The sequence below is a fragment of the Pseudomonas sp. COR18 genome (genome assembly GCF_048568395.1).
Taxonomy (GTDB): domain Bacteria; phylum Pseudomonadota; class Gammaproteobacteria; order Pseudomonadales; family Pseudomonadaceae; genus Aquipseudomonas; species Aquipseudomonas fuscovaginae_B.
On sequence record NZ_CP183808.1, the window covers coordinates 1,424,125 to 1,481,795 of the forward strand.

The 57,671-nt window shown below is 63.1% G+C and carries 49 protein-coding genes and 3 pseudogenes (2 of these 52 only partly in view); 13 read left to right on the forward strand and 39 right to left on the reverse strand.

All coding sequences use genetic code 11. The annotated features are described in order from the left end of the window. From ACM62G_RS06640 to ACM62G_RS06685, 10 genes are all read right to left on the reverse strand, one after another. On the reverse strand, window positions 1–819 hold the 5' portion of the coding sequence (locus tag ACM62G_RS06640) for a diiron oxygenase (RefSeq protein ID WP_419736900.1). The gene continues 150 nt to the left of window position 1, outside the view; only the first 819 of its 969 coding nucleotides appear in the window; its start codon is at window positions 817–819; its stop codon lies beyond the left edge, outside the window. Window positions 820–889: 70 nt separating this feature from the next. Next, window positions 890–1,639: a TauD/TfdA family dioxygenase gene (locus ACM62G_RS06645; RefSeq protein ID WP_054060148.1), complete on the reverse strand. Its 750-nt coding sequence runs from the start codon at window positions 1,637–1,639 to the stop codon at window positions 890–892. 20 nt (window positions 1,640–1,659) lie between these two features. Further along, a complete protein-coding gene (locus tag ACM62G_RS06650) occupies window positions 1,660–2,541 on the reverse strand; it encodes a branched-chain amino acid aminotransferase (protein WP_419736901.1) in 882 nt (293 codons plus the stop codon). Further along, a complete protein-coding gene (locus tag ACM62G_RS06655) occupies window positions 2,538–3,602 on the reverse strand; it encodes an Ldh family oxidoreductase (protein WP_239688068.1) in 1,065 nt (354 codons plus the stop codon). The genes ACM62G_RS06650 and ACM62G_RS06655 overlap by 4 nt, the downstream gene beginning before the upstream one ends. Window positions 3,603–3,631: 29 nt before the next feature. Next, window positions 3,632–4,978, reverse strand: coding sequence for a KamA family radical SAM protein (locus ACM62G_RS06660; protein ID WP_419736902.1), 1,347 nt, complete (start codon window positions 4,976–4,978; stop codon window positions 3,632–3,634). A 247-nt stretch (window positions 4,979–5,225) separates the two neighbouring features. Further along, window positions 5,226–5,879 carry a glutathione transferase gene (gene yfcF / locus ACM62G_RS06665; protein WP_081009784.1) on the reverse strand — a complete coding sequence of 218 codons (654 nt, stop codon included), beginning with the start codon at window positions 5,877–5,879 and terminating at the stop codon, window positions 5,226–5,228. Between the two features lie 391 nt (window positions 5,880–6,270). Next, window positions 6,271–6,756 (reverse strand): cupin domain-containing protein, encoded by a 486-nt coding sequence (locus ACM62G_RS06670; RefSeq protein ID WP_419736903.1) that lies wholly within the window; start codon window positions 6,754–6,756, stop codon window positions 6,271–6,273. Between the two features lie 50 nt (window positions 6,757–6,806). After that, a complete protein-coding gene (locus tag ACM62G_RS06675) occupies window positions 6,807–7,298 on the reverse strand; it encodes a RidA family protein (protein WP_054060154.1) in 492 nt (163 codons plus the stop codon). A gap of 68 nt (window positions 7,299–7,366) precedes the next feature. After that, entirely contained in the window at window positions 7,367–8,662 is a 1,296-nt protein-coding gene (locus ACM62G_RS06680; RefSeq protein ID WP_273825500.1) for an ATP-grasp domain-containing protein, read from the reverse strand. Window positions 8,663–8,682: 20 nt separating this feature from the next. Beyond that, complete coding sequence (locus ACM62G_RS06685) at window positions 8,683–9,783, reverse strand: hypothetical protein (RefSeq protein WP_054060156.1); 1,101 nt, start codon at window positions 9,781–9,783, stop codon at window positions 8,683–8,685. A gap of 125 nt (window positions 9,784–9,908) precedes the next feature. Between ACM62G_RS06685 and ACM62G_RS06690 the strand changes: the two genes are divergently transcribed. Continuing rightward, a complete protein-coding gene (locus ACM62G_RS06690; RefSeq protein ID WP_419736904.1) occupies window positions 9,909–11,321 on the forward strand; it encodes a PLP-dependent aminotransferase family protein in 1,413 nt (470 codons plus the stop codon). Window positions 11,322–11,393: 72 nt separating this feature from the next. Here ACM62G_RS06690 and cyoE read toward each other — a convergent pair whose 3' ends face one another. From cyoE to hmpA, 8 genes are all read right to left on the reverse strand, one after another. After that, on the reverse strand, window positions 11,394–12,281 hold the full coding sequence (cyoE, locus tag ACM62G_RS06695) for a heme o synthase (protein ID WP_054060158.1): 888 nt from the start codon (window positions 12,279–12,281) through the stop codon (window positions 11,394–11,396). Window positions 12,282–12,291: 10 nt separating this feature from the next. Next, window positions 12,292–12,621, reverse strand: coding sequence for a cytochrome o ubiquinol oxidase subunit IV (gene cyoD / locus ACM62G_RS06700; protein ID WP_017904871.1), 330 nt, complete (start codon window positions 12,619–12,621; stop codon window positions 12,292–12,294). Then, the gene (locus tag ACM62G_RS06705) at window positions 12,622–13,248 is read right to left on the reverse strand and encodes a cytochrome o ubiquinol oxidase subunit III (RefSeq protein ID WP_054060159.1); all 627 of its coding nucleotides are present in this window, start codon (window positions 13,246–13,248) and stop codon (window positions 12,622–12,624) included. Window positions 13,249–13,251: 3 nt separating this feature from the next. Next, the gene (gene cyoB / locus ACM62G_RS06710; RefSeq protein WP_054060160.1) at window positions 13,252–15,270 is read right to left on the reverse strand and encodes a cytochrome o ubiquinol oxidase subunit I; all 2,019 of its coding nucleotides are present in this window, start codon (window positions 15,268–15,270) and stop codon (window positions 13,252–13,254) included. A 3-nt stretch (window positions 15,271–15,273) separates the two neighbouring features. Beyond that, complete coding sequence (gene cyoA, locus ACM62G_RS06715) at window positions 15,274–16,200, reverse strand: ubiquinol oxidase subunit II (protein WP_054060161.1); 927 nt, start codon at window positions 16,198–16,200, stop codon at window positions 15,274–15,276. A gap of 783 nt (window positions 16,201–16,983) precedes the next feature. Then, window positions 16,984–17,493, reverse strand: a complete 510-nt coding sequence (locus tag ACM62G_RS06720; protein ID WP_054060162.1) for a disulfide bond formation protein B — start codon at window positions 17,491–17,493, stop codon at window positions 16,984–16,986. Window positions 17,494–17,884: 391 nt separating this feature from the next. After that, complete coding sequence (ycaC, locus tag ACM62G_RS06725) at window positions 17,885–18,511, reverse strand: isochorismate family cysteine hydrolase YcaC (RefSeq protein ID WP_419736905.1); 627 nt, start codon at window positions 18,509–18,511, stop codon at window positions 17,885–17,887. A 204-nt stretch (window positions 18,512–18,715) separates the two neighbouring features. Beyond that, complete coding sequence (gene hmpA / locus ACM62G_RS06730; protein WP_419736906.1) at window positions 18,716–19,897, reverse strand: NO-inducible flavohemoprotein; 1,182 nt, start codon at window positions 19,895–19,897, stop codon at window positions 18,716–18,718. 154 nt (window positions 19,898–20,051) lie between these two features. Here hmpA and norR point away from each other — a divergent pair, with 154 nt between their 5' ends. The 5 genes from norR (at window position 20,052) to ACM62G_RS06755 (ending at window position 24,404) form a co-directional block, all read left to right on the forward strand. Further along, window positions 20,052–21,614: a nitric oxide reductase transcriptional regulator NorR gene (norR, locus tag ACM62G_RS06735; RefSeq protein ID WP_419736907.1), complete on the forward strand. Its 1,563-nt coding sequence runs from the start codon at window positions 20,052–20,054 to the stop codon at window positions 21,612–21,614. A gap of 185 nt (window positions 21,615–21,799) precedes the next feature. Continuing rightward, the gene (locus tag ACM62G_RS06740; protein ID WP_419736908.1) at window positions 21,800–22,702 is read left to right on the forward strand and encodes a chemotaxis protein CheV; all 903 of its coding nucleotides are present in this window, start codon (window positions 21,800–21,802) and stop codon (window positions 22,700–22,702) included. 1 nt (window position 22,703) lies between these two features. Continuing rightward, entirely contained in the window at window positions 22,704–23,195 is a 492-nt protein-coding gene (locus tag ACM62G_RS06745; protein ID WP_419736909.1) for a GNAT family N-acetyltransferase, read from the forward strand. Window positions 23,196–23,232: 37 nt separating this feature from the next. Further along, entirely contained in the window at window positions 23,233–23,556 is a 324-nt protein-coding gene (locus tag ACM62G_RS06750) for a hypothetical protein (RefSeq protein ID WP_419736910.1), read from the forward strand. Between the two features lie 95 nt (window positions 23,557–23,651). Further along, entirely contained in the window at window positions 23,652–24,404 is a 753-nt protein-coding gene (locus ACM62G_RS06755; protein ID WP_419736911.1) for a YkgJ family cysteine cluster protein, read from the forward strand. Between the two features lie 39 nt (window positions 24,405–24,443). Here the strand turns inward: ACM62G_RS06755 and ACM62G_RS06760 are convergent. From ACM62G_RS06760 to ACM62G_RS06795, 8 genes and pseudogenes are all read right to left on the reverse strand, one after another. Further along, window positions 24,444–24,974 (reverse strand): annotated as a pseudogene (locus ACM62G_RS06760) (methyl-accepting chemotaxis protein); the annotation flags it as partial. A 777-nt stretch (window positions 24,975–25,751) separates the two neighbouring features. Continuing rightward, window positions 25,752–26,255: pseudogene (locus ACM62G_RS06765) on the reverse strand (PAS domain-containing protein); the annotation flags it as partial. Beyond that, entirely contained in the window at window positions 26,152–27,132 is a 981-nt protein-coding gene (locus tag ACM62G_RS06770; RefSeq protein ID WP_419736912.1) for a fimbrial protein, read from the reverse strand. The gene ACM62G_RS06770 and the pseudogene ACM62G_RS06765, both read right to left, overlap by 104 nt. Then, on the reverse strand, window positions 27,125–27,904 hold the full coding sequence (locus ACM62G_RS06775) for a molecular chaperone (protein WP_273825735.1): 780 nt from the start codon (window positions 27,902–27,904) through the stop codon (window positions 27,125–27,127). The genes ACM62G_RS06770 and ACM62G_RS06775 overlap by 8 nt, the downstream gene beginning before the upstream one ends. After that, complete coding sequence (locus ACM62G_RS06780; RefSeq protein ID WP_419737491.1) at window positions 27,901–30,357, reverse strand: fimbria/pilus outer membrane usher protein; 2,457 nt, start codon at window positions 30,355–30,357, stop codon at window positions 27,901–27,903. Before ACM62G_RS06780 ends, ACM62G_RS06775 begins: the two co-directional genes overlap by 4 nt. A 220-nt stretch (window positions 30,358–30,577) precedes the next feature. Continuing rightward, window positions 30,578–31,306, reverse strand: a complete 729-nt coding sequence (locus ACM62G_RS06785; protein ID WP_419736913.1) for a molecular chaperone — start codon at window positions 31,304–31,306, stop codon at window positions 30,578–30,580. Window positions 31,307–31,364: 58 nt separating this feature from the next. Further along, a complete protein-coding gene (locus ACM62G_RS06790) occupies window positions 31,365–31,922 on the reverse strand; it encodes a fimbrial protein (protein WP_054059851.1) in 558 nt (185 codons plus the stop codon). A 410-nt stretch (window positions 31,923–32,332) separates the two neighbouring features. Then, window positions 32,333–32,656, reverse strand: coding sequence for a type 1 fimbrial protein (locus tag ACM62G_RS06795; RefSeq protein ID WP_160320648.1), 324 nt, complete (start codon window positions 32,654–32,656; stop codon window positions 32,333–32,335). Between the two features lie 351 nt (window positions 32,657–33,007). Between ACM62G_RS06795 and ACM62G_RS06800 the strand changes: the two genes are divergently transcribed. The 7 genes and pseudogenes from ACM62G_RS06800 (at window position 33,008) to ACM62G_RS06830 (ending at window position 41,660) form a co-directional block, all read left to right on the forward strand. Then, window positions 33,008–34,171 carry an efflux RND transporter periplasmic adaptor subunit gene (locus tag ACM62G_RS06800; RefSeq protein WP_273825732.1) on the forward strand — a complete coding sequence of 388 codons (1,164 nt, stop codon included), beginning with the start codon at window positions 33,008–33,010 and terminating at the stop codon, window positions 34,169–34,171. Then, window positions 34,168–37,263: a multidrug efflux RND transporter permease subunit gene (locus ACM62G_RS06805; protein WP_419736914.1), complete on the forward strand. Its 3,096-nt coding sequence runs from the start codon at window positions 34,168–34,170 to the stop codon at window positions 37,261–37,263. The genes ACM62G_RS06800 and ACM62G_RS06805 overlap by 4 nt, the downstream gene beginning before the upstream one ends. Window positions 37,264–37,272: 9 nt before the next feature. Further along, a complete protein-coding gene (locus ACM62G_RS06810; RefSeq protein ID WP_017904851.1) occupies window positions 37,273–37,953 on the forward strand; it encodes a heavy metal response regulator transcription factor in 681 nt (226 codons plus the stop codon). Then, complete coding sequence (locus ACM62G_RS06815; RefSeq protein WP_054061931.1) at window positions 37,943–39,307, forward strand: heavy metal sensor histidine kinase; 1,365 nt, start codon at window positions 37,943–37,945, stop codon at window positions 39,305–39,307. Before ACM62G_RS06810 ends, ACM62G_RS06815 begins: the two co-directional genes overlap by 11 nt. Before the next feature lie 129 nt (window positions 39,308–39,436). After that, the gene (locus ACM62G_RS06820; RefSeq protein WP_419736915.1) at window positions 39,437–39,658 is read left to right on the forward strand and encodes a hypothetical protein; all 222 of its coding nucleotides are present in this window, start codon (window positions 39,437–39,439) and stop codon (window positions 39,656–39,658) included. A gap of 278 nt (window positions 39,659–39,936) precedes the next feature. Next, a pseudogene (locus tag ACM62G_RS06825) lies at window positions 39,937–40,056 on the forward strand (OprD family outer membrane porin); the annotation flags it as partial. A gap of 119 nt (window positions 40,057–40,175) precedes the next feature. Next, the gene (locus ACM62G_RS06830) at window positions 40,176–41,660 is read left to right on the forward strand and encodes a sensor domain-containing diguanylate cyclase (RefSeq protein ID WP_419736916.1); all 1,485 of its coding nucleotides are present in this window, start codon (window positions 40,176–40,178) and stop codon (window positions 41,658–41,660) included. A gap of 51 nt (window positions 41,661–41,711) precedes the next feature. On the opposite strand, the gene lpxC is transcribed toward ACM62G_RS06830, so the two are convergent. From lpxC to ACM62G_RS06895, 13 genes are all read right to left on the reverse strand, one after another. Continuing rightward, on the reverse strand, window positions 41,712–42,623 hold the full coding sequence (gene lpxC, locus ACM62G_RS06835; RefSeq protein WP_010452622.1) for a UDP-3-O-acyl-N-acetylglucosamine deacetylase: 912 nt from the start codon (window positions 42,621–42,623) through the stop codon (window positions 41,712–41,714). Window positions 42,624–42,735: 112 nt separating this feature from the next. Next, the gene (gene ftsZ / locus ACM62G_RS06840; protein WP_419736917.1) at window positions 42,736–43,935 is read right to left on the reverse strand and encodes a cell division protein FtsZ; all 1,200 of its coding nucleotides are present in this window, start codon (window positions 43,933–43,935) and stop codon (window positions 42,736–42,738) included. 56 nt (window positions 43,936–43,991) lie between these two features. Next, window positions 43,992–45,257: a cell division protein FtsA gene (ftsA, locus tag ACM62G_RS06845; protein ID WP_017904846.1), complete on the reverse strand. Its 1,266-nt coding sequence runs from the start codon at window positions 45,255–45,257 to the stop codon at window positions 43,992–43,994. Window positions 45,258–45,271: 14 nt separating this feature from the next. Then, complete coding sequence (locus ACM62G_RS06850) at window positions 45,272–46,141, reverse strand: cell division protein FtsQ/DivIB (protein ID WP_054059858.1); 870 nt, start codon at window positions 46,139–46,141, stop codon at window positions 45,272–45,274. Between the two features lie 6 nt (window positions 46,142–46,147). Then, on the reverse strand, window positions 46,148–47,116 hold the full coding sequence (locus tag ACM62G_RS06855) for a D-alanine--D-alanine ligase (RefSeq protein WP_419736918.1): 969 nt from the start codon (window positions 47,114–47,116) through the stop codon (window positions 46,148–46,150). Beyond that, a complete protein-coding gene (gene murC, locus ACM62G_RS06860) occupies window positions 47,113–48,573 on the reverse strand; it encodes a UDP-N-acetylmuramate--L-alanine ligase (protein WP_054059860.1) in 1,461 nt (486 codons plus the stop codon). Before murC ends, ACM62G_RS06855 begins: the two co-directional genes overlap by 4 nt. Next, window positions 48,566–49,636: an undecaprenyldiphospho-muramoylpentapeptide beta-N-acetylglucosaminyltransferase gene (gene murG, locus ACM62G_RS06865; RefSeq protein WP_054059861.1), complete on the reverse strand. Its 1,071-nt coding sequence runs from the start codon at window positions 49,634–49,636 to the stop codon at window positions 48,566–48,568. The genes murC and murG overlap by 8 nt, the downstream gene beginning before the upstream one ends. Beyond that, window positions 49,626–50,840, reverse strand: a complete 1,215-nt coding sequence (gene ftsW / locus ACM62G_RS06870; protein ID WP_054059862.1) for a putative lipid II flippase FtsW — start codon at window positions 50,838–50,840, stop codon at window positions 49,626–49,628. The genes murG and ftsW overlap by 11 nt, the downstream gene beginning before the upstream one ends. Continuing rightward, the gene (gene murD / locus ACM62G_RS06875) at window positions 50,837–52,183 is read right to left on the reverse strand and encodes a UDP-N-acetylmuramoyl-L-alanine--D-glutamate ligase (RefSeq protein WP_054059863.1); all 1,347 of its coding nucleotides are present in this window, start codon (window positions 52,181–52,183) and stop codon (window positions 50,837–50,839) included. The genes ftsW and murD overlap by 4 nt, the downstream gene beginning before the upstream one ends. Before the next feature lie 5 nt (window positions 52,184–52,188). After that, window positions 52,189–53,271 carry a phospho-N-acetylmuramoyl-pentapeptide-transferase gene (mraY, locus tag ACM62G_RS06880; protein WP_054059864.1) on the reverse strand — a complete coding sequence of 361 codons (1,083 nt, stop codon included), beginning with the start codon at window positions 53,269–53,271 and terminating at the stop codon, window positions 52,189–52,191. Continuing rightward, window positions 53,271–54,650 (reverse strand): UDP-N-acetylmuramoyl-tripeptide--D-alanyl-D-alanine ligase, encoded by a 1,380-nt coding sequence (locus ACM62G_RS06885; protein ID WP_273825726.1) that lies wholly within the window; start codon window positions 54,648–54,650, stop codon window positions 53,271–53,273. Before ACM62G_RS06885 ends, mraY begins: the two co-directional genes overlap by 1 nt. Next, window positions 54,643–56,106, reverse strand: coding sequence for a UDP-N-acetylmuramoyl-L-alanyl-D-glutamate--2,6-diaminopimelate ligase (locus ACM62G_RS06890; RefSeq protein ID WP_419736919.1), 1,464 nt, complete (start codon window positions 56,104–56,106; stop codon window positions 54,643–54,645). The genes ACM62G_RS06885 and ACM62G_RS06890 overlap by 8 nt, the downstream gene beginning before the upstream one ends. After that, on the reverse strand, window positions 56,106–57,671 hold the 3' portion of the coding sequence (locus ACM62G_RS06895; protein WP_192842759.1) for a peptidoglycan D,D-transpeptidase FtsI family protein. It continues 171 nt past the right edge of the window; the window shows 1,566 of its 1,737 coding nt (coding positions 172–1,737); its start codon lies beyond the right edge, outside the window; it ends in the stop codon at window positions 56,106–56,108. The genes ACM62G_RS06890 and ACM62G_RS06895 overlap by 1 nt, the downstream gene beginning before the upstream one ends.

Below are 57,671 nucleotides of genomic sequence, written 5' to 3' on the forward strand. Positions count from 1 at the left end.
GATGATGACGTCGACATCGGCCACGCCGAGCTGCGTCAGGATCGCCTCCCACATCGAATAGTCCTGGGCGACGAACGCGTGCAGCGCCTGCGGCAGTGTCTGCACGAAGAAACGGCGCTTCTCGGCGTCCATGTGCTCGTACATCACCTTCGCCACTTCGGCCAGCACCTTGCTGTGGGCGTACTCGTCACGGTTGTGCAACTCGGCGACACGGCGGTTCTGCGGCTGGATGCTCTGGTCATCGGCCAGCATGTCCAGGTAGGCATTGACGCTGATCTCGGCGACCACCGCAAAGGTGATCGCGGCCAGGTCCCGCTGCCAGGCATGGGGCAGTTGCGCGCACAGGGCCTGCAAACGCAGGTAGGTCACCGAGGGTGGCAGGTCCAGATCCCGTTCCAGCTTGCGATCGGCCTTGCTGCGCTGAATCGCCCGCAGGTGCATCAGGGTGTGATAGTGCTCGTCGATCAGGGTCTGCTGCATGGCTTCGCGAAAGTGCCAGTCATCCTTGCCCAGATACTGGTTGGCGATGACGCTCAGGGCCGGGTTGACCACGCACTCCTCGGCCGTGACGGTACGCAGGTTGTAGCCGATCCAGCCCCAGGTCAGGACGGCACTTTTGAGTTCCTCGTCCAGCGCCTGGAATTTGGGATGATGGTAGAACGGGACCATGGCAATCGGATAATCCGGCTTGCTCGGGTCGAACTCCTCGGTCAGCGGAAACTTGTCGCCGGCGCAGACCGTTGCGCGCTTGGTCCAGGCCTTGTTGAGTTGCACGACCAGCTTGTGGTCGACCTTGGCGATGACGATGGCTTGTTGCATGACGTGATACCTATAGAACGCGCACGGGGTCCGTGCGCGGGAAAAAGGGAAATCGCGGGGGCTGCCGAGCTCAGGCGAGCCAGTAGCGGGTCAGGTGCCGCTTGGGATCGCGGTACTGGCTGCGCGCATGCATCAGGCGCCAGTTGTCCCAGATCAGCACGCAACCATCGGGAATCAGCAACGGCGTGCAGTGCTCCAGGAAGAACTGCTCGCCCAATGCGGCGATTCGACCCAGAGGCGTACCACTGTTGCGGCCCTCGGGAGCGCTCAGATCGTCGCGGGACGGATTCACGTCGCCGTAATGGAACTGGTTGTAGCTGAAGCGAAAGATGTCGCCCTCGGCGTTTTCCCTGAAGATGTACTCTTCGAGCACCCGCCGGGTCGTCTCCCCGGGCTTGGCGGTGGCGTTGAAGGCCACCGGGTTGCGCTCGATCCAGTCCTTCAGGTCGGCAGGCAGCGTCTTGAGAAACGCCAGGCCATCGGCCAGTTGCGTATGCCCGCCACCACAGGTCGCCTGGTGGTGACAGTGCAGTACCAGGTAGCGCGGCGGCGGATCGTAGACCGGCGCTTCGGTATGCGGACCGATGCCGTTCATGCTCTGGGAGTACGGCAGGTCGTCGAAGCCCGGCTTCAGGGTCACCTCGAAGGTGTACAGGCCATTGAACTGCGGGATCACCCGGCCGAACGGTGCCAGCGTCTCGTACAGATCGGCACTCAGTTCCTCGGGCTGCAGCAGGGTCCAGCCCTGCTCGGCGAGTTCACGGTGGTGATGGCTCAAGGCGCGTTGCGGAACCACGCTTGCAGCGATTTCTTCCAACATGGCGAAAGTCCTTTTCTGAATCAGGCGATGACGGCGGCGGAGTAGGCGGCGATCAGATCGCGACAGGCCTGCCCGGGCTGGTACTGATGCTCGTCGATGCTGCGTACCGGAGTGATCTCGGCGGCGGTTCCGGTCAGGAAGCACTCCTCGAAGTCACCCAGTTCCTGTGGCAACAGCGTGCGCTCGATCACTTCGTAGTCCAGTTCACGTGCCAGGCGGGTCACCGTCTGGCGGGTGATGCCGTTGAGGAAGCAGTCCGGCACCGGGGTATGCAGTTGCCGCCCCCTGACGAAGAAGATATTCGCACTGGTGGCCTCGGCCACATGCCCGCGCCAGTCGAGCATCAACGCGTCGTGGTAGCCGCTGTTCTCGGCATCGTGCTTGCTCAGGGTCGCGATCATGTACTGCCCCGAGGCCTTGGCCTCGAACGGGCTGCTGCTCGGTGGCGGACGCCGCCAGAGCGCCGTCTTGAGCCTGATCCCGGCCATGCGTGCCGCCGGGTCGAAGTAACTCGGCCACTGCCAGCAGGCAATCGCCAGGTGCACGCGGTTGAAACGGGCCGACGTCGAGATCATTTCACTGCCGCGCCAGGCCACCGGACGCAGGTAGCCATCGGTCACGCCGTTGCGTTCGAGCAGGGCATGACTGGCCTCCTCCAGCGTCTGCAGATCATAGGGAATGGTGAAGTCCATCAATTGCGCGGAGCGATACAAGCGCTCGGAGTGCGCCCGCAGCTGGAAAATCTTGCCGCCATAGACGCGCTCGCCCTCGTAGACCGTACTGGCGTAGTGCAGCCCATGGGTGAGCACATGGATCTTCGCGGCCTTCCACTCGACGAACTCGCCGTCGAGCCAGATATAGCCATCGCGTTGATCGAAAGGAATCGCTGCCGGGCCACTCATACCGTCACCTCCGCGGTGTTCATCAGGACGCTGGTCACTTCCAGCCCACACAGCCGAGCCTCGGCCATCAATGCGCTCGCCTCCTCCTGGGAGGCAGGGATCCCGGCAATCAGACGATTGCGCCGGGTGTGGGCCTGGGGATCACCGGCCACGTGGACACGCTCGCCGGCCTGGGCCGGAGTCGAGCGGATGGTTTCCATCAAGCCGGCAAGGCTGGCCTGGAAGCTGCGCAGGTCAGTGAAGGCGGAGATATCCAGTGCGATCATGAAGTGACCGATCTGACGTCCCTTGCTGAAGGAGCCGGTATCCAGATGATCCAGCTGGTGATCCAGTGGCATGCCGGTCAGCAGGCAACTGAGCACCTGCACCATCATCGCCAGGCCCTGACCCTTGTAGCCGCCCAGGGGCGACAGGGAGACCACTTCATCGGGCTCGGCGGTGTCATTGCCGTCCTTGTCCAGCGCCCATCCCAGCGGCAGCGACAGACCCAGCTTGCGGTAGTGCTTGACCTGGGAATAGGAGATCTGGCTGGTTGCCATGTCGAGCACGAAGGGTTGTCCGTCCGCCGGTGCGGTGAAGCAGATCGGGTTGGTACCGAACATTGGCTGCTTGCCCTTGAACGGTGCCATGCGCGCGGCAGCGCTGGTGGTGACGATACCGATCATGCCGCTGTTGGCGATCTCCAGCCCGTAGACCGACGCCGCGCCGAAGTGGTTGGAATTGCCGACGCCCACCGCGGCGATGCCACTGCTGCGGGCCTCCTGCACGGCCAGCTTGGCGGCATACATGCCGGCCACGGTGCCCAGCGCCTGGTCTGCATCGAGAATGATCACGTTACCATTGCGTCGTTGCACCTGGATGTTCGGGATCGCATGGCTGCGGCCTTCGTCCAGTTCCCGCAGGTACAGCGGGAACAGGCGCAGGCCATGGGTGTCGACACCCATCAGCGAAGTGTCCACCAGGGCATTGGCGAACCAGTTGGCGTGCTCCGTCGACACGCCACGGCGCTTGACCGCCTGTGCACAGACCTGGCGGGCAGTGTGCGGATTCAGATAGATCATGGTGTTCATTCCATCGAATAGGTTTGGGATCAAACGGCTTCCAGCGCGACGGGAATCAGTTTCGGTGGCGCGGCACTGTCGTTCTGGAAGAAGAAGAACTCTTCGCCGAAGGCCGGGACCAGTTCGTCGAACCAGGTCGCCTGCGGGTCGAACTTGGCGTAGAAGGTGCGCAATACCCACTGCGGGTTGCGGGCCTGGAGAAACTGCAGGACGAAGACTTTCTCACCCGCGACGGTCTCGATCCCGTTGATCACCACCTTGCCGTAGAAGGTGCTCATCGACGGCCCGCGTACCGTGCGCGCCAGACCGGAGACCGTGCGATAGGCCGACTGGTAGATCTCGAAGGCGCGATACAGCGGCATCGCGAAGTAGTGGCTGGGGCCGGTATCACGCTCGACGAAGAAGTAGTAGGGAATGGCGCCCAGGCGAACCCCCTCGGTCCACAGTGCCGCCCAGTCGGCCGGGTCTTCGTTGATGTGGCGAATCAGCGGTGCCTGGATCCGCAGAGTCGCGCCGGACGAACGGATCCGCTGGATGGCCTGACGGGCCATGTCCTGTCGGATCTCCACCGGATGGTTGTAGTGCCCCATCACCGACAGGTTCTTGCCACTGGCCACCACCCGCTTGAACAGGTCGATCAGCGCGTCGGCATCCTTGTCCGTGACAAAGCGCTGCGGCCAGTAGGCCACCGACTTGGTGCCCAGTCGGATACTTCTGATGTGCGCCATGTCTGGTGCCAGCAGCGGCTCGATGTACTCGGCCAGGGAACGGGCGTTCATGATCAGCGGGTCACCACCGGTGATCAGCACGTCCGTCACCTCGGTATGCACCCGCAGGTACGCCGCCAGTTCCTGGGATTCGCGGGCGTTGAACTTGAGTTCGTCCTCGCCGATGAACTGCGCCCAGCGGAAACAGAAGGTGCAATAGGCGTGGCAGGTCTGGCCGGCACCGGGGAAGAACAGTACGGTTTCCCGATACTTGTGCTGGATACCCGACAACGGCTTGCCGTCCAGGGTCACGGTGTTGTGGGTCAGTTGCCCTGCCGGATGCGGGTTCATCCGCTGCCACACCTGTTCCACCTGGCGCTTGACCGCCGCGCTGTCATCACCGTCGATCAGGGCCTTGAGCGCCTCGTACTCATGGGGATGAAGCATGTCGCGATGAGGAAAGGTCATGCGGAAAATCGGATCATCCGGAATGTTGTTCCAGTCGATCAGGGTGCTGAGCACATAATCGTTGGTGCGAAATGGCATGACCTTGGAGACGACCGTCATTGCTTCCTGCAATTCTGGAGTCAGTCTTTGCCAATACACCGTATCGCGAATAGTTCTTGAATTATAAGGTTTATACTTTTGCGGTTCGGACAGTCCCTGCATGACAGCGCTCCTGAAGATTCTGTTATGAGTTCAGCTATGTATCAATTTGAACCAGACAGATTTGCCGGATATATCTCCAGCCATCACAGACAAAACAAATCCCATTGCCCTTGGCGCCATATGACGCGGCAACTTGTTTTTATTGATTAGAGGTCTTTGACCACTGCCAGCAACTTCGTGCCTATTGGGATCTTCACGGCATTGAGCAAGATCGATCATTGTCCCCAACGGATCGATCAGGTCGTGTTCAGTTCGCTGGCAACGGCGCCACGCGCTCCTGCCCGATCCAGGCCTGGACACTGGCGCGACTCCATTGCCGACGCACATAGGCCGCCAGTTGCTCGGGCATCTCGTCACCATTGGCCAGCAGGCGATTGAGCATGATCGCCAGGTCGGTATCGGCAATGCTCCAATCGCCGAACAGATGGCCGTCGCTGTCGCCCAGGAAGGTACTTGCTACCCGGTACAGGCGCTCTACGGCGGCCTTTGCCGCGTCGGACAGGGGCTGATCGCGCTTGCCGAAGTAGATCAGGTCCGCCGGCCGCTCCTGGCGGATCACCAGCAGGTCGCTGCGCAGCCAGGCCTGCAGTTGACGGGCCCGGGCACGTTCCTGCAGACCACGGGGCAGAACCTGTTTATGGCCGGCGCCGGCAAACGCCTCGTCGAGATACTCGGCGATGGCCGACGACTCGGTCAGGGCGAAACCGTTGTGCACCAGGGTCGGCACCTTGCAGGTCAGCGACAGGTCACGATAGGCCGGCAGATAATTATCGCGTTTCTTGAGATCGACAGTAACGATATCAAACGCAAGTTCCTTTTCTTTCAGTGCAACAAAAGCCGACAAGGCAAAAGCACTGACAAAATCGGCGCCGACATGAAGAGTTAATTTTTGTTCAGCCACAGGATATTCCCTTCCATTTCCATATACATGTGAACTTTCAGCCGAATTGCTCGACCGAAAAAACCGTCAGGCAGGCGAGCAGGCAGCGTACAGGTGTACAGCTGATTGCCCATCACTCGAATTAACTCAGAGACACTGCCTACGAAATGGATCGTAAATAACTGAATGACGCTTCGATAGATACAGAAAATGCCAGTTTGTATCGATACAGATGACCGCAGGATGACAGAATGCTTGCAGATATCGATGCAAGAGAGTGACCGGGAGAAGGGGGACACCGCCGGCAGCCTGCCGAGCGACGAAAAAGGCAGGCACAAACGCAGGCAGGGAGCCAGCGAACGCTGGCTCCCTGCCTGGGAGAACGATGAAGGAAAATGGTGGAGAGGGTTACCTACCCGGTCTTGCCGATCCGGCCGTTCTGATCGGCAAAGTTCGACAGCGCCGCCACCTGCGGCATGTTGCTGATATTGAGCATGACCAACGGTTCCTGCGCGGAACAGTTGATGAATCCATGGGCGTTCCACGCCGGCACAACAATCACGTCACCGCCGCCGATCGGCACGGGCTGGGCATCGCCGAGGGTCAGCTGGCCCTGGCCCGACTGGATGATGAACAGGTGCCACCAGGTGTGGGCATGCTGGTTCAAGGTGGTGCCGGGGTTCAGCCATTGCATCGAGATCACGGTGCCCGGCAGGATCTCGCAACCGCCGATACTCGACTCGCTCGACAGCGCGACGATGTCGGTATCACTTGGTTGCATCTCGCGTTGCAGGCTGGCCAGGTCCGTGCCCTTCCACACCTGCGGTCGAGGTGACTCGCCCTGCAGGCTGTCGCGAAAATCCTGATAGGTGAAAAAGCTGCCCTTGAAGGTGTCCATGTGTCATTCCATTTTTGCGGCGAGACGTTCCCATCGCGCAGACATTGATTTTATAGCTGGCGCAAAGCCCCTTCGTTAACCGCGGCAATGATATCGACTTCGATCGCGGCATTCTTCGGCAGTTGGTACACCCCCACCGTCGTCCGGGTATGCCGGCCGGCATCCCCCAGTACTCGATGGAATACATCCGAGGCACCGTTGGCGACCTCACTGAGATCGGGGAACTCTTCCGTCGACTTGACGTAGACCGTCACCCGCGCAAGGGACTTTATGCGATCCAGCGAACCAATGGTTTGCAGAATCAATGCCAGCCCGCGCATGGCGCTGATGCCGGCAGCTTTCTGCGCCTCCTGCAGGGTCAGGTTGACGCCGACGCGACCGGGGAGGATCACCTTGCCGCTCATCATCGGCACGAGCCCGCTGACGAACACCTGGTCATGCAGCCGCAAGGCTGGCGAGTAGTGCCCTCCAGCGGTATTTTCACCATAGATGTCATAACCCAGTTCCTGGGCAATGGCGATAAAACGTTCATCACACGACATCGACATCACTTCCTTCTGTGGCTGGGCCAGCTCCGGGATAGAGGATTCAGGCCATGAGGCAGCGGGGTTCACGACAGGGCCTCTTCAAGGCGAACGGAAGATTCCACCTCCAGCGGTGACACCACGATCGCCGACTCGATGGCCCTGACCAGCCGCAGCAGTTGCTCGCTGAGCCTGGAATAATCGCTGTTGAAGAGAATGACGTGACCGATGAACGAGGTGTTGTCGGTCACCAGGGCCGAGACGCGCTCGCCCACGCCCTTGCTGTACACCGCCTCGATCACCTCGATACCGAGCTCGGCCGCCAGCTCGCGGATATCCGGCAGATAGTGCAGGGAACCATGGGCCGGAGCACTCAGCAGCCGGATGCCGCAATAGCCCTGCGCAGTCGGCTGCTGCTCCTCCATCCGCCCTTCCACCGCCCAGCGCACCCAGCTTTCCCAGGGGTTGTACGCGGCGAAGGCTTTACGCGCCAGGTCCCAGATGTGCATGCCACCGGGGCGCATGTTGGTTTCCACGGCCGAGGTCAGGCCATTGCCCTTGAAAAACACCTCGTTGTGGTAAGCCCCATTGCGGAGCGACACCAGTTGGCGCATATGTTCGCCGGCGGCAGCGATGGCCAGCAGGGCGTCGCCACTCAGCGGCGCCGGGACCACCTGCTGGATCTCGGCACGATAGGCGCCTTCGGTGGTGGTTTTCTCGGTGATCCAGGAACGCCCCGCCACGCAGTCCCAACTGTACTCGCGGGCCTCCTCCACCAACTCCTCGACGATGATCCCGCCCGAGCGATAAGGCTCCAGCGCCGCCCAGGCCGGCGCACATTCTTCCAGCGAGTGAATGACCCGGCAACCGCGGCTGGCCCCCTCGCAGGCGGGCTTGATGAAGGCCTTGCCGCCCAGGGCCTGCACGCGCTGAAGCAACTCCTCCAGTCGCTCGACGCGGCAGGAAAACACCGGCTGATAACTCGTCGGTGAGCTGGGCGCGGCAGCTTCCAGCTGGCGGAAGATTTCCTTGTCCAGCCCGGCACGGGCCTCGTCGGGGGTAATCCCCGGCAAGCCGTGGCGCGTGGCCAGGGCGGCACCGAGCAGGACCCCACGATCGGAAAACGGCAGGACACCGATCAGGTTCCACTGTTCGAGCTCCAGGCAGCCACACACTGCATTCAGGGCCGAATCCAGGTGCTCGGCGGCCAGCGATGTGGTCCAGACATAGTCCGCCACTTCGTAGTCTTCCAACTGGACCTTTTCCACCAGCAGAATCAGCTTGGCCTGATACAGCGACTGGCACAGCTGGCGCAGCTTGGCGATGTCACGTACGCGGTTGCCGTTATAGCCGACCACGATCACACAGGGTTTTGCACTCATCTCGGATCTCCCTTGCGAACTCAGTCATGCAGCGGTGCGTTGAGTTTACGGTTGAGGCCGTACCAGGCCAGGATCCCCAGGGCACCGATCAACCCCAGCACGTAGGCGTTGTAGGGATCGGGCAGGGCCCGCATCAGCAGCACGGTCACGCCGGCACCGACGCCCAGGGAGACTTCCTTGGCGAACATGCTGTTCTGCTTCACGGAGAAGTAGTCCAGGTAGCTGAACGCACACTCGGCGATGGACAGCAGGGTGACCCAGATGAACGCGCCGACCAGGGTCTGCACATGGAACAGCGCTGGCGAGGAAAGCACGAGGAAGCCGGCGAAGATGATGCCGATCACGGTAAACACCTTGAACCGGCCGGTGGCCTCGATGACACGCATCACCGGCACCTGCAGGAACACCACCACGGCACTGTTGAGGATCAGCATCAGGCCATACCAGGAGGGTAACTCGCCGGTTTCCCGCAGGATCGCCTGGGGCAGGATCGAAAACACGCCGAACAGCTTGATGCCCATGATGATCCCGGCGATCACCCATGGCAGCTTGCCGAGCCAGCCGGCTCCGCCCTGGCTCTTCGCCGGGGTGGAAATGACCGGGAGCTGCAGGCTCGCGCCCATGGCGACCGGCAGGCACATCAGGACGAAACCGGCGGCGCCGAGAAAGAACAGGGTGGGGGTCAACTGCGGCGACAGCAGGATCAGGCCGGCGATCAGGCTGCCCATGTTCATGGCCACGCGGTTGTACGCCGCGCCTTCCTTGGTCTGCGCCGCCTCGCTCTTGATCAGGTAGCCGGCGATGGCGATCCCGTAGGCGAACAGGGCCGCGCCGAACATGACGATGCCCTGGTTGCGGGTCAAGGCCAGCAGGATCAGCCCCGCTCCGGCGCACAGCAGGGTGACGCCGAGGGAGCGCCGGCCGAGCAGCAGCAGGGTCAACGGCAACAGCAGCAGCAACGCGCGATAGCCCAGCGCCAGGATACTGTTGGTGGCGGTGTCGAGCCAGACGTTGGCCTTGCCCAGTACCGCGAACAGCGACACCGCGGTAATGATCCGAATGATGAACAAACGGACGTTAACGGCCGGCTTGGCAATCCCGGCAGTTGTTTCAACACTCATGGAGAACCTCTTCAATCAGAACGACGCACTGGATGATGGCGTCGATACTAGAGAGCGGAGGTCTTCTTGATCAGAGCAAGTTGGACTAGAATCCTCCGAACTTTATTGCTCGGATGACCAGTAAAATGCAGGCGCAGAGAGCCGTGATCGCTGCCATCGAGTTCGAGCGTGGAGCCCCGCTGGTACAGCAGATCGTCGAACGCTTCACCTCAGCCATCAGCCAGGGCGCCCTGCAACACGGCGCCAAGCTGCCACCGATCCGTGAACTGTCCGAGCTGATGGGCGTAGGCAAGTCGACCGTCGTCGAAGCCCTGGACCGCTTGCGGGCCAAGGGGCTGGTCGCCTCCCGGCAGGGCTCGGGGCACTATGTCACGCGCCTGAGCGCGGCCGCCCATGCCGGCGTCGGCCGTGACCTGCTGCCACAGGACACCCTCAGCGTGGTACGGCGCGCCCTGCTGCTGGACAACGGCGCCCTGCGTCCGGGCTGCGGTTTCCTGCCCTCCTCCTGGCTGCCGGGCGAAGAACTGCTCAAGGCCGCCCGCGGTACCCTGCGCTCGACCACCCTTCGCATGGGCGAGGCCGGCGTGCCGGCCGGCTATGTGCCGCTGCGCCAGGCCCTGCGGGTCAAACTGGCGACCTTCGGTATCGAAGTTCCGGTGGAGCAGATCGTGACCACCGCCAACACGGTGCAAGCCATCGACATGCTGATGCGCCTGCTGATCAAACCGGGCGATACGGTGCTGCTGGACGATCCCTGCTATTTCAACCTGCGCTCGAACCTGTCGCTGCATGGCGCCAGGGTGGTCAGCATCGCCCGCGGTTGCGAGGGGCTGGATTTCACCCACCTGGAACGACTGCTCGAGCAGCACCGTCCGGTGCTATACCTGACCAACACCACGCTGCACAACCCGACCGGGCACTCCTTCTCCCCGGCCCAGGTCTATCGCCTGTTGGAGTTGAGTCACCGGTACGGCTTCCATATCGTCGAGGACGACCTGTACTGCGATATCCAGCACAAGCGCACACCGCGCCTGGCCGCGGCCGGCGGGCTGGAAAACATCAGCTATGTCTCGGGCTTCACCAAGACGCTGAGCGCCAACAGCCGGGTCAGTTACGCCGTGCTGACACCGGAACTGGCGGCGCGCATGATCGCGCTGAAGATGATGAGCGGTGGCGTGACCTCGGAGCTGGCCGAGCAGATGACCTACCGGATGCTCAGCGACGGCAGCTACACCAAGCACGCCCGACGGTTGGTCGATCGCCTCTACGAGTCGAACGCACGGGTGGCGCAGTGGCTGGGTGAAGCCGGTTGCGCGGTTTCCTCCTGCCCGGGAGAGGGGCTGTTTCTCTGGACCCGCCTGCCCGCCGGTATCGACGCCGAAGTGCTGGCCCGCAAGGGGCTGGAAAATGACATCGTGCTGGCGCCGGGCACCTTGCTGAGCGTGGCCGACGATGCGACGAGTTTCCTGCGGTTCAATGTCGCCCACAGCGATGATGAACGTGTGCGGGAACGCTTCCTGCGCTTGCTCGGCGACTGAATCGCCGGGCATGTCGCAAAAAAAAGCCCCGCACTTCCTGAGAAGGCGGGGCTTTTCCGTCATGCGGGTCACTCAGTGCGCATAAGTCAGCAACAACTCGGTCGGCACTTTGAAATCCAGGGACATCATCACGCTCAGGGCGGTAATGGTGAAGATCGAGAACACGAACAGCTTGCGTGCCCAGACCGTGTCATCCACCGCCTTGTAGCCGGTCCAGGCCATGTACAACCAGTACATGCCCATGGCCGCGGCCACGGCGAGGTAGCTCATGCCGGCATAGCCGCTGAAGGTCAGCATCAGCGTCGCGGCGACGAAAGCCAGGATGTAGAGCAGGATGTGCTTCTTGGCCACGACGATCCCACGCTTCACCGGCAGCACCGGAATCGATGCGGCCAGGTAGTCGTTGAAGCGGAAGATCGCGATGGCGTAGGAATGCGGCATCTGCCACAGGCTGAACATCACCAGCAGCGTCAATGCCGCCATGTCGAAGCTGTTGCTGACCGCAACGTAACCGATCACCGGTGGCATCGCCCCCGACAGACTGCCGATCAGCGTGCCGTGAACCGACTTGCGCTTGAAGTACAGGCTGTAGAGACCGACATAGATGACGAAGCCGATCACTGCGAACAGCGCCGCCAACGGGTTGGCGACGCGGTACAGCAAGGCTACGCCGGCAACGCCGAGGACGGTCGCGTAGACCAGTGCCAGTTTCAGGGAGATGAGCCCCTGGACCAGCACGCGGTTCTTGGTGCGCTCCATCTTCAGGTCGATGTCACGGTCGATGCAGTTGTTGAACACGCAACCGGACGCTACCACCAGCGAAGTGCCGATCATGGCCGCCAGGAAGATGGCCAGATCGACATGCCCCTTGGAGGCCAGGAAGAAACCACCCGCCACAGAAAGCACGTTACCGAAAATGATCCCCGGTTTGGTGATTTGGATAAAGTGCTTGAGCGACATCGGGTTTACCTCACTTCGCCATCATGACGGCGTGGATGGTGAACATGATCCACAGCGACAGACCTACCAGCAGGACGATCACCAGCGCCGCGAAAATGAACGCGATCACGTTGTTGCGCTGCGCGGCGGAACGGTCCAGGTGCAGGAAGTACACCAGGTGCACCAGCACCTGGATCACGGCGAAGATCAGGATGATCCACAGGGTCGCGGCTTTTGGCAGCGACGGGTACATCACCAGGCCGAACGGGATGGCAGTCAGGATGATCGACAGGATAAAGCCGATCATGTAGGACTTCACGCTGCCATGGTTGGCATCACTGGAATGGTGTGCATTAGCCATTTACAGGGTCCCCATCAGGTAAACAACGGTGAATACGCAGATCCACACGACGTCCAGGAAGTGCCAGAACAGGCTCAGGCAGCTCAGGCGGGTGGTGTTGGTCGGCGTCAGGCCGTTTTTCCAGACCTGGTACATCATCACGGCCATCCAGATCAGGCCACTGGTGACGTGCAGACCGTGGGTCCCCACCAGGGTGAAGAAACCGGACAGGAAGCCGCTGCGGTTCGGACCGTAGCCTTCTTCGATCAGCTTGTGGAATTCGTTGATTTCCATGCCGATGAAGCCCAGGCCGAACAGGAAGGTGATCGCCAACCAGCCCAGTACCTGGCCTTTCTTGCCCTTGAACAACGCCAGCATGGCGAAGCCGTAGGTGATCGAGCTGAGCAACAGGCAGGCGGTTTCGCCCAGCACGTATGGCAGTTCGAAGATGTCGTGGCCCGACGGGCCACCCGCTACGTTGTTAACCAGCACCGCGTACGCTGCGAAGATCGACGCAAACAGGATGCAGTCGGTCATCAGGTAGAGCCAGAAACCGAATACGGTCATCTCGCCCGAGTCGTGGTGGTGGTCATCGTGCCCATGGTCATGACCATGGGCGTGTCCAGCATGAGTCACTGCATTCGACATGGTTTAAGCCTTTTCCAACGAGGTTTCAACACGGGAGGCCGGAATCACCTTGGCCGCGACCAGCACCTTGTGCTGTTCGGCTTCGATGCGTTCGATGGTCTCGACCGGCACCATGTAGCCCTGATCATCACGGGCTGCGTGGATGATGAAATAGATCACGGTACCTGCGAGGCTGGCGATCGCCATCCACCAGATGTGCCAGATCATCGCGAAACCGAAGACGGTCAGCAGAGCACCCATGACCAGGCCGGTCGCGGTGTTGTTCGGCATGTGGATCGGCTGGTAACGCTTGGGCACGCTGTAGGCGGTACCGTTTTCCTTGGCTTCGGTGAACGCGTCGACAGCGTCGGCTTTCGGCAGTTCGGCGAAGTTGTAGAACGGCGGTGGCGACGAGGTCGACCATTCCAGGGTGTGGCCGTTCCATGGGTCGCCGGTCACGTCCAGGTTCTGCTTGCGATCACGCACGCTGACGTAAATCTGGATCAGTTGCGAAGCGATACCGAAGGCGATCAGGATCGCACCGACGAAGGCAACGTACAGGTACGGTACCCACTCAGGGTTGGTGGTGGCGTTCAGGCGACGGGTCATGCCCATGAAGCCCAGAGCGTAGAGCGGCATGAACGCAACGAAGAAGCCGGTGATCCAGAACCAGAAGGCAGCCTTGCCCCAACCTTCATGCAGCTTGAAGCCGAAGGCTTTCGGGAACCAGAAGCTGAAGCCGGCGATGTAACCGAATACCGCACCGCCGATGATCACGTTGTGGAAGTGCGCGATTACGAACAGGCTGTTGTGCAGCACGAAGTCGGCACCTGGAACGGCCAGCAGAACGCCGGTCATGCCACCGATGGCGAAGGTCACCATGAAGCCCAGGGTCCACAGGACCTGGCTGGTGAAACGCAGACGACCACGGTAGATGGTGAACAGCCAGTTGAACAGCTTCACCCCGGTCGGGATCGAGATCAGCATGGTCGCCAGGCCGAAGAAGGCGTTGACGTTGGCCCCCGAACCCATGGTGAAGAAGTGGTGCAGCCAAACCATGAAGCCCAGCACCGAGATCGCGCCACTGGCGTAGATCATCGAGTGGTGGCCGAACAGTTTCTTGCCGGAGAAGGTCGAGATGACTTCGGAGAAGACACCGAAAGCCGGCAGGATCAGGATGTAAACCTCGGGGTGACCCCAGGCCCAGAACAGGTTGACGTACATCATCGGGTTGCCGCCGAGTTCATTGGTGAACACGTGGAAATCCAGATAACGGTCGAGGGTCAGCAGTGCCAGGGTAGCGGTCAGGATCGGGAACGAAGCCACGATCAGGACGTTGGCCCAGGTGCAGGTCCAGGTGAAGATCGGCATGTCCATCAGTTTCATGCCAGGGGTACGCATCTTCAGTACGGTGGCCAGGAAGTTGACCCCGGTCAACGTCGTACCCAGACCCGATAGCTGCAGCGCCCAGATGTAGTAGTCCACACCCACGCCCGGACTGTATTGCAGCCCCGACAGCGGCGGATAGGCAACCCAGCCGGTCTTGGCGAATTCGCCAACGCCCAGGGACAGGTTGATCAGCACCACGCCGGACACCAGCAGCCAGAAGCTCAGGGAGTTCAGGAACGGGTAGGCAACGTCACGCGCGCCGATCTGCAGCGGCACGACGATGTTCATCAGGCCGGTGAAGAATGGCATCGCCATGAAGATGATCATGATCACACCGTGGGCGGTGAAGATCTGGTCATAGTGATGGGGAGGCAGGTAGCCAGGCGAACCCTCGGTGGCCATGGCCAACTGGGAACGCATCATGATCGCGTCGGCGAAGCCGCGCAGCAGCATGACCATGGCGACGATGATGTACATCACGCCGATTTTCTTGTGGTCGACCGAAGTCAGCCACTCGGACCACAGGTAGGTCCACTTCTTGAAGTAGGTGATGGCCGCGAAGACCGCCAGGCCACCGATCGCGATCATGGCGAGAGTCACCATGACGATCGGTTCGTGGAACGGGACCGCGTCCCAGCTTAATTTACCAAACATCGTTTACTCCTCTGCCCCGGCAGCTGAATGCGAACCTTCCGTTGCGGCCACTTCCTTCTTCTCGTGCTCGACCGGCTTGCCTGGTTTCATGCCTTCGTACTTGTCAACGATGACCTGGAACAGGTTCGGCGTAACGGAAGAATAAAGCTCGACCGGGTTGTCCTGGCTCGGCTTGGAAAGTTCTGCGTATTCGGCTTGTTCAAGCTTTTTAGGTGACTGCTTGACCTCAGCAATCCAGGCATCGAAATCCGCCTGGCTGGTTGCGATCGCTTTGAATTTCATACCGGTGAAGCCGGCACCGCTGTAGTTGGCGGAGATGCCCTCGTACACGTGATTCTCGTTGGAGATCAGGTGCAGCTTGGTCTGCATGCCAGCCATCGCGTAGATCTGGCCACCCAGGCCCGGGATGAAGAACGAGTTCATCACGGAGTCGGAGGTGATCCGGAAGTTGACGGGGGTGTTGGCTGGGAACACCAGCTTGTTGACGGTGGCGATACCCTGGTCCGGGTAGATGAACAGCCACTTCCAGTCCAGCGAAACCACTTCGACGTTGATCGGCTTGACGTCGGATTCCAGCGGACGATAAGGGTCCAGGGCGTGGGTCGACTTGTAGGTCACGATGCCCAGGAACAGGATGATGATGGCCGGAACAGCCCAGACCACGATTTCGATCTTGGTCGAGTGGTTCCATTTCGGCGCGTAGGTGGCGTCCTTGTTCGATGCACGATATTTCCATGCAAAGGCAAGGGTCATAAAGATCACCGGCACCACGACCAACAGCATCAGCAGCGTGGCGGTGATGATCAGGTTACGTTCGTCCAGGCCTACCTGACCTTTGGGGTCAAGCAAGGTCATGTTGCACCCTCCCAGCAACAACGTGCCGAGCAGCGGCAATAAGCCTAGCAATCTGGGGTACCTAGTTTTACTCATCTCACGACCTCTAAAGCAGCTTGCGCAATGCAGTTGGGTTTTGATCGCCAACACTTCACCCTGCCAAGGGTTGGCATTTTTCTTCAATTGAATAAGGGCCTGCCCTTCGCGCTGATCGCAGATCGGCACATCCGGAGCTGGCAGTGAGTCTTATTCGATTTCGTCGGTCAAAGGCCTTGTTACAGACCAATTCCATTTGGTGCGGATACTTGGAAGGTTGCCTGCACCCGGGATCGCATGGCACCTTTTGGCCCCTGTGCTCGCTCAAAAAATGAACGACGCAGGACACTCAGTGCGGGCGATTGTAGATATGTCGGGTTTTATAAACCATGTCTCATCCTGAAATATTTTTTATCAAGTGACGCAACAATCATTCACCGATTTTGCAATGATACAGAATCGTATCGCTTTTCATTATCAACAAGAAGCACTGACACCCCCTTCTACCGGACAACCTGACTGGCTCTTCCAGCCTTCCTGAAGCACCGCCGAGGCCGGTCCAGCCCCTGTAAAACGGGGCCCACGGCGACTCTTGGGGAGCGTCGAAGGTACTGGCGGCGGGGCCTGGGGAGAAAAAACGGCCGAGGGAACTTTCCCGGGAATTGTTGTCGATTGCAGAGGTCTAGGTGAGTCGAAAACGCTCCCTGCGACCGCTGCGACGTGACAATATGTCGCAGTTTTTTCAGGCCTTTTGTTGCCTTCCATCACGGCCTTTTTTACCGCTGCGCAAATGCGAAAACGCCCCGATTCCGGGCATCGGAACCGGGGCGCCCGAGAGGCCGCTCAGCGAGCGTTTTTACGGTTGCGGTAGATCCCCAGCGGCACCAGCACCACAGTCAGCACAAAGGCTACCAGAGCCCATTGCGCCAAGGACAGGCCGAGCACCGGCGGGTATGGCGTTTCGCAGAAACCGTCGACCTGGAAGCCCAGCGGGAACAGTTTGGCCAGCGGCAAGCCGTCGACGATCGGCTGCAGCACATCGATGCCACAACTGACCTGGGGAAAGGCCTGGATATACACATGCCGGCCGGCCACGGCGAGGCCACCGATCGCGCTCAGCCACACCAGCACTTCCAGCACCGAAAGACTGCGCCGGGTTGGCATGGCCGCGCCGATGAAAGCGAAGATCGCGATGAACAGCAAGGCATAACGTTGCAGGATGCACAGCGGGCAAGGTGCCTCGCCGAGCACCACCTGCATGTACAGCGCCCCGCCGATCAAGGCCAGGCAGATCACCCCCAGCAGGACGAGAAAGCGCTTTTCCCGTCCCAACCGCATCATTTCGTCATTCATCCCGTTTCCCTTGTGACTCGTTATTGGATCAGCCGAAGGGCAGCGCTGACAGCCGCCGCATCAGGCCGAGTTTGCCTGCGTTCGGCGCACCTGGCGCCATCCGGGCATGGTCGATCCCTGGTTCGCCAGTCTACACGCAGCAGATGACCTTTGAGCGTATTCAACACCCGATAAAGACCGGTACTCGCCGCAACTGCGGCGAATTAACGCGAAGTCGATTAAAGGCGGATTAACCGTGGCGGGATTTTGCAGAAGGGATATGCAGGAGAGTGCCGATTCTCTTGTAGGAACAGCCTTTCTGGGATCATCACGGCCGGTATTCCGAGAGGCTGTCCGGCCGCCAAAAAAGCAAAAGGCCCGCTCGAAGGCGGGCCTGGTTGTTCAGGGCCACTCAGCGGGCAGCCAGCGCCGCGTAGCTGTTCATCAGGTTGCGGTAGTTCGGGATCCGCTGCGACAGCAGGTTGCCCAAGCCTTCGATATCGTTGCGCCAGTCGCGGTGCAGCTCACAGGCCACCGAGAACCAGTTCATCATCTGTGCACCGGCCTGGGTCATGCGGTTCCACGCGGCCTGCTGCACCGTTTCGTTGAAGGTACCGGAAGCATCGGTCACCACGAACACATCGAAACCTTCAGCCAGCGCCGACAGCGTCGGGAACGCCACGCAAACGTCGGTCACCACCCCGGCGATGATCAGTTGCTTGCGGCCGGTGGCCTTGATCGCCTTGACGAAATCCTCGTTGTCCCAGGCGTTGATCTGGCCGGGGCGGGCGATGTACGGCGCGTCCGGGAACATCTCTTTCAGCTCTGGAACCAGCGGGCCGTTGGGGCCCTGCTCGAAGCTGGTGGTCAGGATCGTGGGCAGGTTGAAGAACTTGGCGAGGTCGGCCAACGCCAACACGTTGTTCTTGAACTCGTTCGGCGAGAAGTCCTGCACCAGGGAAATCAGACCGGTCTGGTGGTCGACCAGCAGGACTACGGCGTCGTCTTTGTTCAGGCGGTTGTAGGTTGGCTTGCTCATGAGGGAATCCTTTTTCGTTTAAGTGGTGGGAAGCTGTGTCGTTCAATGTGTGACCAGATTAATGAGCCGCCGAAAAAGGAAAAAGCGGCTGAAATCGGTTTGACTGTCTCATCGAAGTAGACAATCTGTGAGAGCCGGATTCCGCAGATCAATCCAGCTCTCACAACAAGTCCCCCAGCGCTCGGGGGAACTCGGACCGAGGGCTTATTCCAGGGCCGCAGCCGGGCCGAAGAACTCGTAGCGGCTCTGCTTTTCCGGCACACCGAGGGCCTTGAGGTGGCGCTTGACCGCACTCATGAAGCCTTTCGGCCCGAGGAAGTAGGCATCCAGGTCGCGCTGTTCCGGCAGCCACCGGGCCAGTTGTTCCTGGCTCAACAGACCGACCTTGTCCGCCGCCGGGCTCACCCCGTCATCCTCGGCGTAGCAGTAGAAGCGCTTGAGCTGCGGATGATGCGCGGCCAACCCATCGACCCAGTCACGGAACGCATGCACCGCCCCATTGCGCGCGCAGTGAATGAAGTGCACCGGCCGCCGTGTGGCGAGCGCCGCTTCCAGCATCGGCAGGGTCGGGGTGATACCGACACCGCCGCTGATCAGCACCAGCGGCTTGTCGCTGGCGGTCAGGGTGAAATCTCCCGCTGGCGGGAACAGATCCAGGGTCGCGCCGACCGCCAGCTGGTCATGCAGGTAGCTCGACACCCGGCCGCCCGCCTCGCGCTTGACACTGATGCGGTATTGCCGGGCATTGGCCAGCGCCGAAAGGGAGTAGTTGCGCCGTAGCTCCTCGCCATCGATGACCAGCTTCATGCCGATGTACTGCCCCGGCTCGAAGCTCAGGATGGCCTGGCCGTCGACCGGTTCGAAGTGCAAGGAAGTGATTTCCGCGCTTTCCTCGACCTTGGCCACCAGCCTGAATGGCCGGCTGCCACGCCAGCCACCCGGTGCCAGGGCCTTTTCGTCGTAGATCGCCGCCTCGGCACCGATCAGGATGTCGGCCAGCTGGTTGTAGGCCGCGCCCCAGGCCGCGAGCACCTCGGGCGTGGCGATTTCCTCGCCGAGCACTTCACGGATCGCCCGCAGCAGGCAGGCGCCGACAATCGGGTAATGCTCCGGCAGAATCTGCAGCGCAACATGCTTGTTGATGATCTTTGCCACCAGGTCGCCCAACTGGTCGAGCTGGTCGATGTGCCGCGCATACATCAGCACGCCGTTGGCCAGGGCCCGGGGCTGGTCGCCGCTGGCCTGGTGGGCCTGGTTGAACAGTGGACGCACCTGCGGGTACTCGGACAGCATCATCCGGTAGAAATGGGTGGTCAGTGCCTCACCGCCGCTTTCCAGCAAAGGGACGGTCGATTTGACGATGGCACGGTCTTGGGCGCTCAGCATGGGTCAACTCCTGGACATGAGGATTACCTGAATTGACCTGTCTCAATCACACTCCATGCCAAGATTTAAACCATTAAAAATCAATAACTTAAAATATCATTGGTCATAATGACCACAACCATTCTATAGTCATTTCGACACCAATGGAGTCAATATGACCGCAAAGCCGTTGCTGACCGCCCTGCTGCCACTGGTGGCGGATCTCTCCCGGGAACTGCCCGAAAGCGAACGTTATCGGCGCCTGCTCGATGCCCTGCGTGCGCTGCTGCCCTGTGACGCCGCCGCCCTGCTGCGCCTGGATGGCGAAGCGCTGGTACCGTTGGCGGTCGACGGCTTGAGCGCGGACACCCTCGGCCGGCGCTTCCGGGTCAGCGAGCACCCGCGCTTCCAGATCCTGCTCGATGCCCGGGGCCCCGTGCGTTTCGACAGCGACAGCGGGCTGCCCGACCCGTACGACGGCCTGGTCGACGGCCTGGTCGACGGCCTGACCGAACACCTGGAAGTGCATGACTGCCTGGGCTGCCCCCTGTTCATCGACGAGCGCCCCTGGGGCCTGTTGACCCTCGACGCCCTCGACCCGGAACGCTTCGAACGGATCGACCTCGATGCCCTGCAGGCCTTCGCCAGCCTGGCGGCGGCCACCGTGAGCGCCGCCGAACGCATCGAACGCCTGGCCCTGCGGGCCGAGGACGAACATCAGCGCGCCGAACTCTATCGCCAGGCCAACAGCTCCCGGCAACCCGAGATGATCGGCCAGAGCAAGGCGCACAAGCGCCTGGTGGAAGAGATCAACCTGGTCGGCGCCAGTGACCTGACCGTGCTGATCACCGGCGAAACCGGGGTCGGCAAGGAACTGGTGGCGCAGGCGATCCACGCCGCCTCGCCTCGTTCGGAAAAGCCCATCATCAGCCTCAACTGCGCCGCTCTGCCGGAGACCCTGGTGGAAAGCGAACTGTTCGGTCATGTCCGAGGTGCCTTCACCGGGGCGGTGGGCGATCGGCGCGGCAAGTTCGAACTGGCCAACGGCGGTACCCTGTTTCTCGATGAAGTCGGCGAGCTGTCGCTGAGCGTCCAGGCAAAACTGCTGCGGGTACTGCAGAGCGGCCAGTTGCAGCGGCTGGGCTCGGACCGCGAGCACCAGGTGGATGTGCGCCTGATCGCCGCGACCAACCGCGACCTGGCCGAGGAAGTGCGCAACGGACGCTACCGGGCGGACTTCTACCACCGCCTGAGCGTCTACCCGTTGCAGGTGCCGCCACTGCGCGAGCGCGGTCGCGATGTACTGCTGCTCAGCGGCTACTTTCTCGAGCAGAACCGTTCGCGCATGGGCCTGGGCAGCCTGCGCCTGAGCCCGGATGCCCAGGCCGCGCTGCTGGCCTACGACTGGCCGGGCAACGTCCGGGAGCTGGAGCATCTGCTCGGGCGCAGCGCCCTCAAGGCCCTCGGCAGTTGCCGGGAGCGGCCGAAGATTCTCAGCCTGAGCGCTGTCGACCTGGATTTGCCGACGGTCGCCGACGAAACGCCCGGAACACAGGCCAGTACCCCACTGCACCGGCAAGCCGGGCTCGACTTGCGCCAGGCCACGGAGCAGTATCAACGGCAGTTGATCACTGCCTGCCTGGAGCGGCACCAGCAGAACTGGGCGGGCGCGGCGCGGGAGCTGGGCCTGGACCGGGCGAACCTGGGCCGGCTGGCCAGGCGCCTGGGGCTCAAGTGAGCAACAGGCCACCAGCCCCGGGCGTCGGCAGCGAACGTGTGCAGGAGCGGGCTTGCCCGCGAACAGGGCAGCGTGGTCAGCGGCAAGATTCACCTAAAGCCCGACCGTCTCGGGTCGATAATGCTTTATAGATACCCGTTCGGGGCCGACCTGCCCTGACGCAGCTCTTTGTACAGAAGGTTTTTATGTCCTCCAACAAAGCTCGCGCAGATTCGCTGTCGCTACTGCTCTTCACCTTGCGCAGCGGCAAGCTGATGGCGATCAACCTGCTCAAAGTCAGCGAAATCATCCCCTGTCCGCCGCTGACCAAACTGCCCGAGTCGCACCCGCATGTCAGGGGCATCGCCACCCTGCGCGGCGCCTCGCTCTCGGTGATCGACCTGAGCCGGGCCATCGGCGAGCGCCCACTGGCGGATCCCGACGGCGGCTGCCTGATCGTCACCGATGTCAGTCGTTCCAAGCAGGGCCTGCATGTGCAGGCCGTGAGCAAGATCGTCCACTGCCTGACCACCGATATCCGCCCGCCCCCCTTCGGCTCCGGTGGCCCCAAGGCGTTCATCACCGGGGTGACCCAGGTCGACGGCACGCTGGTGCAGGTGCTGGATATCGAAAAGGTCATCCATGTCATCGCTCCGACACAGATCGAAGTCGCACCGACCGAACTGACCATGGAAGAAGCCGAACTGCTCGGCAATGCCCGGATCCTGGTGGTCGACGACAGCCAGGTGGCGCTGCAGCAATCGGTCCATACCCTGCGCAATCTCGGCCTGACCTGCCACACCGCCCGCAGCGCCAAGGAAGCCATCGGCTGCCTGCTCGACCTGCAAGGCACCGCGGAACAGATCAACATCGTCGTCTCGGACATCGAGATGTCGGAAATGGACGGCTACGCCTTCACCCGTACCGTACGCGAAACCCCGGACTTCCAGGACCTCTACATCCTGCTGCACACCTCCCTGGACAGCGCCATGAACGCTGAAAAGGCCCGTCAGGCAGGGGCCAACGCGGTACTGACGAAGTTCTCCTCGCCGGAACTGACCAAGTGCCTGATCCAGGCCGCCAGGACCGTCGCCGAGCAGGGTATCTGACATGCCCCGGTGCCACTGCCTGCTGCTGCGCAAGGACCTCGACGGCTTGCTCGACGTGCCGCACTGGCCCAAGGACATCCGCCTCGGGATACTGCGCCCGGAGCAACTGGAGGCCGTCCACGCACTATTGGTGGAGGGCTATCGCGACAGCGACATCGCGGTCGACGACTTCCCCCACTGGCGCGAGCGTTTCACCCGCGATGCCGAATTCGATCCGACCCTGTGCCTGATCGCCACGGACCCACACGGCCTGGCAGGCGTCGCCCAGTGCTGGACCAGCGCCTACATCAAGGACCTGGTGGTCCACCCGCGCCGCCGCGGCGAGGGCCTGGGCCAGGCGCTGCTGCGCCATGCCTTCCAGGTCTTCGCCTCGCGGGGCGAAGCCTTCGTCGATCTCAAGGTCATGGAAAACAACCTGCCGGCGCGGCGTCTGTACGATGACGCCGGCATGCGCTTCATCCAGCGCTATGAAGTCGGCCCGGCTCAGGCATAATCGTTGTTTTGCCGGATGCACCTTCAGGAGACCTGCCATGAAAGCCTCCACCCTGATCTTCATCAGCCTCACCGCAGTGACCGCCCCGGCCCAGGCATCCAGCCCCGATCAGTGGATCGCCCACGACAAGGCGGTGCTGGCCAGTTGCACCAAGGCCAGCCACCTCAAGAACGTGAAGCCGGTGGGCAGTCCGGCCCTGTTCGATGACAAGCTCGGCTACACCGCCGTCCTGCTGCGCGGCCATTACCCTCAGGCCCATATGAAAAACCAGGCGGGCACCGAACTGTGCCTGTACAACCGCAAGAGCAAGAGCGCCAGCGTGACCGAATGGGACTCGGTGATGCCGGCCCGCAGCAACTGAGTGGCTGGCGCACAACTTGCTTCGTTCCGGGTTCATGTGGTGACGGCCTGTCGGATTGGTGTCACCGCGCCTTTTCCCTTGCTGCCGGTCAAGCCATGAACACCCATTTTTCCTGCGTAGGTTGCGGCAAATGCTGCACCGATCACCATGTACCGCTGACCCTGGCCGAAGCCCGGCAGTGGGCGGACGACGGCGGCCAGGTGATCGTGCTGGTGGAGGCGTTCCTGACGGATGGCACCGGTATTGCGCCGCAGCAGCGCGAACATGCGCAACGCCGCTCCTGGGGCGTGCCCTGCGGCAGCACCGAGGCACGCGTGGCCATCACTTTCGCCGCCTACAATGTCGGCCCCTGCCGGAATCTTGACGAACGCCTGCTCTGCCGGATCTACGAACGTCGCCCCCTGGTGTGCCGTATCTATCCGATGGAGATCAACCCGCACATCCCGCTCAGGCCGCAAGCCAAGGACTGCCCGCCGGAATCATGGCTGCCGGACCAGCCGCTGCTGATCAGTGGTGGCCAGTTGGTGGACGCCGGGCTGGCGCAACTGATCGAGGATTCGCGCCAGGCCGACCGTGACGACATCCGCGCCAAGCAAGCCATCTGCGCACGCCTGGGCATTCACACCACCGCGCTCAAGGGCGATGGCTTCACCGCCTATCTGCCGCAGATGCCTGCGTTCGTCGAAGCCATCGCGCAAGTCGAACGACAGTCGCAATGGTCCCCCGAAGCGGAATGGGCCTTTCATGTTTCCGGCCATGACATCGCCGAGCAACTGCGCGCGGCCGGGGCGCGAGTGGTCAGCGATACACCGCTGACCTACACCTTCATTCCATTGCGGGCGGCCTGAGCGCCGGGCCGCTGGTCACCCGTTTCGCCACACAGGCCACTACACCCGGCTGCTGCGTCCCCAGAACTCCTGCGCCAGCGAGCGCAGGTCATCCGCCAGCCCGGCCACGTCACCCGAATTGGCGTGACTCTGCCGACCCGCACTGACAGTCACCTCGCAGGCATTGCGAATGCTCATGATGTTGCGGTTGATGTCCTCGCTCACCGCACTCTGCTCCTCGACCGCCGCGGCAATCTGCAGGCTCATCTCGGTGATCCGGTTCACCCGCTCGCTGATCCCGCTCAGCGCTTCGGCCGCCTGCTGCACCTGCTGCACGCTGTCCTCGGCATGCTGGCTGCTGTGGCGCATGACCAGCACCGCCTCGCGCGCACCGTCCTGCAGGTTGCTGATCATCCGCTGGATCTCGCTGGTCGACTGCTGGGTACGCTGGGCCAGCCCGCGCACTTCATCCGCCACCACCGCAAAGCCACGCCCCTGCTCGCCCGCGCGCGCCGCCTCGATGGCCGCATTCAGCGCCAGCAGGTTGGTCTGCTCGGCAATGCCGCGGATCACCTCGAGCACGCTGGAAATCTCGATACTGTGGCTCTCCAGTTGATGGATCACCTCGGTCGCCCGGGCCAGTTCCCCGGCCAGACGCAACACCGAGCTGCGGCTCTCGCCCACCAGTTGATGACCGTCGCGGGTTTCGCTGCCGGCCAGGTCGGCGGCCACCGAAGCCTGCTGGGCATTGCTCGCGACCTCGGCGACACTGGCCGCCATCTCATGAATCGCCGCCGCGACCTGATCGGTTTCGGCCTGCTGGTCGAGGGTGCTGCTGTGGCTGCTCTCGATATGCCGCACCAGCTCCTGGGCATGCCCGGACAGGCGCAGCGAAGCGTCGCCGATGCGCCCGACCACCGAGCCGACCTGGGCTTCGAGCATGCGCAGGGCAAACTCGATCTGGCCGAATTCGTCACTGCGGCCGGTATAGATCGCCTGGCTCAACGGGTTGTCGGCCAGGTTGCGGGCCCGCACCGTCAGGCGGGCGAACGGTCGCAGGGCCCCGTGAAAGATGGCGCCGCACAGGGCACTGCCCAGGCCCCAGAGCCCCAGTTCGACCAGCAGCGGCTGCGGCGACAACCAGTCGCCCAACGCCAGGGTCGCGGCAAACGCCAGGCTGGACTGCAGCGTCAACCGCCCGGTCAAGCCAACCTTGGGCAGACGCCGGCGCCATGACCGACGCCCGCTGCGCAACTCGCCATAACAGCGCTCGGCCGCCTCGATCTGCCTGGCCCCGGGCTGGGTCCGTACCGACTGGTACTCCACCGTCTGGCCGTTGCGGCTCACCGGCGAGGCATAGGCGCTGACCCAGTAGTGATCACCGTTCTTGCAGCGGTTCTTCACCATGCCCATCCACGAGCGACCGGCCTTGAGGGTCTGCCACATATGGGCGAACGCCTCCGGCGGCATGTCGGGATGACGCAACAGATTATGCGGCGAGCCCAGCAACTCTTCGCGGCTGTAGCCGCTGATCTTCATGAAGTCCGGGTTGGCGTAGGTGATGGCGCCTTTCAGGTCGGTGGTCGAAAGGATATTGGCGTCGCGGGCAACCTCGACGTTTCGGCCGGTAACCGGGAGATTGATCTTCATGGAAGGCGCGCTCGAATTATTGGGAAGAGTCGGCAGGGCGTCGACTCTAAGCGGACCAAAATCCAAAACACTGATCCAGATCAGCTTTAGGGCACACGGCGAACGCGCCGGCCAACCGTCACTTGTAGAACAGATCGACGACCACCTCGGCGGAGAACGGCCCGGCCCTGGGGCGGTCACTGTTCCACACCAGTTCGGCATCGAAGCTGGCCGTGGCGGCATGGGTGCCGCCCAGCAGTTCGGCCAGGTGGAAGGAACGGCTGTACGGGATCGGCGCCCCGCCACCGGCCCTGACGATACGAATGCCGACGCCGTCGTTGCCGTTGGGGATCAGCAACTCGCCGGCCAGGGTGCCCGACACCGGCTTGAGTCGCGCATCCAGGCTGAAGGCACTGTCGCAGGTACGGCTGGTGTGCAGGGCAAACGGACGCCGTTCGATCACCTGCCCAACGACCACGTTCTGGATCGCGACTCGCCCGAAATCGACGGTCTCGGGGATGACCTGCAACTGCGCGTCACAGGCCACGAAGCGCAGGCCGCCGAGGTTGTTGATCACGTAGTTGAGCGAATTGCCGTCGCTGCCCGACCCACTGCCGCCATCGAGCTGGAACAGCCGGTAATCCTGCAATTGGCTGGCCACGCCCGAGGGTGGCGTCGGGCCGAACTTTTCGATGAACAGCGAGAAGCCCAGATTGAAACTCAGCGGCGCACAGGCCTGGGCGTTGCCGCAGGCCGGCAGGCTGCGGCCGGTGGCGATGCGGCCATGGCTCTGGCGATGGTCGACCCCGTCGAGAGTCAGCCCCAGGCGAATGCCCTGGCCGACCACCTGGCGAGCCGGATTGAGGTAGAGATAGACCTCCTCCGTGGCGCCTGCCCCCTCCCTGACGCACTCGACCGCCAGATTGAGCGGTTCCGAACGCCAGACCAGCGTGCCGTTGGGCGACGACGCCGGAATCGCCACGCTGCTGCCGAGATCGGCACTGGCCACCAGCGCCCCGCTGCCTTGCAGGGTACAGGTGAGGGCAAAACAACTGGCGGGGCTGAGCAGGCCAAGCAGCAACAGGCAGCGTCGCCAGGTCATGCGAGACATCCTAATCATGGGCGGATCCGTTCCGGGAAAGAGAAGCGTCGCCGACCAGCGACGCGTTGAAAGGTGCACCGAAATCGAATCGGGCACGGTAGGCACGCTGGCCGCCGTAATCGGTCAGCGCGTTGAACCGCAGCCAGGCCGGACGGACCGCCAGGGCGCGGGAGCTGAGCAGCAGTTCACGGCGCCCGCCCGGCGGTATGAGCAGGTCATCACCGAGCGGGTGACGGCCCTGCTCGCCGGCCAGTTCGAGGCCCAGCAGCGCCGCATGGAAGTCCGTCGGGTTCTCCACCTTGAGGCGGGGCACGCCGCTGGCATCGCGCTCCAGTCTCCAGCGCAGGCGTTGCGGGGTCTGTGCCGGATCACCGGCCAGACCCGCCGGGCGGAACAGCACGTTGATCCGCTGGCGGATGGCGATGCTCAAGCGACTGTCGCCGGCCTGCGTCCGGGGGATTTCCATGACGTACAGGTGCAACAGCGACTCCCGTCCGGTCGGCATGCCCCGTCCTTCGTACATCAACCGCAGCGCCTGCCGGCCTTCGGGCGCCAGCCGCGCGATCGGCGGCGTCAGCACGAACGGCAGGTGATTGGGGTGGCTGTCTTCGTGCCCCTCGAGCCAGGCCTGCAGCAACACCTCCTGGCGACCGCGATTGCGCGCCTCGATGCTCACATCGCGAAAGCGCCCGTCGAACACCAGGCGTGTGCCGCTCAGGGACACGCTTGCCAGCACCGGCGCCGCCACGACCAGGCCCAGCAGCAGGCCGAATATCCGCAGACCGTTCACCGGCACACCTCCCTGACCCGGTCGTAGGTCAGTTGCGGGTCCCGCGGCGGCAGACGGAACTGGAACTGGCAGCCATGCCCCGACCAGCGGACCTGCAGCGTTCCCTGTTCCTGCTCGCTGAGCACCAGGGCGCGACTGGTCGGGTCCACCACGGCGAGCACCTTGCCCTGGGCATCCTGGACGCTGGCACCGAACGGCAGGGCGCTGCCATCGGCCAGGCTCAGTTCGAACTGCACCCGGCGCCCGGCACTGGCCTTGAACAGCGCGTGGGTCGACGAACCACGACGTGGCACCACCTGCACGACGGCGTTGTCCACCTCGACATCGGCGCCCAGGCGGCGCGTGTCCAGGCTGACCCAGTTGGCCCGATAGGGCTGCACGTACGGCACCACGGCAAAGCCGTTGCGCCCGGTCTCGACGCCACCGAAGTTGTTGAAATGCGCACCGCGCACACCCGGTACCTCGGCCAGCACGAAGGTGTCGCCCAGGGACTGCCCCAGGTTCACTCCACCGGCATGGGCGACCAGCGACCCACGCGCGCCCAGGTTCCAGCTGTTGAAATCCTGGCCATGGCTGTAGCCGGCCTCGAAACGACCGACGGAGGTGGTGGCATTCACACTGGCGGAACCGGCACGGGCACCGCTGCCGTCATTGCCGACCAGGACCGAGTAGAAGGCATTCCGGTCGAGCACGCGCCCGGTCAGGCCGGCCATCACGCTGGAGTCGCCCTGGTTGTCGCGCACTGCCGTCAGCGAGGCGCGGGTCGAGCGCTCATGCCGGCCCAGCGGCAACGACAGGGTCAGGGTGAACTGGTGGTCAGTGGCGACCCGGCCGTCGAGATCGGCCGAACGGGTGCGATCCAGGGACAGGCTGTAGCTCAGATCGCGCCAGTAGCCGCCATAGGTGGCGTTGAACTGGCGCGACTTGCCCGGCAGATTCCAGTAGCGCTGCTCCAGGGCGGTAAAGCTGAAGGTCCCCGTTTCCAGGGGTTGGCTGAGGGTGATGTCGAAACGGTCACGGGCCCGGCCGAGCGAAGTGCGCGTCAGGTTGCTGCGTTCCTCCACGTGCTGCTCGAAGCTGCGGTAGTGCTCGCTGGAGTAACGATAACCGGCCAGGGCGAAGGTGGTCCGGGTGGCATTCAGGGTATTGGCATAACGCAGGCGCAGGCTCTTGCCGCCCAGGTCGGTAGCGCCCTGGTGACTGACCGAATGGGTCAGGTCGGCCGACACCGCACCCACGCCGGTGTTGACCCCCACCCCGAGGTTGCTGGCCTCGAAGCCGTCCGCCACCTGCACCCCACCAAAACCGCTGAGCCGTTCACTCAAGCCGTAGATCAGGGTGGTACTGGCAAATCCGGGGTTCATCTGCCGACTGTCGTTGCTGTCGTACTCGCCGGCCTCGACGCTGTAGCTGAAGGAGCCCCTGGGCAGCATCAACGGCAGCGAGGCGAACGCCTGGACGAAGGTACGTTGCCGGCCATCCGCCTCGATCACCGTTACCAGCAGGTCGCCGTTGGAACCACTGGGATAGAAGTCATTGATCTCGAACGGGCCGGGCGGCACGTTCGCGCTGTACAGCAGGTAACCGGCCTGGCGAATCTCCACGGTGGCGTTGCTTTCGGCGACGCCCCGGATGACCGGCGCATAGACCCGCTCGCTGTCGGGCAGCATGCCGTCGTCCGATGCCACCTGGACGCCACGGAAACGTACACTGTCGAACACCCGTGAGTCGGTGTAGGTCTCGCCCAGGGTCAGTTGGCCCTTCCAGGCGGTCAGGTCGCGCTGGGCGTAGGTCTGGTTGCTGGTGAAGCGGGTGGACTGCAAGTCGCCATGGACCAGCGAGGATTCGTTGCGCAAGCGCCAGGGCCCGAGGTTCAGGCCATTGCGCAGGCCCAGGTAGTAGCTGTCGGTCTTCTGCCGATCGAACTCGCGGCGATTGCCGTTGAAGGAATAGCTGACGAAAGCACTGTTGACGCCCTGGTCCCACAGCTCCGGCGACAGGTAGCCACGGGCATCGCGCCGCAGGGCGACCTGCGGCACGCTGAGGTTGAGGGCCAGGCTGTTGGGCTGGTAGTCGACGCTGGCCCGCTCCAGTTGGCCGAGGTCGAAACACTGCTCGCCCGCGCTATCCGGCGACACCCTGCCCAGGCTGGCCAGGCGTTCGGTATCCAACCCCAGGTCCCGCAGCAGGTCCGGGGTCAGGCAGGGCTCGACCCGCCCGCTGGAGCTGTCCCGATTGAAACGCACATCACGACGGGCACTGAGGACCCGGTTCAGGTAGATATCCACCCGATAGAGGCCCGGCAGTACGCTGTTACCCTCCAGAAACGCGCGGATATCCGCCGGCTGCTCGCCACCATGGATGAACGCGGTATTGAATCGCAGGCCCTCTTCGACCGGCTCGGCCAGCGCCACGTCCGGCACCAGCAGGAACAGCCCCAGGGACAGTGGCAGGCGTGCCTGCCGGTTCACGTTCTGCAACAGGGGGAATGTCGCGGCCTCCGTTTTCCCACGACACGATGACACCAGAACTTCCTTTGTTCTTCGATAGAGCCAGTCCATTTGCAACCTTCACTCAATGTCTTGAGATATTTGTTAAAGGCGAACGCCTTCGCGCACAGGCTCTTGCGAGGGTGCGGCCATTTTGAAAAGGGGTGGGTGGGAGACGGCGGCGCTAATCCTCGACCCACAGGGCCTGGCCGGTTTTCCAGTCGGAAAGTCGATAGGCCACAACGGCACCGTGGTCGTTGATGCTCTTGAAACTCAGCCGAGCCTGCTGCGGCGTCACCGACACCGGCAGGCTGAACTCCCGCGCCTGTCCGGGCGCCAGCATCGAGTTGCGGTGATGCAGCAGTCTGCGCTCACCACCGAACAGCTCGATATCCACCAGGGTGACGTGAAACGGCCCGGGGTTGCTCGCCACCAGCACACCTCCGGGCTTGAGGCGCCAACGGACTTGCCGGGGCGCCAGTTCCGGGTCGGCCATCAACTGGCGGGGGCGATAGAACACCTTGATACGCTGGCGAATACCGATCTGCAGCGTGTTCTCCTGTTCGCTGGCCTGGGGTATCTCCTGGACATTCAGCCAGAACAGCGACTCCCGGTCAGTCGGCATGTCGGCCCCGGAGTGAATGATCCGTACCGTCTGCCGCCCGCCACCCGACAACGGCACCAGGGCCGGGACGACGGCAAACGGCAGGTCCGCCGCTGTCGCATCGTCTGCCTCCAGCCAGGACTGCAAGAGGATGGTGGACTTGTTGCGGTTCGACACACTGAGCACCGCTTCCCTGTCCTGCGCCGGGTACACCAGCCGGGTGCTGTTCAGCACAATCCCGGCCTGGGCATGCCCCCACGCCCACGCGACCAGCGCCACGCCGATCATCGATCTCGTCAACTTGCGCATGTTGCGTTCCATCTGTTTGGAAGAAACGGAGCCTTGCAGCTCCGTTCAGGCCCATGACTCAGTTGTAGGTCAGCACGAAGGGCACCGTGCCCGTGGCTGCGCCAGGTACGGTGGACACGCCGTTCTTCACGAACAGTGCACGCAGCGACAGGGTGCCGCTGGAGCCGCTGCCGCTGGGTTGCAGAATGCCGTCGATGGTGTCGGTGGGGTCCTGGATATTCAGGAAGTTATCGTTATCCCGACGAACCAGGCCGATACCAACGCCTCTGGCGGCACCGCTGGTCGGCAGCAGATAGGGGTCGCCCTGATCGACCTGGGCCGGGCGGAATGACATGTGCACGGTGCTTTCAGCCGCCGGCTGCAGGCAGGTCACCAGCAGGTCGATATCCTTGGCCGTGCCCAGGCGGGACTCGGTACGGTTGCCGATATCGGCAAAGGAAACCCGCCCGAGATCGACCGGGATATTGTCGGCCGAACCGCCCCCGGACGACACCTCGCAACTGGTGTTGGTCAGTGCACCGGTAAAGTTCAGCGTGCCACCGTTGGCCGCGTGGGCGGAGCCCGCCACGCCAAGGGCTGAACCCAATAGAACCAACATCACGGAAATCTTTTTCATGCGAACACAATCCTTCGAGTTAATCGTTTGCACCCATCACTTGGGTGGCGGCCAATATAGTCGGGGATCGTCATTCGAACTATCAGATCCGGCCTTATTCAAGGGGCCGATTCAACCCGCCGCCAGGACATCTGCCTCCGTCAGAAGAAAATGTCATTCGACGCACACAGAAAAGTGACCAGGACAGTGTTTAAGATTAAAAAGACTATCGATGAAAGCGGCCATGAGCGAACTCACGAAAATCACAAAAGCAAAATCATCGATATCTTTTTAATTATATCGATCAACAGGTTAGGCAGGCCGATCGCGAAGAGAGTTAGGCAATGTCAACTTGATGCCGGATATTTCGCGATACTGCACCCGCCTTTATACGGCCAGGATAATACCGATGTCATGCCACACGTTCAGTTCTATAGATACGTGATTGTCACGACTCCCTGCGGGGACAGCTTTTTCACGCTGGGAGCCTTGCCTGGCAAGGGTTGGAAGCGAGTGCTAAAGGGCAATATGCCATTACCACAGGCATTATCCGCAGTATCAACCCACAGTGTTACACCGGGTGCGACCTTGAGACGTTCAGAAACGCCATGGTTATGTACCGAGGCCGATGTCACCTCACACGCCGCCTCGACAATCTGGCCACTGAAACGAATTTGCCCGGCATTGGCCGCCGCCACGCTGGAACAAACTCCCATCAACAACAGGACACCAAATACCGATAGTGTGTATTTCATATCAACCACTCCCAAACAGGGTGACCCCCATATCAATTAAAGCCCACGCGAGCGCATTCCACCGAAAAAACGAGGAATATCCGTAGGACTTCTTATATTCAATTAAACATACGACCCGGGAACACAACCGCCTGCACAGATATGCCCATTAAAAAGCAGGCAGCCGATAATCCGGCCTATATCCCGCTTTATCGCCTGTAACATTTATTTCTTTAATGACTGTCCAAGCGGGCCGTAGCTGACAGCCGTGTCAGTTAGCCGTCACCGTGCTGACCGGATGGCGGGGTTATAAAGAGGCTACTGTTCTGCCAGCATTGGCCTTCCTTCCATTCGTACCGGCTTTTTGACACCATGCACATCCCGAAGAAAACCCTGTTGGGCCTTGCCGCGATCCTGGTGGTGGCCGCCGGTGCCACCTGGACATTGACCCGCACCGCTCCCGTCCGGCACGCCGGCAACGCGCCGATCCCGGTCAAGGTCATCCACGTGGTGCAACAGGACGTCCCGCGTTATGCCAGCGGCATCGGTACGACCCTGTCACTGCATAGCGTGGTGATCCGCCCACAGATCGATGGCATCCTCACCCGCCTGCTGGTCAAGGAAGGGCAACTGGTCAAGGAAGGCGACCTGCTGGCGACCCTTGATGACCGCTCGATCCAGGCCAGCCTGTCCCAGGCCAAGGCACAACTGGCGCAAAGCCAGGCGCAATTGCAGGTGGCCGAGGTCGACCTCAAGCGCTACAGGCAGTTGACCGTCGACAACGGGATCTCGAAGCAGACCTACGACCAGCAGCAGGCCCTGGTCAACCAGCTCAAGGCCACCACCCTCGGCAACCAGGCGGCGATTGACGCGGCGCAGGTGCAACTGTCCTATACCCGGATCCGTTCGCCGGTGACCGGCCGGGTCGGTATCCGCTCCGTCGATGAGGGCAACTTCCTGCGCATGAGTGATGCCCAGGGCCTGTTTTCCGTGACCCAGATCGATCCGATCGCCGTGGAGTTCTCCCTGCCGCAACAGATGCTGCCAACCCTGCAGGGGCTGCTTGGCGCCGACAGGCCAGCAGCGGTGAAAGCCTACCTGGGCGACGAAGGCCACGGTGACAGCCTGCTCGGCTCCGGTCATCTGACGCTGATCGACAATCAGGTCTCGGCCACCACCGGCACCATCAAGGCCAAGGCCGAGTTCAGCAACCCGAGTCAGAAGCTGTGGCCGGGCCAACTGGTCAATATCAAGATCCAGACCGCCCTCGACCGCGGCGCCCTGGTGGTACCGCCGACGGTGGTGCAACGCGGCCTGGACGGCTACTTCGTCTACCGGGTCAAGGACAAGGGCGTGGAAGTGGTGCCGGTCCAGGTGCCTTACCAGGACAGCGAACAGAACATCATCCAGGGCGTGCAGGCCGGCGATCAGTTGGTCAGCGACGGCCAGTCGCGACTCAAGCCCGGCGCCCTGGTCGAGATACTCGGTGCGCCCGGGCTGGCCGGGCAGGCCGTGGCCGGAGAACCCAAGCCATGATCAAGGACAGCCGCGGCGTCTCGGCCTGGTGCATCAATCACCCGGTGGCGACCATCCTGCTCACCTTCGCCCTGGTCCTGCTCGGGCTGATCGCCTTCCCGCGGCTGCCGCTGGCACCGTTGCCGGAGGCCGAATTCCCGACCATCCAGGTGTCCGCGCAACTGCCCGGTGCCAGTCCGCAGACCATGGCGTCTTCGGTGGCGACACCGCTGGAAGTGCAGTTCAGCGCCATCCCCGGCGTGACCCAGATGACCTCCAGCAGTGCCCTGGGTACCACCACCCTGACCCTGCAATTCACCCTGAGCAAAAGCATCGATACCGCCGCACAGGAGGTCCAGGCGGCGATCAACACCGCCTCGGGCAAGCTGCCCAAGGACATGCCGACCCTGCCCACCTGGCGCAAGGTCAACCCGGCCGACAGTCCGGTGCTGATCCTGAGTGTCAGTTCCAGCCAGATGCCCGGCACCGAACTGAGCGACTATGCCGAGACCCTGCTGGCCCGCCAGCTCAGCCAGATCGATGGCGTCGGCCAGATCAACATCACCGGCCAGCAGCGTCCGGCCATCCGCGTGCAGGCTTCGGCGGACCGCCTGGCGGCCATCGGCCTGACCCTGGCCGACCTCCGCCTGGCGATCCAGCAGACCAGCCTCAACCTGGCCAAGGGCGCCCTGTACGGCAAATCGAGCATCTCGACCCTCTCGACCAACGACCAGTTGTTCCAGCCGCAGCAGTACGGTGAGCTGATCGTCTCCTACAAGAACGGCGCGCCGGTGCAGCTCAAGGATATCGCCCGGGTGGTCCGTGGCTCCGAAGACGCCTATGTGCAGGCCTGGTCCGGCGATGTGCCGGGGGTGAACCTGGTGATCTCGCGCCAGCCGGGGGCGAACATTGTCGAAACCGTGGAGCGGATCAAGGCCGCCCTGCCGGGCCTGGAGGCCATGCTGCCGGCCTCGGTGCAGGTCAGGGAACTGATCGACCGCACCCAGACCATCCGCGCCTCCCTGCATGAAGTGGAAATGACGCTGCTGATCGCCATCCTGCTGGTGGTGGCGGTAATGGCGCTGTTCCTGCGCCAGCTGTCGGCGACCCTGATCGTCTCGGCGGTGCTCGGCGTGTCGCTGGTGGCCAGCTTCGCACTGATGTACGTGATGGGCTTCAGCCTGAACAACCTGACCCTGGTGGCGATCGTCATTGCCGTCGGCTTCGTGGTGGACGACGCGATCGTCGTGGTGGAAAACATCCACCGACACCTGGAGGCCGGCGACGGCATGCGCGAAGCCGCCATCAAGGGTGCCGGGGAGATCGGCTTCACCGTGGTCTCCATCAGCTTCTCGCTGATCGCCGCCTTCATCCCGCTGCTGTTCATGGGCGGGGTGGTGGGCCGGCTGTTCAAGGAGTTCGCCCTGACCGCGACCTCGACTATCCTGATCTCGGTGGTGGTCTCGCTGACCCTCGCCCCGACCCTGGCGGCCCTGTTCATGCGCGCGCCGGTGCATCACGAGCACGCCAGGGCGACTGTCGGCGAGCGCCTGCTGGCACTCTACGAACGCGGCCTGCGTCGTGCCCTGGCCCACCAGAAACTGATGTTCGGGATTTTCTGCCTGACCCTCGGCCTGGCCGTGGCCGGCTACGTATTCATTCCCAAGGGTTTCTTCCCGGTGCAGGACACCGGCTTCGTGCTGGGCACCACCGAGGCCGCCGCCGATGTCTCGTTCGACGACATGGTGGCCAAGCACAAGGCCCTGGCCGAAATCGTCGCCGCCGACCCGGCGGTACAGGCCTTCTCCCACTCGGTGGGGGTCTCGGGCACCAACCAGACCATCGCCAACGGCCGCTTCTGGATCGCCCTCAAGCCCCGTGACCAGCGCGACGTGTCCGCCAGCGCCTTCATCGACCGGATCCGGCCGCAGTTGATGCGGATCCCCGGCATCGTGCTCTACCTGCGCGCCGGCCAGGATATCAATCTCAGCTCCGGGCCGAGCCGGGCCCAGTACCAGTACGTGCTCAAGAGCAACGACGGCGACCTGCTGAACACCTGGACCCAGCGCCTAACGGAAAAGCTGCGGGCCAACCCGGCGTTCCGCGACCTGTCCAACGACCTGCAACTGGGTGGCAGCATCACCCACATCACTATCGACCGGCGGGCCGCCGCGCGCTTCGGCCTGACCGCCAGCGATGTCGACGAAGCGCTCTACGATGCGTTCGGCCAGCGCCAGGTCAACGAGTACCAGACCGAGACCAACCAGTACAACGTGATCCTCGAGCTGGACACCGCCCAGCGTGGCAAGGCCGAGAGCCTGAACTACTTCTACCTGCGTTCGCCGCTGACCGGCGAGATGGTGCCGCTGTCGGCCCTGGCGCGCTTCGATGTGCCCACCAGCGGGCCGCTGTCGATCGCCCACGATGGCATGTTCCCGGCCGCCAACCTGTCGTTCAACCTCAGCCCCGGCGTGGCCCTGGGCGACGCGGTGCTGCTGCTTGACCAGGCGAAGAACGAGATCGGCATGCCGGCCTCCATCAGCGGCAACTTCCAGGGCGCGGCCCAGGCCTTCCAGAGCTCCCTGGCCAGCCAGCCGTGGCTGATCCTCGCGGCACTGGTGGCGGTGTACATCATTCTCGGCGTGCTCTACGAGAGTTTCGTGCACCCGCTGACGATCATCTCCACCCTGCCCTCCGCCGGCCTCGGCGCACTGATCATGCTCTGGCTGCTGGGCCAGGATTTCTCGATCATGGCGCTGATCGGCCTGGTGCTGCTGATCGGTATCGTGAAGAAGAACGGCATCCTGATGATCGACTTCGCCCTCGAGGCCCAACGGGGCGGGCTGACGCCCGAGCAAGCCATCTACAAGGCCTGTGTCACCCGCTTCCGACCGATCATCATGACCACCCTGGCGGCCCTGCTCGGCGCCCTGCCGCTAATGCTCGGCCACGGTACCGGCGCCGAACTGCGCCAGCCACTGGGGATCGCCGTGGTCGGCGGCCTGCTGGTGAGCCAGGCGCTGACGCTGTTCACCACGCCCGTCATATACTTGTGGCTCGAGCGGCTTTTCCATCGGCCCCAACCGGCAGCCGTGCCGGCGATCACTCATTGAGGCTGAGCCATGCGTGTCCTGATTATCGAAGATGAAGAAAAAACCGCCGACTACCTGCATCGCGGCCTGACCGAGCAGGGCTACACCGTCGACCTCGCGCGCGATGGCGTCGGCGGCCTGCACCTGGCGCTGGAAAGCGATTACGCGGTGATCGTCCTCGACGTGATGCTGCCGGAACTCGACGGCTTTGGCGTGCTCAAGGCCCTGCGGGCACGCAAGCAGACCCCGGTGATCATGCTCACCGCCCGCGAGCGGGTCGAGGACCGCATCCGTGGCCTGCGCGATGGCGCCGACGACTACCTGGGCAAACCGTTTTCCTTTCTCGAACTGGTGGCCCGCCTGCAGGCCCTGACCCGGCGCAGCGGCGGCGGCCATGAGCCGGTGCAGATCAGCGTCGCCGACCTCTGGGTCGACCTGATCAGCCGCAAGGCCAGCCGCGCTGGCCAGCGCCTGGACCTGACCGCCAAGGAGTTCTCGCTGCTCAGTGTGCTGGCCCGGCGCCAGGGCGAAATCCTCTCGAAGACGGCGATTGCCGAGATGGTCTGGGATATCAATTTCGACAGCGATGCCAACGTCGTCGAGGTGGCGATCAAGCGCCTGCGCGCCAAGCTCGACGGCCCGTTCGAACAGAAACTGCTGCACACCATCCGCGGCATGGGTTATGTGCTGGAGAGCCGCGGTGTCGACTAACTCCATCGCCCTGCGCCTGAGCACCCTGTTCAGCCTGGTGGCGCTGCTGGTGTTCCTGCTGATCGGCGGTGCGTTGTACCTGCAGGTGGAAAAGGGCCTGGGTCTGCTGCCCGAAGCTGAACTGGATGCGCGCTACAGCGTGCTCGAATCCTCGATCAACCGTTTCGGCACGCCGGATCACTGGGCCAAGTTCAGCGCCAAGCTCAAGCAACTGGGCGAGGAGGACAAGCGCATCCGCTTCTGGGTGGTCAGCAGCGACCCGAACTATGAATACGGCGCGCCCGATGCGCAGATCCGCGCCTTCGCCGCCGGCCCCAGGGGCATGCGTGACCTGCAGTTGCCGGGGCACGCCTACCCGTTCAAGGTGCTGCTCAATACCATGCCGGCCAAGGACCAGCGGCCGCCCTTGCAGTTCCTGATCGCCATCGACACCGAGACCTTCCGTCAGACCCAGCACCAGTTGCTGATCGCCCTGGTCAGCCTGGCGATAGTCGGTGTGCTGCTGGCCTCGGCCCTGGGCTACTGGGTCGCCCGGATCGGCCTCAAGCCGTTGATCAAGCTGTCACAGGAGGCCGGCAAGCTGGCCCCGCCACGCCTGACCGGACGCCTGCAGCTGTCGCCGCTGCCGCCGGAGCTCAGCCAGTTCGTCAATGCCTTCAACTCGACCCTGGAGCGGGTGGAACAGGCCTATTCGCGACTGGAATCGTTCAACGCCGATGTCGCCCACGAACTGCGCTCGCCGCTGACCAACCTGATCGGCCAGACCCAGGTGGCACTGACCCGCGGACGCTCCGCCGAACATTACTTCGAGGTGCTGCAATCGAACCTCGAGGAACTGGAGCGCCTGCGCTCGATCATCAACGACATGCTGTTCCTGGCCAGCGCCGACCAGGGCAGCAAGGCCACCAAGCTGATCAGTACCTCGCTGGCGGCAGAGGTGGCGACGACCCTCGACTACCTGGATTTCATTCTCGAGGACGCCCGGGTCCGGGTCGAGGTCAGTGGCGATGCCCTGGTGCGGATCGAGATCGCCCACCTGCGTCGGGCGCTGATCAACCTGCTGAGCAACGCGGTGCAACACACCGCGCCCGAGCAGGTGATTCTGGTACGCATCGAGCAGGAGGGCGGGCAGGTGACGATCGCGGTGTCCAACCCTGGGGAAACCATCGCCAGCGAGCATCTGTCGCGCCTGTTCGAACGCTTCTATCGAGTCGATGCCTCACGCAGCAACAGTGGCGCCAACCATGGACTGGGCCTGGCGATCGTCAAGGCGATCGCGCTGATGCACGGCGGCGATGTGTTCGTGCACAGCGGCGACGGCGTCAATACCTTCGGCATCCATCTCCCCGCCTGACGCTCTCCCGACAGGGACTGTTGCCCAGAACGTAACAGTCCTTCAAGCGGGCCGGTCTTTTTCCAGGCCCCCAGGGCATTTAACCTTGCCTCAACCAACAGCACTTGCTCAGCAAGAAGGTTCTTTAAAATGTCCAGTTCCATGGGTATGGCCAGTCTCTTTGTCCTGTCCGCTGTCATGTTGTCGCCTCTGGCGCACGCCGAGGAGTCCCAGTCTTTCGTCGCGCAGAACGCCGCCCGGGCCGCTGCCCGCCAGGATCACGTCGAAATGACCGCCAAGGCCCAAAGCCGCACGCCAGAGCGGCCCAGCTCGGTAAATCCGGCTCAGCCGGACAGCGCCAGGGACAGCTGAAAGCTGCCCGCAGAACGTTTCCCTCTCCATCGATCCAGTTTCCTGCCCGGGATCGATGGCTTCAAAAGCCGCTGATACAGCGGCTTTCTTTATTGTCGCCTGCCGCCTGCGTCACGCAACAGGAACGACCGTCTCATCGATTCAAGTAGCTCGACAGTCATGAAGATCGCCCTCTCACTCAGGCCGATCTTCATTGCTCCGGCTGCAACGATGTCGAACGCTGCCCAGGCCGGCGAAGGCTCCAGCATCCTGCCAGCGAACGTCCGCTACGTGGTGCAGGAGGCCAGGCCAGGGAGCTGGCGATCCGCCTGCGGTGGGCGAGCAACCGCAGCAGTGCGGGCTGTTCGGCGGTCGACGAGTATCGGGTCATCGTCGACTACCCGGTGAATATCTTCTAGCATTCGGTAAAGGGTCAGCTGGCGGAGGCTGGCCTTTTTTACGCTGGGGCTTTATACAGGCCCCGACACCCCCGAGCAGCATGAGGTTTGCCATCAATCACTCTTCGAACCGTTCGGCAATGCCTCGCCTGCTGCTGGTACTGGGCAGCGGCCTCAGCGTCAGCGCGATCCTCGGCATCGTCATCTATCTGCTGATCCGTGAACGGGGCAGCGCGGAACTGGTGGCCACGCGTGCCGCCACGAACATCGTGCAACTGATCGACGCCGATGTCCTGCGCAATGCCGAACTCTACGACAAGTCACTGCAGGACCTGATTGCCGCGGCGCGGCGCGAGGACCTCAAGCACGTCTCGCCGCAGGTTCGTCACCTGGCGCTGTTCGACAGCGCCACGGCGTCCCCGCAGAAGGGCGATATCCTGCTGCTCGACAAGCATGGCGAGGTGATTGCCGACTCGTCCTCGGTCGAGCCCCGGCCAGGCAACTTCGCCGACCGCGAATACTTCAAGGCCCATATCGACAACCCCAGCCCGACAATGATGGTCAGCCATCCGTTCCTCGCCCGCGGGCGCATGATCGACTGGCGCATCGGCTTCAGCCGCCGGGTATCGTCGCCCGAAGGCGAATTTCTCGGCGTGGCCCGGGCCGCGATACGCCTGAGCTACTTCAACGAACTGTTCAAGACCCTGAATATCGGTGCCAGCAGTACGGTCAACCTGCTCAGCAGCGATGGCATCCTGCTCGCCCAGGAGCCGCTGATGAGTGCCGACATGGTCGGCAAGGACTTCAGCCAGCGTCCCAACTTCCTGCGCATCGTGCATGAGGGCAATGGCAGTTTCAGCGCGATCTCCGGTGTCGACGGCAAGCAGCGGCTGTATACCTTTTCCCGGGTCGGCGAATTGCCGCTGATCGTGGTGGTGGCACTGTCGGAGGAAGAAGTCTATGCCGCCTGGTGGCGTACCACCTGGCTGGTGGGCAGCGCCACCGGCGGGTTGTGCGCCGGCCTGTTGTGGCTGAGCTGGCTGCTGGCGCGGGAACTGCGCCGACGCCAGCGGGCCGAGCAGGAACTGGCCGAGCTGGCCACCACCGACAGCCTCACGGGCGTCGCCAACCGCCGGGCCCTGGACCAGTCGTTGCTGCACGAATGGAACCGGGCACAACGCTCAGGCCAGCCGCTGTCGCTGCTGATGATCGATGCCGACCACTTCAAGGCGTTCAACGACAGCCATGGGCATCCGATGGGCGACGAAGCCCTGCGTCGAATCGCCCGGGTGATCGGCGAGAACATTCGCCGCCCGGCTGACCTGCTCGCGCGTTATGGCGGCGAGGAGTTCGCGGTGATCCTGCCCCAAACCGACGAGAACGGCGCCCGTTGCCTGGCCGGGAAGATTCTGAATGCCATCCGGCAGATGCCAGCGCCGGTCGCCGGGGCCTGCCCTCTAACCGTCAGTATCGGCGCCAGCACCCGATTGGTTTCCCGCGAAGCCGTCAGCGCCGGGGCCAACATCGAGCAACTGCTACAGGCTGCCGACCAGGCGCTGTACCAGGCCAAGCACAACGGTCGCGACCAGGTGGTTCACGCCGCGGACATCGAACTCGCGGCATAAAAAAAGGCTGCCCGGGGGCAGCCTTTGAAGAACAACAAAAGGAGAAAGTCGTTACACGGCCGCAACGGGACGCATGTACGAGATCGGCGCCGTGCTGGCGTCTTCGAAAGTCACCACTTCCCAGGCATCCTTCTGCTCGATGAGCTTGCGCAGGAGCTGGTTGTTCAGCGCGTGACCGGACTTGAAGCCCTTGAACTCACCAATCAGGCTGTTGCCCAGCAGGTAGAGGTCACCGATGGCGTCGAGGATCTTGTGCTTGACGAATTCGTCTTCGTAACGAAGGCCGTCTTCGTTCAGTACACCGTCCGAGTCGACCACGATGGCGTTTTCCACGCTGCCGCCGAGTGCGAGGTTGTGCTTGCGCAGGTACTCGATATCACTCATGAAGCCAAAGGTACGGGCGCGGCTGACTTCCTTCACGAACGACGTGCTGGAGAAATCCACGCTGGCACTCTGGGTGCGGTCACGGAACACCGGGTGATCGAAATCGATCTCGAAGCTCACCTTGAACCCGTCGAAAGGCACGAAAGTGGCGCGCTTGTCGCCGTCTTCCACTGTGACTTCGCGCAGGATGCGGATGAACTTCTTGGCTGCGTCCTGTTCTTCCAGGCCGGCGGATTGAATCAGGAATACGAAGGGTCCAGCGCTGCCGTCCATGATCGGAACTTCGGACGCGGAGAGCTCGACGTAGGCGTTATCGATGCCCAGGCCAGCCATGGCCGAGAGCAAGTGCTCCACCGTGTCCACTTTGGTGTCACCGTTGACCAGGGTGGTCGACATGGTGGTTTCACCAACGTTTTCCGCGCGCGCAGGAATCTGCACCACAGGGTCGAGGTCGGCACGACAAAACACGATGCCGGTATCCACGGGCGCTGGTTTGAGGGTCAGATAGACCTTCTCGCCCGAGTGCAGGCCGACACCTGTAGCACGGATAATATTTTTCAGGGTGCGTTGTTTAATCATGGCTTTGGCCGCTTCAGCGCAAATTGCGAACAGGTATCAACAAAGGCTGGCGATAATATCAGACCAGACCTTTGCTGAACACCAATCACCCTAATACTCCTGATACATTCCATCAATCGGCCTGACGACGCAGGAAGGCCGGGATATCCAGATAGTCCAGATCGTCCTGCGGGTTCATCTTCGCGGCAGTCGCAGCACCGGCCTGGGCCTGGTTGCGCATGACGGTCGGACGATCCAGGTCGCGGTAGTTCACCGACGGCAGTTCCTGACGCGCGGCAGCAGGTGCCTGGGTGGTGGCCGGTTGGCTGGCGGCGGTCTGCAGGGTGTTGTCGATGACCTTCACAGGCTTCTCGATGCGGGCACCCAGACCGGTGGCAACCACGGTCACGTGCAGTTCGTCGCGCATGTCCGGATCGATAACGGTACCGACCTTGACCATCGCCGCTTCCGAAGCGAAGGCCTCGATGATGCTACCCACGTCGGAGTACTCGCCCAGGGACAGGTCGGGACCGGCGGTGATGTTCACCAGGATACCGCGCGCGCCCTGCAGGTTGACGTCTTCGAGCAGCGGGTTGCGGATCGCCGCCTCGGTGGCTTCACGTGCACGGTTGGGACCGCTGGCGCAGCCAGTGCCCATCATCGCCATGCCCATCTCGCTCATCACGGTACGCACGTCGGCGAAGTCGACGTTGATCATGCCCGGACGCTTGATGATGTCGGAGATACCGCGAACGGCACCGGCCAGCACGTCGTCGGCCTTGGCGAAAGCCGACAGGAGGCTGGCGTCCTTGCCCAGGATGGTCAGCAGCTTCTCGTTGGGAATGGTGATCAGCGAGTCGACGCTGTCGCTCAGGGCGCGGATGCCCTCGTCAGCGATCTGCATGCGCTTGCGCCCTTCGAACGGGAACGGACGGGTCACCACCGCAACGGTGAGAATGCCCATTTCCTTCGCCACTTCGGCGATGATCGGCGCTGCACCGGTACCCGTACCGCCGCCCATGCCGGTGGTGATGAACACCATGTTGGTGCCCTGCAGCACTTCGGCGATGCGCTCGCGGTCTTCCAGAGCGGCCTGGCGGCCGACTTCCGGATTGGCACCGGCACCCAGGCCCTTGGTCACGCCGGTGCCCAGTTGCAGGATGGTCCGCGCGCCGATGTTCTTCAGCGCCTGGGCATCGGTGTTGGCGCAGATGAATTCGACGCCTTCGATGTTGGTCTTGACCATGTGGTTGACGGCATTGCCGCCGCCACCGCCGACACCGATAACCTTGATTACCGGGCTTTGTGGGACGTTGTCTACGAGTTCGAACATGTTCCCTCTCCTTTCATTTCTCTAGTTTTTTCGCCTACTTCTACTGCTTTGAAACTTTAAAAGTTGCCCTGGACCCAGCGCTTCAGGCGCTCGAATACAGGAGCTTTCTGCTCTTCATCGCGATAGTCGTTTCTGTTGCCGCCGTTGTAACCGGACAGGGAAATGCCGTCCGACTGCTTTTGCAGCCCGTACAGCAACAGCCCCACCCCAGTTGAATAGATTGGATTGCGGACCACGTCGGACAGCCCCTTGACGGTGTGCGGAACACCCAGGCGGACCGGCATGTGGAAAATTTCTTCGGCCAGCTCGACCGCGCCTTCCATCTTCGAGGTACCACCGGTCAGCACGATGCCGGCCGGAATCAGGTCTTCGTAGCCGCTGCGACGCAGCTCGGCCTGGATCAGCGTGAACAGTTCGTCGTAACGCGGCTCGACCACTTCGGCCAGGGCCTGGCGCGACAGCTCGCGCGGCGGACGATCACCCACGCTCGGGACCTTGATGGTTTCGCCGGCACCGGCCAGCTTGGCCAGGGCGCAGGCATAGCGGATCTTGATCTCTTCGGCGTACTGGGTCGGAGTGCGCAACGCCATGGCGATATCGTTGGTCACCTGGTCGCCGGCGATCGGGATCACCGCGGTATGGCGGATCGCACCTTCGGTGAAGATGGCGATGTCGGTGGTTCCGCCGCCGATGTCCACCAGGCACACGCCCAGTTCCTTCTCGTCGTCGGTCAGTACCGAATAGGCCGAAGCCAGCTGCTCGAGGATGATGTCGTCGATTTCCAGACCGCAACGACGTACGCATTTCTCGATGTTCTGTGCCGCGTTCACCGCGCAGGTGACCACGTGGACCTTGGCTTCCAGACGCACGCCGGACATGCCCAGGGGCTCGCGCACGCCTTCCTGGTTGTCGATCACGTAGTCCTGCGGCAGGGTGTGCAGTACCCGTTGGTCGGCCGGGATCGCCACGGCCTGGGCCGCATCGAGCACGCGTTCCAGGTCCGCCGAACTGACTTCGCGATCACGGATGGCGACGATGCCATGGGAGTTCAGGCTGCGGATGTGATTGCCCGCCACGCCGACGAACGCCGAGTGGATCCGGCAGCCGGCCATCAACTGCGCCTCTTCCACCGCCCGCTGGATCGATTGAACGGTCGACTCGATATTCACCACCACACCCTTCTTCAGGCCGCGGGAGGGATGAGTGCCGATACCGACGATTTCCACTGTGCCATCGGCCGCAACCTCGCCCACCAGCGCCACCACCTTGGAGGTGCCGATATCCAGTCCGACGATCATTTTGCCGCTTTGCACGTTTGCCATGGTCCTGCCTCTTCTTAATTCTTCGCAACGGCGGGTTTGTCCGCTACGGGTGCCACAGGTTCCCGCCATCCGACGGCCAGGCCGTTGGCGTAGCGCAGATCGATGCTGGCAATGTTCGTAATCTGTTCTTTCAGCGTTTTTTCATAAATGGCAATGAAACGGCGCATCTTCTCGACCAGATGGTCGCGGCCCAACAACAACTGGATGCCCGGCCCCGCGCTGCCCGCGCCGGTGGTCAGGAACCAGCTGCCCCGTTCCCGCAGTTCCAGCCGGGCGATGGAGAACCCCAGCGGGCGCAACATCTGGCTCAGGACCTGGTACTGCTGCATCACCTGCTGTTGGGCCCGCTGCGGGCCGAACAACTGTGGCAGATGTTCGTAGTTCGCCAGTTCCCGCGGCGCGAACGCCTGGCCCTGGTTGTTCAGCAGCGCCTCGTCGCCCCAGCGGGCCACCGGCAACTGCTCTTCCAGGCGGATCACCACCTGGTCCGGCCAGACCCGGCGGACTTCGGCGTGGGCGATCCACGGCATGGTTTCCAGCTCGGCGCGCATACCCGCCAGGTCGATGGTGAAGAAGCTCGCCGCCACGTACGGCGCGATCCGCTGCTGCACCGCCTGCTGGCTGATGTAGCTCAGGTCGCCCTGAACGTTGATCTTGCTGATCGGCCGATCCGCATAGGGCAGCAGGCGCTGGGCTCCCTCGTAGGTGCCAAAGCCCAGGGCCACCAGCAGGACCGGCCACATCAGGCGCTTCAGGAAGCCGAAGTTGGCTTTCGGCAGACGCGCCGACACCGGCTCCTTGGCCACCATTCGACTGGCGCCCCGCGGCACCGGCTTGTTACGGCCGGAACCGGGTGGCTGATGACGAATCTGCGCGCCGTGCATGGCTCGTTAACCTCTCGGTCCTGGATTGCTGGCGACACTTTCCGCCAGGATCGCCAGCACCAGTTGCTGGAAATCGAGGCCGGCCGCACGTGCCGCCATGGGTACCAGACTGTGGTCGGTCATGCCCGGGGCGGTGTTGACTTCCAGGAACCAGAACTGGCCCTCGGCGTCCTGCATCACGTCGGCACGCGCCCAACCGGCGATACCGAGCGCCTCGCAGGCTTTCGCCGTGAGGTCCATCAGTTCCTTTTCCTTGGCAGTGTCGAGGCCACAAGGGATCCGGTACTGGGTATCGGATGCCAGGTACTTGGCGTCGTAGTCGTAGAACGAATGCGGGGTGCCGAGGGCGATCGGCGGCAGAACCTGGCCACGCAGCGTCGCAATGGTGAACTCCGGACCGTGAATCCACTGTTCGACCAACACTTGCGAGTCGTAGGTGGCGGCGGCTTTCCAGGCGGCGATCAATTCGTCGACGCTGGTCACCTTGGCCATCCCGATACTGGAGCCTTCATGAGCAGGTTTGACGATCAAAGGGAAACCCAGTTCCGCACCGGCTGAAATACAGTCGGCTTCGCAACCCAGCACGGCGTGGCGCGGGGTTGGAATACCCAGGCTGTGCCACACCTGCTTGGTGCGCAACTTGTCCATGGCCAGGGCCGAGGCCAGGATGCCGCTACCGGTGTAGGGAATCTCCAGGCACTCCAGCAGGCCCTGCATGCTGCCGTCTTCACCACCGCGACCATGCAGAATGATGAAGGCCCGGTCGATCTTCTCGTTCAGCAGGCGCTGCAACAGATCGTCGCCGACGTCGATACCGAAGGCGTCGACGCCAGCGCCCTGCAGTGCCTCAAGCACGGCGGCGCCGGATTTCAGCGAAACCGGACGCTCGGCGCTCTTGCCGCCGTACAGCACGGCGACGCGACCGAAGTCCTTCGGCTCGAGGGTCGAAAACAGGTTGGCGTAGGCGGCGGTCATTTCGATTTCTCCGCGCCGGCAGCGGCAACCGCACCTGCGAACAGCGAACTCTTGAGCAATTGCGGCGCGAGGCCACCGATATCACCGGCGCCCTGGCACAGCAGGATGTCGCCCGGTTGCAGCAGTGGCTTGACCAGCGGCGCCAGGTCCACGCCACGCTCGATGTAGATCGGATCGAGCTGGCCACGCTGGCGGATACTGCGGCACAACTGGCGGCTGTCCGCACCGGGAATGGCCTCTTCGCCCGCCGGATAGACTTCCATCAGCAGCAGCACGTTGGCGTCGGCCAGGACTTGGACGAAATCGTCGTACAGGTCGCGGGTACGGGTATAGCGATGCGGCTGGTAGACCATCACCAGGCGGCGCTCCGGCCAGCCACCACGCACGGCCTTGATCACTGCCGCGACTTCGGTCGGGTGGTGGCCGTAGTCGTCGACCAGCATCACGCTGCCGCCGTCCACCGGCAGTTCGCCGTAGACCTGGAAGCGCCGACCGACACCCTGGAAGCCCGACAGGCCCTGGACGATGGCTTCATCGCTGATGCCCTCGTCGGTGGCAATGGCGATGGTGGCCAGGGCGTTCAGCACGTTGTGGTTGCCCGGCATGTTCACCGACACGTTCAGCGGCTCGCGATCGCGGCGCAGCACAGTGAAGTGGGTCTGCATGCCGGCCTGGCGGATATTGATCGCGCGCACGTCGGCGTCTTCGTGAACCCCGTAGGTCACGGTCGGACGCGCGATCTGCGGGAGAATTTCGCGCACCACCGGATCGTCCAGGCAGACCACGGCCAGGCCGTAGAACGGCAGGTTGTGGAGGAACTCGACGAAGGTCTTCTTCAGCTTGCTGAAGTCACCCTCGTAGGTGTCCATGTGGTCGGCGTCGATGTTGGTGACCACGGCGACCAGCGGCTGCAGGTGCAGGAAGCTGGCATCGCTTTCATCGGCTTCGGCGATCAGGTAGCGGCTGGTACCGAGCTGGGCATTGGTACCCGCGGCATTCAGCCGGCCGCCGATGACGAAGGTCGGATCGAGGCCGCCAGCGGCGAACACCGAAGCGATCAGGCTGGTGGTGGTGGTCTTGCCATGGGTACCGGCCACGGCGATGCCGTGGCGATAACGCATCAGTTCGGCGAGCATCTCGGCCCGCGGCACCACCGGAATACGACGTTCCAGGGCGGTCGCGACTTCCGGGTTGGACTTGTTCACGGCGCTCGACACCACCAGCACGTCGGCGCTGGCGGCGTTCTCGGAACGATGGCCGATGAAGATCTTCGCGCCAAACGACTCGAGCCGGTCGGTGACCGGCGAGGTCTTCAGGTCGGAACCGGACACTTCATAGCCCAGGTTCAGCAGTACTTCGGCGATCCCGCACATGCCCACGCCGCCGATCCCGACGAAGTGGATGCGACGGATGCGGCGCATTTCCGGTTGCGGGATGGCTTTCTGACTCTCAACCATGGGCCACCTCCAGGCAGATCTCGACGACGGTGCGGGTAGCATCGGGCTTGGCCAGGCGGCGTGCGGTGCTCGCCATGGTGTTCAGTCGTTCCGGTTGCATCAAAACCTCTGTCAGGCGTGCCGCCAGATCGGCGGCGCCAGTCGTTCTTTGCGGCAGCAGGAAGGCAGCGCCCTCCCCGGCCAAATATTCGGCATTGCGAGTCTGGTGGTCGTCGATCGCATGGGGCAGAGGCACCAGCAACGAGGGCAGACCGGCAGCAGCCAGTTCACTGACGGTCAAGGCGCCTGCGCGACAGACCACCAGGTCGGCCCAGCCATAGGCTTGGGCCATGTCCTTGATAAAGGGCGCCACCTGCGCCTCGACACCCGCCGCCTGGTAGCGTTCGGCGGTCACTTGGTCGTGGTTGCGACCGGCCTGGTGGAAAACCTCCGGGCGGTACTCGGCCGGTACCTGGGCCAGGGCCTCGGGCAGCAGCTTGTTCAACGGTTCGGCGCCAAGGCTGCCACCGAGGATCAGCAGGCGTGCCGGACGGCCGCCCAGGGCCTGGCGCGGAGTCTCCAGGAACAGCTCCGGCCGCACCGGGTTGCCAGTGGTACGACGCTTGTCCGAGGCGCCAAAGGTATTCGGGAAAGCTTCGCAGACCCGTGCCGCCAGCGGCACCAGCAGCCGATTGGCGGTACCCGCCACGGCATTCTGCTCGTGCACGATCACCGGAACGCCAGCCAGGCGCGCGGCGACCCCACCAGGACCGGTGACATAACCACCAAAGCCCAGCACGCAGACCGGCTTCAGTTGGCGGATCACCTTGTGCGCCTGCCAGATCGCCCGCAACAGCACGAACGGCGCCTTGAGCAGCGACAGCTTGCTCTTGCCACGCAGGCCGGCGACGTTGATCAGGTGCAGCGGCAACCCGGCATTGGGCACCAGTTCGTTTTCGATACCGCGCGGCGTGCCCAGCCAGTGCACGGTGAAGCCCCGCGCCTGGAACTCGCGGGCACACGCCAGCGCCGGGAACACGTGGCCGCCGGTGCCGCCGGCCATGATCAGTACGTTAGCGGCCATAGGGAGTGTCCTCAGCAAAGTCGCTTTCATCGAACTCCATCTCTTCGCTGCCCAGGTGGGTTCGACTCTCCCACTCGATGCGCAGCAACAGGCCGAGACAGGCGCAGCAGATCACCAGGGAGCTGCCACCGTAGCTGAGAAACGGCAGGGTCAGGCCCTTGGTCGGCAGCAGGCCGACGTTCACGCCGATGTTGATCAGGAACTGGCCGATCCACAGGAACGCCAGGCCGTAGGCCATGTAGGCGGCAAAGAACTGCTTGGCCTTCTCCGCCCACAGGCCGATGTACATGGCCCGCACGCTGACGAACACGAACAGTGCGACAGTGCACAGCGAGCCCACCGCACCCAGCTCTTCGGCGAGTACGGAGAACACGAAGTCGGTATGGGCTTCGGGCAGGTAGAACTGCTTCTGCACGCTGTTGCCCAGGCCGACCCCCAGCCACTCGCCACGACCGAAGGCGATCAGCGCCTGGGTCAGCTGGTAGCCGGAACCGAACTGGTCGGCCCAGGGGTCGGTGAAGGTGGTCAGACGGGCCATCCGGTAGGGTTGCGCCTTGATCAGCACCACCACCGCGACCACGGCCAGCAACACCATCAAGCCGAAGCGCAACAGCCCGACGCCGCCGAGGAACAGCATTGCCGCCGCGGCCCCCATCATCACCACGGTGGCCCCGAAGTCCGGCTCCATCAGCAACAGGCCGGCCATCGGCAGCAGTACGACGAACGGCTTGAAGAAGCCCATCCAGCTCTCGCGCACTTCCTTCTGCCGACGCACCAGGTAGCCGGCGAGGTAGATCACCACGAACACCTTGGCGATTTCCGAAGGCTGCACGTTGAAGAAACTGAACCCGATCCAGCGCATCGAACCGTTCACTTCACGGCCGATACCCGGCAGCAGCACCATCACCAGCAGGCCGAAGGCGCCCACCAGCATCATGAAGCCCATGCGCTGCCAGGTGGCGATCGGTACCATCATCGTGGCGATGCAGGCGCCCACGCCGATGACCAGATAGATCAGGTGGCGGATCATGTGGTACAGCGCGTTGCCCGATTGCACGGCAGCCACTTCGGAAGATGCCGAGGTGATCATCACCAGGCCGAGGCCGAGCAGCGCCAGGCAGCCGGCGAGCATCGGGAAATCGACGTCGACACCACGCCCGGTGATGATCGGCGACGGATACGGCTTGAGGATATTGAAATTCATGCCAAGCCCTCCACGGCACTGGCGAACAGGCGCCCGCGCTCTTCGAAGTTCCTGAACATGTCGAGGCTGGCGCAGGCTGGCGACAACAGCACGGCATCGCCGTCCCGGGCCAGCTCGGCGCTACGCCGCACCGCTTCGTCCAGGGTCTGCACACGAATCAATGGCACTTCGTCGCCCAGCGCCTGGGCCAGCAGTTCGGCATCGCGACCCAGCAGGACCACCGCCCGGCAGTGGGCCGCAACCGGCGCACGCAGGGCGGAAAAATCCGCGCCCTTGCCGTCGCCGCCGGCGACCAGCACCAGCTTGCCGTCGATATCGGCTCCCAGGCCCTCGATGGCCGCCAGCGCGGCACCGACATTGGTGGCCTTGGAGTCGTTGTAGTAGTTCACGCCGTTGTGCTCGCGCACCCATTGGCAGCGGTGTTCGAGGCCGCCGAAGGTGCGCAGGCTCGACAGCATCGCGTCGAACGGCAACCCCACGGCATGCCCCAGCGCCAACGCGGCCAAGGCATTGGACTGGTTGTGGGCACCACGGATCTTCAGCTCGCGCACCGGCATCAGGTTCTGGAACTCGAAGGCCAGGTATTTCTCGCCGCCTTCCTCGCGCAGGCCGAAAGCCTTGAAGTCCGGCTTGCCCAGACCGAAGGTCCAGCAGGGCAGGCCTTCGCTCATCAGCGGCCGGGACAGGGCGTCCTGGCGGTTGACCACCACCTGCTTCGCTCCGCGGAAGATCCGGTGCTTGGCCAGGTGATAGGCCGGCAGGCCGCTGTAGCGGTCCATGTGGTCTTCGCTGATGTTGAGCACGGTCGCCACCGCAGCGTTCAACTGGTCGGTGGTTTCCAGCTGGAAGCTCGACAGCTCCAGCACATACAGTTCGATATCGTCGCCGAGCAGGTCCAGCGCCGGGGTGCCGAGGTTGCCACCGACCGCCACGCGCTTGCCGGCAGCAGCCGCCATTTCGCCCACCAGGGTGGTCACGGTGCTCTTGGCGTTGGAGCCGGTGATGGCGACGATCGGCGCCTTCGCGTTACGCGCGAACAGCTCGATATCGCCGGACAGTTTAACGCCACGGGCCGCAGCCGCCTGCAACGCCGGGGTCGCCAGGGCCAGGCCCGGGCTCACGTAGAGTTCGTCGGCACGGCAGAGAAACTCGACATCCAGCTCGCCACAACGCACTTCCACCTGAGGGTAGTCACGGCGCAGCGTGGCCAGCTCCGGTGGATTCTCCCGCGTATCGGCCACCGCAAAGGCAACGCCCCGGTTCGCCAGGAAGCGAACCAGGGACATGCCGCTCTTGCCGAGGCCGACAACGATGCGGAAGTGGTCAGAAGCGATCAGCGACACGGGTTCTACCTCAGCTTCAGGGTGGCAAGGCCGATCAGCACCAGAATCACGGTGATGATCCAGAACCGGACGATCACGCGTGGCTCGGGCCAGCCCTTGAGTTCAAAGTGGTGGTGAATCGGTGCCATGCGGAACACCCGGCGACCGGTCATCTTGAAGGAAGCGACCTGGATGACCACCGACAGGGTCTCCATGACGAACACCCCGCCCATGATGAACAGGACGATTTCCTGGCGAACGATCACCGCGATGGTGCCCAGGGCCGCGCCCAGCGCCAGGGCGCCGACATCGCCCATGAAAACCTGGGCCGGATAGGTGTTGAACCAGAGGAAGCCCAGGCCGGCACCGATCAGCGCGCCACAGAACACAATCAGCTCACCGGCGCCCGGTACGTAGGGGATCAGCAGGTATTCGGCGAACTTCACGTTACCCGACAGGTAGCAGAAGATACCCAGTGCACCACCGACCATCACCGTCGGCATGATCGCCAGGCCGTCGAGACCGTCGGTCAGGTTGACCGCGTTGCTCGAACCGACGATCACGAAATAGGTCAGGACCACGAAGCCCACGCCCAGAGGAATGCTGACATCCTTGAGCATCGGCACGATCAGGGTGGTTTCCACCGGGGTCTGCGCGGTCATGAACAGGAAGATCGCCGCCCCCAGGCCGAACACCGACTGCCAGAAATACTTCCAGCGGCTTGGCAGCCCACGGGAGTTCTTCTCGATCACCTTGCGATAGTCGTCGACCCAGCCGATGGCGCCGAACAGCAGGGTGACCAGCAGCACCACCCAGACATAACGGTTATGCAGGTCCGCCCACAGCAGGGTGCTGACGCCAATGGACGACAGGATCAGCGCGCCCCCCATGGTCGGCGTGCCGGACTTGGAGAGGTGCGATTGCGGGCCGTCATTGCGAACTGCCTGGCCGATCTGCAGGTTCTGCAAGGTACGAATCATCCACGGGCCCAGGAACAGCGACAGAGACAACGCGGTCAGCACCCCGAGAATCCCGCGCAGGGTCAGGTACTGGAAGACCGCGAAGCCTTTGTAGAACTGTTGCAGGTACTCCGCTAGCAGCAGCAGCATTAATGCGTCTCTCCCTTGATATGAGGCGCAGGCCCGCACAGGGCCGCCACGATGTTTTCCATCGCCGCGCTGCGCGAACCCTTGATCAAAATGGTGGTATTGGTGTCTTGCTCGGCGCCAAGCGCCTCGATCAGATCGGCCTGAGTGGCGAAATGACGAGCGTTTTGGCCAAATGCGTCGACGGCGTGGGCCATCATCGGTCCCACCGCGTACAGCGCGGAAACCTTGCCTGAGGCGTAAGCCCCTACTTCACGATGCCCCTGCTCCGCCCACTCGCCCAACTCGCCGATATCTCCGAGCACCAGAACGGTGCGGCCGGAAAAGCCGGCGAGTATATCAACGGCAGCGCACATTGAGGTGGGGTTCGCGTTGTAGGTATCGTCAATCACGCGAATGCCATTGATTGCCAATTGCGCCACCGTCCGGCCCTTGACCGGCTGGACCGCTTCCAGCCCGGCGACGATGCCCGGCAGGGACACGCCCAGCGCATGGGCGGCGGCGGCGGCGGCCAGGGCATTGGCCACGTTGTGCGTGCCCAGCAGGTTCAGTTGAACCGGTGCCGAGCCGTCGGGAGCGTGCAGCTCGAATTGCGGGCAGCCGCGTGGATCGCGGGAAACCGCGCGGGCGTGGAAATCGGCGCTGTCATTATTCAGGGCGAAGCTCAGCACCTTGCGGGCGCCAGCCCGGACCTTCCAGATCGGGAAGGCCTTGTCGTCCAGGTTGAGTACGGCAGTACCGTCGGCCTGCAGCCCTTCGATGATTTCGCCCTTGGCCTCGACGATTTTCTCGGGGCCACCGAACTCGCCGACATGGGCGGTTCCGGCGTTATTCAGGATCGCGACATGTGGCCTGGTCATGGCGACGGTGTAGGCGATCTCGCCAATACGCGAAGCGCCCAGTTCGATCACTGCGCCACTGTGCTCCGGCGCCAGTTCGAGCAAGGTCAGCGGCACGCCCAGATCGTTGTTCAGGTTGCCCCGGGTCGCCAGGACCAGGCCACGGGTACGCAGAATGCTCGCCAGCATTTCCTTGACCGTGGTCTTGCCGCTGGAACCGGTCACCGCCGCCACCGGCTGCTTGAACAGTGCCCGATTCAGCGCCCCAAGCTGCCCCAGGGCCAGGCGGGTATCACGAACCACCAGTTGCGGTAGTTGGCTGCCGGCCATCTCGCGCTCCACCAGCGCTGCGACGGCGCCCTTGGCCGCCACGTCGTCCAGGTAATCATGCCCATCGAAACGCGGCCCGGTCAGGGCGACGAACAGTTGCCCAGGCTGAATCGACCGGCTGTCGATACTCACCCCGGAGAAACTGGCATCGGCCGCCCTCAGGCGACCGGACAAGGCATTGGCGACCTCACTCAATTTCATGGCTTCAAGCATTGGCGGCCTCCCAGGCATCCAGAGCCTTGGCGGCTTCGACCAGATCGGAGAAGGCGTGGCGCACGCCGTTGATCTCCTGGTAATCCTCATGCCCCTTGCCGGCCAGGACGAGCACGTCGTCGGCACTGGCAGCGGCAATCAGCTCGGCAATCGCCAGGCCACGACCGGACACGAAACGCACGGCATCAGGGGTACTGAAGCCCGGGCGGATATCGTCGAAGATCTGCTGGGGATCCTCGGTGCGCGGGTTGTCGTCGGTCACCAGCACGCTGTCGGCCAGACGCTCGGCCAGTTCGGCCATCAGCGGGCGCTTGCCGCGATCGCGGTCGCCGCCACAGCCAAACAGGCAACGCAACTGCCCCTTGGCATGCGGGCGCAAGGCCAACAGGACCTTTTCCAGGGCATCCGGGGTGTGTGCATAGTCAACCACCACCAGCGGGCGCGTGCCGCCACCCAGACGCTGCATGCGACCGGCCGGGCCTTCCAGTTGCGGCAACACCCGCAGGATTTCATCCAGGGCGTAATCCAGCCCCAGCAAGGCGCCCACGGCTGCCAGGACGTTGCTCAGGTTGAAGCGGCCGAGCAGCGTGCTGCGCAAATGATGTTCGCCCTGCGGGGTCACCAGCGTCGCGCGCACCCCCTCGTCACCGAACTGGGCGTCCCGGCAATACAGGTGGGCACTGCTGTCCTGCAGGCTGTAGGTGATCAACCGCGATTCGTGCTCGCCAGTTGCCAACCGCCGGCCGAAGTCGTCGTCGAGGTTGATCACCCGGCAACGCAGGTTGGTCCAATCGAACAGCTTGGCCTTGGCCGCACCATAGGCTTCCATGGTGCCGTGATAATCGAGATGGTCGCGCGAGAGATTGGTCAGCACCGCCACGTCGAAGGCCAGGGCACTGACCCGGCCCTGATCCAGGCCGTGGGAGGAAACCTCCATGGCCACGGCCCTGGCACCGGCGTTCCTCAGGTCGGCCAGGGTCGCCTGCACGGCGATCGGATCCGGCGTGGTCAGCATGCCGCTGTTCAGCGCGCCATGAAAACCGCTGCCCAGGGTGCCGAGAATCCCGCAGCGCTGACCGAGCAGGTCGAGGGCCTGAGCCACCAGTTGGCTGACGCTGGTCTTGCCATTGGTACCGGTGACACCCACCAGGTTCAGTTGCCGGCTCGGCTCGCCATAGAAGCGTCCGGCGATCTCCGACAACTGCGCCGCCAGGCCCTTGACCGGAATCAGCGGGACATCGGTGATCGGCAGCACGGTAGCGCCCTGTGCTTCATAGGCAACCGCCGCCGCCCCACGCTGCAGCGCATCGGCGATATGGTTGCGGCCGTCGACCTTGCCACCCGGCACCGCCAGGAACAGGTCACCGGCGCGCACCTTGCGGCTGTCGAGCGCCAGCTCGCGAATCAGCAGATCGCGACCGGCGTGAGGGAAAATCTTGTTCAGGCTCAGGGACATTAACCACGCCCTCCTTTTACAGGTTCCGGCGCGGCGATGGCTTGCTGCTGCGGAATACTCGACAGGTCATCCGGGCTGACGTTCATCAGCCGCAGAGTGCCGGACATCACCTTGCTGAAGACCGGCGCCGAAACCAGGCCACCGAAGTAGCCGGCCTTGCTCGGTTCGTCGATCACCACCACGATGGCGTAACGCGGATCGCTCATCGGGCCGAAACCGGCGAACAGCGAGCGATAGGAGTTCTCGGCATAACCCTTGGTGCCGACCGATGTCTTGCGCGCGGTACCGGACTTGCCGGCGACATGATAGGCCGGGACCTTGGCACGCCAGACACCCCGCGGGGCCTCGATCACCTGCTGCAACATGCCCTGCATGGTCTTGGCGACCTTTTCCGGGATGACCTGGGTACCTTCGGGCGTCTTGTCGGTCTTGATCAGGGTCAGCGGCACGATCTTGCCGTTGTTGGCCAGGGCCGAGAACGCGTGCACCAGCTGGATGGCGGTCACCGACAGGCCATAGCCGTAGGACAGGGTCGCGGTTTCGGCCTTGCGCCACTCACGGTAATTCGGCAGGTTGCCGACGCGCTCGCCGGGGAAGCCGAGACCGGTGTCCTGGCCCAGGCCGACTTTCTGCATGACGCGGAAAATCGCCTCGCCACCGATATCGAAGGCGACCTTGCTCATCCCCACGTTACTGGAGTTGATCAGGATACCGGTCAGGTCGAGCACCGGGCCTTCGGTCTTGGAAACGTCGCGGATGGTGTACTTGCCCAACTGCAGGGTGCCGGGATAGACCTCGACCGTGTCGCTGGGCTTCCAGCGTCCGGTTTCCAGGGCGGCACTCATGGAGATCGGCTTCATGGTCGAACCCGGCTCGAACACGTCGATCATCGCGCGGTTGCGCATCATCGCCGGCTGCAGGTTGCGACGGTTGTTCGGGTTGTAGGTCGGCTGGTTGACCATGGCGAGGATCTCGCCGGTCTTCACATCCATGATCACCAGGCTGCCGGCCTTGGCGCCGTTTTCCACCAGGGCGTTGCGCAGTTCGCGGTTGGCCAGGTATTGCAGGCGCAGGTCAATGGACAACGCCAAGGGCTTACCGGCCTTGGCGTTCTTGGTTACCTGGACATCCTTGATCAGCCGGCCGCGCCGGTCCTTGATCACCTGTCGCTTGCCGGGCACCCCGGCCAGCCACTCGTCGTAGGCCAGCTCCACCCCTTCGCGCCCGTGGTCGTCGATGTCGGTAAAACCGACCATGTGCGCCGCCACTTCACCGGCCGGATAGAAACGCCGGAACTCCTCGATGCCGTAGACACCGGGAACCTTGAGATCGAGCACGGCCTGGCCCTGCTCCGGGGTCAGGCCGCGGACCAGATAGATGAACTCCTTGTTGGCCTGCTGCTCCAGGCGCTCGGCCAGCAGCTTGGGATCCTGCCCAAGCGCCTGGGCCAGGGCCGGCCAGCGATCCTTGGCCAACTGCATTTCCTTGGCATTGGCCCACAGCGTGGTCACCGGCGTACTCACGGCCAGGGGCTCGCCGTTACGGTCGGTGATCAGGCCGCGGTG

What these genes read in the sequence shown, in the direction of transcription:
- ACM62G_RS06645 (WP_054060148.1), bottom strand. Translation starts at nt 1,639, where the DNA reads ATGTTGGAAGAAATCGCTGCAAGCGTGGTTCCGCAACGCGCCTTGAGC.
- ACM62G_RS06650 (WP_419736901.1), bottom strand. Translation starts at nt 2,541, where the DNA reads ATGAGTGGCCCGGCAGCGATTCCTTTCGATCAACGCGATGGCTATATC.
- ACM62G_RS06655 (WP_239688068.1), bottom strand. Translation starts at nt 3,602, where the DNA reads ATGATCTATCTGAATCCGCACACTGCCCGCCAGGTCTGTGCACAGGCG.
- ACM62G_RS06660 (WP_419736902.1), bottom strand. Translation starts at nt 4,978, where the DNA reads ATGCAGGGACTGTCCGAACCGCAAAAGTATAAACCTTATAATTCAAGA.
- ACM62G_RS06670 (WP_419736903.1), bottom strand. Translation starts at nt 6,756, where the DNA reads ATGGACACCTTCAAGGGCAGCTTTTTCACCTATCAGGATTTTCGCGAC.
- ACM62G_RS06675 (WP_054060154.1), bottom strand. Translation starts at nt 7,298, where the DNA reads ATGTCGTGTGATGAACGTTTTATCGCCATTGCCCAGGAACTGGGTTAT.
- ACM62G_RS06680 (WP_273825500.1), bottom strand. Translation starts at nt 8,662, where the DNA reads ATGAGTGCAAAACCCTGTGTGATCGTGGTCGGCTATAACGGCAACCGC.
- ACM62G_RS06685 (WP_054060156.1), bottom strand. Translation starts at nt 9,783, where the DNA reads ATGAGTGTTGAAACAACTGCCGGGATTGCCAAGCCGGCCGTTAACGTC.
- ACM62G_RS06690 (WP_419736904.1), top strand. Translation starts at nt 9,909, where the DNA reads ATGCAGGCGCAGAGAGCCGTGATCGCTGCCATCGAGTTCGAGCGTGGA.
- cyoE (WP_054060158.1), bottom strand. Translation starts at nt 12,281, where the DNA reads ATGTCGCTCAAGCACTTTATCCAAATCACCAAACCGGGGATCATTTTC.
- cyoD (WP_017904871.1), bottom strand. Translation starts at nt 12,621, where the DNA reads ATGGCTAATGCACACCATTCCAGTGATGCCAACCATGGCAGCGTGAAG.
- ACM62G_RS06705 (WP_054060159.1), bottom strand. Translation starts at nt 13,248, where the DNA reads ATGTCGAATGCAGTGACTCATGCTGGACACGCCCATGGTCATGACCAT.
- cyoB (WP_054060160.1), bottom strand. Translation starts at nt 15,270, where the DNA reads ATGTTTGGTAAATTAAGCTGGGACGCGGTCCCGTTCCACGAACCGATC.
- cyoA (WP_054060161.1), bottom strand. Translation starts at nt 16,200, where the DNA reads ATGAGTAAAACTAGGTACCCCAGATTGCTAGGCTTATTGCCGCTGCTC.
- ACM62G_RS06720 (WP_054060162.1), bottom strand. Translation starts at nt 17,493, where the DNA reads ATGAATGACGAAATGATGCGGTTGGGACGGGAAAAGCGCTTTCTCGTC.
- ycaC (WP_419736905.1), bottom strand. Translation starts at nt 18,511, where the DNA reads ATGAGCAAGCCAACCTACAACCGCCTGAACAAAGACGACGCCGTAGTC.
- hmpA (WP_419736906.1), bottom strand. Translation starts at nt 19,897, where the DNA reads ATGCTGAGCGCCCAAGACCGTGCCATCGTCAAATCGACCGTCCCTTTG.
- norR (WP_419736907.1), top strand. Translation starts at nt 20,052, where the DNA reads ATGACCGCAAAGCCGTTGCTGACCGCCCTGCTGCCACTGGTGGCGGAT.
- ACM62G_RS06740 (WP_419736908.1), top strand. Translation starts at nt 21,800, where the DNA reads ATGTCCTCCAACAAAGCTCGCGCAGATTCGCTGTCGCTACTGCTCTTC.
- ACM62G_RS06745 (WP_419736909.1), top strand. Translation starts at nt 22,704, where the DNA reads ATGCCCCGGTGCCACTGCCTGCTGCTGCGCAAGGACCTCGACGGCTTG.
- ACM62G_RS06750 (WP_419736910.1), top strand. Translation starts at nt 23,233, where the DNA reads ATGAAAGCCTCCACCCTGATCTTCATCAGCCTCACCGCAGTGACCGCC.
- ACM62G_RS06755 (WP_419736911.1), top strand. Translation starts at nt 23,652, where the DNA reads ATGAACACCCATTTTTCCTGCGTAGGTTGCGGCAAATGCTGCACCGAT.
- ACM62G_RS06770 (WP_419736912.1), bottom strand. Translation starts at nt 27,132, where the DNA reads ATGATTAGGATGTCTCGCATGACCTGGCGACGCTGCCTGTTGCTGCTT.
- ACM62G_RS06785 (WP_419736913.1), bottom strand. Translation starts at nt 31,306, where the DNA reads ATGCGCAAGTTGACGAGATCGATGATCGGCGTGGCGCTGGTCGCGTGG.
- ACM62G_RS06790 (WP_054059851.1), bottom strand. Translation starts at nt 31,922, where the DNA reads ATGAAAAAGATTTCCGTGATGTTGGTTCTATTGGGTTCAGCCCTTGGC.
- ACM62G_RS06795 (WP_160320648.1), bottom strand. Translation starts at nt 32,656, where the DNA reads ATGAAATACACACTATCGGTATTTGGTGTCCTGTTGTTGATGGGAGTT.
- ACM62G_RS06800 (WP_273825732.1), top strand. Translation starts at nt 33,008, where the DNA reads ATGCACATCCCGAAGAAAACCCTGTTGGGCCTTGCCGCGATCCTGGTG.
- ACM62G_RS06805 (WP_419736914.1), top strand. Translation starts at nt 34,168, where the DNA reads ATGATCAAGGACAGCCGCGGCGTCTCGGCCTGGTGCATCAATCACCCG.
- ACM62G_RS06810 (WP_017904851.1), top strand. Translation starts at nt 37,273, where the DNA reads ATGCGTGTCCTGATTATCGAAGATGAAGAAAAAACCGCCGACTACCTG.
- ACM62G_RS06820 (WP_419736915.1), top strand. Translation starts at nt 39,437, where the DNA reads ATGTCCAGTTCCATGGGTATGGCCAGTCTCTTTGTCCTGTCCGCTGTC.
- ACM62G_RS06830 (WP_419736916.1), top strand. Translation starts at nt 40,176, where the DNA reads ATGCCTCGCCTGCTGCTGGTACTGGGCAGCGGCCTCAGCGTCAGCGCG.
- lpxC (WP_010452622.1), bottom strand. Translation starts at nt 42,623, where the DNA reads ATGATTAAACAACGCACCCTGAAAAATATTATCCGTGCTACAGGTGTC.
- ftsZ (WP_419736917.1), bottom strand. Translation starts at nt 43,935, where the DNA reads ATGTTCGAACTCGTAGACAACGTCCCACAAAGCCCGGTAATCAAGGTT.
- ftsA (WP_017904846.1), bottom strand. Translation starts at nt 45,257, where the DNA reads ATGGCAAACGTGCAAAGCGGCAAAATGATCGTCGGACTGGATATCGGC.
- ACM62G_RS06850 (WP_054059858.1), bottom strand. Translation starts at nt 46,141, where the DNA reads ATGCACGGCGCGCAGATTCGTCATCAGCCACCCGGTTCCGGCCGTAAC.
- ACM62G_RS06855 (WP_419736918.1), bottom strand. Translation starts at nt 47,116, where the DNA reads ATGACCGCCGCCTACGCCAACCTGTTTTCGACCCTCGAGCCGAAGGAC.
- murC (WP_054059860.1), bottom strand. Translation starts at nt 48,573, where the DNA reads ATGGTTGAGAGTCAGAAAGCCATCCCGCAACCGGAAATGCGCCGCATC.
- murG (WP_054059861.1), bottom strand. Translation starts at nt 49,636, where the DNA reads ATGGCCGCTAACGTACTGATCATGGCCGGCGGCACCGGCGGCCACGTG.
- ftsW (WP_054059862.1), bottom strand. Translation starts at nt 50,840, where the DNA reads ATGAATTTCAATATCCTCAAGCCGTATCCGTCGCCGATCATCACCGGG.
- mraY (WP_054059864.1), bottom strand. Translation starts at nt 53,271, where the DNA reads ATGCTGCTGCTGCTAGCGGAGTACCTGCAACAGTTCTACAAAGGCTTC.
- ACM62G_RS06885 (WP_273825726.1), bottom strand. Translation starts at nt 54,650, where the DNA reads ATGCTTGAAGCCATGAAATTGAGTGAGGTCGCCAATGCCTTGTCCGGT.
- ACM62G_RS06890 (WP_419736919.1), bottom strand. Translation starts at nt 56,106, where the DNA reads ATGTCCCTGAGCCTGAACAAGATTTTCCCTCACGCCGGTCGCGATCTG.